This window comes from Lactobacillus melliventris (assembly GCF_042679465.1).
GTDB classification, from domain to species: domain Bacteria; phylum Bacillota; class Bacilli; order Lactobacillales; family Lactobacillaceae; genus Lactobacillus; species Lactobacillus melliventris.
The window spans coordinates 1-57,671 of record NZ_JBHTMT010000006.1; the positions used below are offsets into that span (position 1 = coordinate 1).

Sequence of the window (57,671 nt, forward strand, 5' to 3'; positions counted from 1 at the left end):
CGACCCCGATCAAATATCGAAATCGTGCATTGAGTCTTGCGTAATATTAAAATGTCTAACTTTTTAGTTGCACTTCAATTGGACAAAAATCCAACTGGAGGGTTTTACTATGGTTAAATTTACCGTCAAACAAAAATTACAGGCGCTTAACTTGCTCAAAGAAGGCTACAGCAGCCGTTCTGTGGCGCAAATGATTGGCACCGGATCACATCAACTAATTGATACCTGGGCTGCGCAATACCAGCACTTTGGTGTTAAGGGCCTAGAAATTCGGCACACCTCGCAAAATTATCATGGTCAATTCAAGCTCCAAGTCTTAAACTGGAGAAAAGAACATGACGAGACCTATCAAAATACCGCCATTCACTTCAAAATTGCCACCCCCAGCTTAATTTGTACTTGGCAAAAACGTTTTGACGAAGGCGGGCTTGATGCGCTCTTTACCAAACGAGGCCGACCACCAATGAACAAATTGCCTAAAAAACCAGTTAAGTATACCAGCAGCGAGTTATCTGAATTAGAACGGCTGCGCTTAGAAAACCGTCAGCTCCACATTGAGAACGACTACCTAAAAAAAGTCGAAGCCTTAGCTCGGCGCAAAGACGCTCAACGCAAGAAGAACGGACCATCATCCAAGAGCTAAGGCATGAGCACAGCTATCAACTGCAAGAACTATTGCACTATAGCTTTTTAGCCAAGAGCACCTACGAGTATCACCCGCGCAGCAGGCGGAAAAAATACAGCGATCTGGCTTTACTGTCGCTGATTAAAGTGGTTAAAAGGCATAATCCCAGCTTCGGCTATCTGCCCATGACTGACACGCTAAAAATTAAGTACGGCTTGCAGGTGAACCATAAACGCATTTACCGCCTGATGAAGGAGCACAAGCTGCTGGCCCGCAAATACAACTTGCGTGCAGGCAAGTATGATTCATCAAAAGGTCCGCAAGGCAAGAAGGCGAAGAACCGCTTCCACCAGAAGTTTAAGACCGATCGGCCCTACCAAAAGGTAGTCACCGATATCAGCGAGTTTCGCTATGGCAATAAGAGCATGAGCGAACGGTTATATTTCTCGCCCTTTAAAGATCTTTACAGCGGTGAAATCATCAGCTACACCATCAGTCAGCGGCCGCAGACCAAATATGTTCTAGATGGCCTCAAGCAGGTTTTGGCGATCCGGCCCGAGCTGCCTTACCGCATGACGATTCACAGCGACCAGGGCATTCAATACCAGTCCAAAGCATATTGTCAGACCCTAAAACAGCACCACGTTTTTCAAAGCATGTCGCGACGGGCGACCTGCCACGACAATGCGGCCTGCGAGAGTCTCTTTCACATCATGAAGGTTGAGCTAGACTACTACACCTACACCTATCCTACTAAGAAGGCGCTGCAGGAGGCCATGGAAAAATGGATCAAATACTACAATCAAGCTAGAATCAGGCACACGCTAAAAGGCCGCACCCCGATTGAATATCGGAATACGGCCTTAGCAAACATTAATTAATGTTAACGTCCAATTCTAGGGGTTAACTTCACCTGAGCGTGCTTTTTTATTGTGTTTATTTAATGAAAGATAATGCCCAAAATCAGCCCAAAGACTTGCATTAACTGAAACCAAAACAAGTTTTGCGGTGCTAAATCAAAAGTTGTGGGCACTCTGTGCTTGATATTATCTTCATCAACCCAGAAAGCCATATCCTTGGTCTGCTTCTGTCTGAATGCCTGCACGTTTTTGTATAACTTAGGTAAAGTTACAAAAATTAATAGTTGCCAAATTGGTAAAAGGCGAAATATGACGCTGATAGCGACTATTGCAAATGGAGCCAAGGTTAAAAAGCTAAATAAGTTTAAGGAATTTTTTACGCCAATGTATGAGGGCAGGGTGTGACGACCATTAGCCAAGTCTTGCTTTAAGTCGCAGGTATTATCCGCCAGCATTGTCGCCGCGTTAAAAAATGCTTGCGGTAAAGCTACCCAAAAAATTAATAATAGATTGGCTAAGTTGCCTCCGACACTAAATTGCGGCCAATCAAAATTCAAATAGGCTAATTGGTTTACGGGAGAATTGATGTAAACCGCTAAGAACATAATTCCCAGCCCTTCGAATAAGCCGGCAAGAATTTCGCCTAGCGGTACTCTGGAAAAGGGAACGGGCCCGTAGGTGTAAAATACGGCGACAAAAAGTCCGGGAGCGCCGATCAGTAAAATAAAAAGATTGGTTCGCACAGTTAGCCAAATTCCCAAGACTGCTGCAATTAAAAGTAGGCTAAGCATAACCGCCATTGCGGTTGCTGGTGATAAATTACGCTTACCAATTAAATTATGTTCTTTTTGATAATCTTTGCTTTTAGCCAGACGATAGTCCTGCACGTTATTAAAACCAGTCACAAATAAAGCTATTGCGCCTTGAGCAACTAGGTATATTAAAGAATTTTGCCAATTAAAAGTATGAAAATAAAAGTAAGCAAATAGAATTCCTAATAAATAAGGCATTAAACTATTGAGCTTGGTATTAAGCCGCACCAACTCAAAAAAATCAGTTATAGTAAAATGACTGTACTTCTTTTTAGCCTCCATCTCGTTTTCCTTTCAGAGCATTATTTTAGTATAAAAGTTAATTATTAGTTTTTAAGTTTTGCAAGTCTATAGCCATTACCTGAAAACAATTTGAATTTATTTTTTAAGCCGGAAGTAATATATACTTTTTTCTTTTTGGTGATAAATATTGCTTCTACACCAGGTTTATGTTCTACATAATCATAGCCTTTTTTCAAACCGCGATTAAATACAGCAGTTGAAAGGCCATCGCCAGTGGTTGAACGCTTGGCAATAATTGTGACACTTAACAAGTTGTTTTGACAAGGGTAACCTGTTTGAGGATTCATTAAGTGGCTATAAACTTTATTACCGACTTTGAGGTATCGTTCATAAATACCTGATGTTACTGCAGTTGCATTCTTTTGCGGTAAAGAGCCGATGGCATCACCACGCGCAGCGCTGGGATCCTGAATACCTACCGTCCAGTTACTGTTATTCGTAGGAGAATTGCCCATAACATAAACGTTTCCGCCTAAATCAATAATCGCGCTGGTCACACCATTTTTTTGCAAAACTTTCATGACTTCATCAGAAATAAATCCTTTGGCCATGCCACCTAAATCGAGCATCATTTTCTTTTTCTTAAGAAAAACAGTTTGTTTCTGATCATTAAAAATCACATTATGATAATTAATTAATGGCAGCCGTTTTTTGATGGTACTTGGCTTAGGTTTATGGGCGTCAGGAAAGCCAATCCGCCATAAACTGGTAATTGGTCCGATTGTTAAGTCGAATGTACCAGCGGAAATTTTACTATAATAGTAAGCATCTTTGCACATACGGTAAATAGTGGGAGTAACTTTTACCGGTTTAATTCCGGCATATTTGTTAATTTTGTCTATTTCACTGCCTTTTTGATTAACGGTAGTTTCAGTGGCTAACTGTTTAATGCGCTTAAAACCCGCTTTTAAGGCTTTTTGCTGGTGTTTATTGTAAATTTTAATGGTGCAAACTGTTCCCATTAGAAATTGAGTATCTGAAGTAGGGGTAGTGGTAACAGCGGTTTTGGCCGGTGCTGTGTCTTTACTCTGAGTTGAGCAAGCTGTCAGGTTGAAGCTTGCTAATAGTGATACGAGTATCAGCAAAAACTTGTTTGTTTGCTTCTTCATATAATTTATTTCTCCTAATAAAAAAGAGCGGCTAAATGTCACTCTTTTTGTGATTAACTAATTATCTTTTTATTCCTGGTAAACGATATTGTCAACCTTGATAGTTCCGCTTTTACCTTTTTGAGCGGCATTAATTAGTTGTTCAGCGTAAGCAATAAATGAATGAGAAGATTCTGTTGCTCCTGAAACAGCTTGTACTTTTTCGGTGTTGCCTTTAGCTTTGATGAATTCCTTTTGTAATTTTGGAATGTATTCTTTAGGGCCAATCTTGTTAACCTTCTTCATTTGCTTTTCATAAGCAGCATTTTTGGTCTTGGAAACGCCCTTTTTATTAACTTGGTCGTAAGTAAAGTCACTAATTTTACCTTTTTTAATTACCATAGTTAAAACTTGACGATAGCCGTGACTATAATTCTTTTCAGCTAATTTATATGTACCATCCTTCATCTTCTTATTGTTATTGATGTGAATAGTGGCTGTATCACCTTTTTGAGCGGCTTGAGTTAGCTGGTTGACATAGTTCTTTAAAGTATTACTGGAACTGGTTGCTCCAGAAACAACTTGAATGGCACTGGAATTAGCACCACTTGCGGCAAATGATTTTTGTAATTTTGGAATGTATTCTTTAGGGCCAATCTTTGCTTGAGAATACTTCTTCATTTGTGCTTCATATTTAGTATCCTTTGCCTTTGACTTGCCGTTCTTGTCTACATTGTCGTAACTGGTGTCTGTAACCTTGCCACCTTTAACAGTCATAGAAACCTTTACTTTATAGCCATTGAAATAGTTGTCTTCTACTAATTTGTAAACACCGTCTTGCAGTTTACCACCGGCAATTTGCTTAGGAGCTTTCTTTTTCTCAACTTTGCTTACCTTTGGCTTAGAATCGCTTGAAGAACTTTTCTTAGCTGTTGTTGAACAAGCACTTAATAAAAGTGTAGAGAGTGCCAGAATGGCAGTACTATATATTAAATTATTCTTTTTCATAATATCTCCCTCAGTAATAATAAAAGATTATAACATTGTGTACGTGTTCACTTACTATAATTATAAGATAGAGCTCTACTTTGTGCAACTACAAAATATGAAAGCGGAAACTTATAATGATAGTAATTAAATCGTATAAGTAAAATATTACGAACATAGTTTGTGAAAGTGACCACTTTACCATAGTCCAAAACACTAGTATAATATAATATAACTAGTATATTCGCATTAAGGAGTGTTAAAAGTGGCTGAAACAAATATTGTAGTTATTGGCGGCGGCTATGGTGGTCTGTATACGACTAAGCATCTTGCCAAGAAATTAAAAAAGCGGCATGATATCAAAATCACGCTGATTGATAAAAATCCTTATATGACTATGATGACTTCACTTCATGAAGTTGCGGCTAACAGGGTAGAAGCCAAAAGTTTGAAATATGATCTGCAACGTTTATTTTCGCGGAGAAAAAATGTTGATGTTGTAACTGACAATGTTACCAAAATTGATCAATCTACTAAAAAAGTTATTGGCGATAACGGCAGTTATCCCTATGATTATGTCATATTAGCTATTGGTTCGCAGCCTAATGACTTTAATACTCCTGGTGTTAAAGAAAACGGCTTTGTTTTAGGCAATCTGGACGATGCAGAGCAACTACGTGACCACATTGATCTGATGGTTCATTTAGGTTCTAAAGAACGCGATCCTGAAAAGCGGGCACAGTATCTTAACTTTGTCGTTGTTGGTACCGGGTTTACTGGCACTGAAATGGCCGGTGAATTAAATTCTTGGCGTGGTGATTTAGCTAAAAAATATAACCTGCAAAAAGATGATATCAAGATAACCATGATGGAAATGGCACCAACGGTTATGAATATGCTTGATCGCTCTGATGCTGATAAGGCAGAAAAATATCTCTTAAAACAAGGTGTAGAAATTAAAGTCAATACCGGCGTTGTTGGTGTTCATGAAAATTATATTGATCTTAAAGATGGTTCAACATATCCGACCAGAACTTTAATTTGGACTGCTGGTGTTAAAGCTGTTGATACTGCTAAAAACTTTGGTTTTGAGACTGGCAGAGCTGGCAGAATTATAGTTAATGAATATTCCCAAATTCCAACTGATCCACATGTTTACGTCATAGGAGACGTTGCTCTTTATGATGCTAACGGCAGCGGCCGCGGTGAACCACAAGTGGTTCAAGGGGCTGAATCTGCTGGTAAGTGTGCTCTAAGAAATATTTTGAGTCAGATTAACGGCGGTGAACCCGTTAAGTTTAAAGGTACCTATTCAGGATTTATGGTTTCTTTAGGGCCTGCTTGGGGTGTGGCCTCTCTTGTTAATACTTTTCATCTGAGCGGCTTTTTCGCCATCTTAATGAAAGACATAGTGGACATGATTTACTTCATGGAAATCTATTCTGGTCATTATCTCTTTCATTATATTATGGATGAATGGTTCAGAATTAAGCGCCCAACTTTGTGGCGCGGCAATCTTAACCGGTATGGCAATGTCTTATGGACTGTACCTTTGAGAATTTACTTAGGCTTAATGTGGTTAGTAGACTGCTGGTATAAAGTTCAAGGCAGTGGTTCTTGGTTTACCAACAAATTGCAACTGCATTTTCCATGGCTTGTGCAAGCTGCAACTAGTGGTGCTTCACAAAAAGCTGCCGCTACTACAGCAGCAAGTGGCAAGGCAGCGACTTCTGCTGCTCCTGCACTATTTTCCCTAAACTATGACTATGGTCACTCACCAATGGCTGTTTTTGATAAAATGCCAAACTGGGTACAATCAATGACTAAAGTCATGATTCCTAACAAGGATGCGGCATTAGTTGCTCAAAAGACAATGACGTGTTTGGAAATTGCATTAGGAATTATGCTGGTTTTAGGATTATGCACGTGGTTTGCCGGTGGCATGAGTGCAATTTTTGTAGCTATTTTCTGTTTATCAGGAATGAACTATTGGGTAAATGTTTGGATGATATTTGCGGCAATAGCAGTTATGAACGGCTCTGGTAGAGCATTTGGTCTGGACATGTGGTTTGTTCCGTGGCTAGAAAAGAAGCTTACTAAGCTGAGATATGGTGTCTTGAAGCCAATTTATCATGTCGATAAAAACGGAGTAAAGAACTAACAATGCTAACTCTAAAAAGTCCTATGGTTTTATCTGTAAGACTTTTTTAGTTTTATTGTTAGTGAGGTAATACATGAAAATTTTAAAGAAGCTTAAACTTGGTGATTTTTTAATAATAGTAGTTTTATTAATCATTAGTTTTACTCCTTTTTATATGTTGCACAATCAGGAAAAAGCTGACGATCAAATTATAGGAATCGTCAAAATTAATAATCGTGAAGTGAAAAGACTTTCTTTGGCTAAAGATCAGAAATGGCGTTATCAAAAAAATGGTAGAATTAATATTGTACAAATAAAAAAGCACAAGATTCGGGTAATTGATGCCAATTGTAAGGATCAAGTATGTGTTAAAGAAGGCTGGAAAAGCGAAAGCGGGGATACAATAGTCTGTCTGCCACATAAATTTTTAATTGAGCTAAAAAATAAAAATCAAATTGACGATAATAAATAGATTTAAATATTATGACTGAAACAAATAATTATTTACGCACATATGTGTTTACAGGAATTCTATGCTCACAAGGAATTATTCTTAGTGTTGTTGAGCAAATGTTTCCTTCGCCCTTTTTCTTTGCACCTGGTGCCAGGCTTGGTTTAACTAATATTATAACGATGATCGCATTAATGATTTTACCTTTTAATAATTGTATTTTACTGACATTTTTGCGCCTGGTGCTAACTGCTCTGATGACAGGAGGTACTGGTACCTTTTTATTTGCTGCAGCAGGGTCATTTTTAAGTCTGTTTTTAATGAAATTATTTTTACCGCTGGTTCCCAGATTTATCAGCATAATGGGGGTATCAATTCTTGGCGGCGTATGTCATAATTTTGGTCAATTATTAATTGCAGCGCTGCTAGCACATAGTAAATATGTTTTATTGTATCTGCCTTTATTGACAGTATTCGGAATTCTTTCTGGAACAATAGTTGGTCTTGTCAGCAGCTACTTATTGCATTATGTTGATGCATTGAGTTTTATCAAAGGAATAATTAATAAAGGTAATTAACATGTCAAGGCTAGAAAAAGAGTTACAGCAAGTCCAAAATACAATTCAAAAAAATATCCGGACGCCAAAAGGTAAACTGGGAGAAGCAGTCAGATATGCGTTTTCTAAGCCTGGCAAGCAATTACGTCCTAGTTTCGTTCTATTATTTGGAGAAATGGGCGAAAGCAATAGGGAACAGAAATTAATTAATATTGCCGGTTCGATTGAAATACTGCACAATGCCACTCTAATTCATGACGATATCATTGATAATTCAAATGTTAGAAGAGGCAGGGCATCGGTCCAGGCTAAATATGGTAAAACTATAGCATTATATGCCGGAGACTTCTTATTTGCTTTGTCATTACAGCTGCTAAGTGAAAACACTTCAAAGATAACAAATCTGCGTGCAAACGGCAGCATTATGCAAAAAATACTTGCAGGTGAAACCACTCAGTTTGGTAATGAATATGATATTACAATTACGGAAGAAGAATATCTTGAACAGATTCGGGGCAAAACGGCTAGTTTATTTGGTTATGCCTGCTATATTGGTGCTCTTGAAGGTGGGCTTAGTAAAAGACTGGCCAGAAGTGCTCAGCAAGTAGGTCTGCTATTTGGTCAGGCATTTCAACTGCGGGATGATATATTAGATTACACCGCTTCTACTGCTGAATTAAAAAAGCCGGTATTATCAGATGTAGTTAACGGTGTTTATACTGGGCCGCTAATTTTTGCACTGAAAAAAGATTCTTCTGGTAAATTGAAAGATTTAGTGAAGAAGGGTAAGAAACTCAATTCTGCTCAATTGGAGCAAATTGACCTTCTGGTGAGTGAATTAGGTGGAATTAGGCATGCACAAGATTTAGCAAATGACTTTACAAATAGCGCATTGGCGCTACTTGAGAAAAATTTTGCCGAGTATCCTGGATATGAAAAGGTCGCTGATATTGTCCGTAAAATGCTTACCAGAAATTGTTAATTATAAAAAAAGAGGTTGACTTAATGTTTGCTATGACCTCCAAATTAGGAGTCAAAACAATTCAACCTCTTTTATTTTGATAAAAATATTTAAAAGTTAGCTAAATTAATTGTTAATTTTAGATCTATGCCTTTTTAGGTTTACGAGTGAAACCAAATATGACTTGTAAAATCACCAGAACGCAGTAAGCCAGCAGCATGTAAACCAAAAGACTAATGTCTGCTCTAGTGGAAGCAAACCAGTACCACTGATTCCCTTCAGTACTATAGATTAAATCAGCCAGACCTATTAAAGCTAAAATCAAAACATTAATAATTGCAAAAATCCATAAGTTGCCATTTTCATGTTTAGCAACATATATAATCGACCAGGCTGCTGACCATATTCCCCAAAGACCGGTAGCAGCAATTATAATCCAGTAAAAAACCGTAGCAAACATATTTATGCCTCCTCAATAATTCTATTTTACCATAAAGCTCACAAAATCACATGTTTATTTGGCACTATTTATGATGGTGATTAATCAAGAATTTTTTCTAAGAATAAATTTAATAGAAAAGTCTTAAAGCTTTGCTAAAAATAATTGTAAATTTATCTTGACATGCTAATGTTCTTTTTTTATAATTCTAAGTATTAAATTAAATTTTGGGAGGTGATTTTAATGAAAGCTAAATATTTAAATATGCGAAGTAATGCTAAAAATATTATTGCCCAAAATTTAATTGCCTTGTTGTTGTCGCGTAGGACTTAGCTTGAATAGATTACTTCTAGTAATTTTACATGTTGAGCCCTTGTTTGCGTCTAATGAATGGGGCTTGACTAATAACTAATTTAAGCCTCATTCATTAAGTGAATGAGGTTTTTGGTTACCAAGCTATTTATAAGGAGAAAATGATGAATAAATTTTCAAAGAGAATGTTGCGTGTCCTGACGTTGGGAATGGCTGGCTTAGCGTTAGCAGGCTGTTCAGTAGCAAAAAGCGGGGGAGGCAAGGGTACACACCAAGATAAAGATACAGTCAAGGTCGGGATTAATATTGAGTTGTCTGGTACTGCTGCCGGCTACGGCAGTGCCGAAAAACAAGGTATAGTTCTAGCCGCTTCTGAAATTAATAAGGCTGGTGGAATTAACGTCAATGGGCATAAGAAGAAGCTTAAGTTGCTTATCCGTGATAACAAGTCCTCAATTGCTACTTCGGCTTCAGTCGCTGCACAATTGGTAACCAAGGATAAAGTGGCTGCAGTTGTAGGGCCAGCTACTACTAACTGCGGTACGGCAGAAATTCCTAATGTTACCAAGGCTTCTGTTCCCTGCGTTAGTCCATCCGCAACTGATCCAAACTACACTAAACAGAAGGACGGCAAAGTGCAACCTTATGCCTTCAGAGCCTGCTTCCAAGATACATTCCAAGGAAAGAGCGCAGCTAAGTTCGTCGACAATAAGCTGAAAGCCAAACGGGTAGCTGTCTATGCTGATAACTCCAGTGATTATGGTACAGGTTTAGCTAAAGCCTTCAAGGAAACTTATAAAGGCAAGATTGTAGACAGTCAAACATATTCTGCCGGTGATAAAGACTTCAACGCTGTTTTAACTTCATTTAAATCTAAGAAGATCGATGCTATTTATGTACCCGGCTATTACACAGAGCTTGGTTTGATCATAAAGCAAGCACGTCAGATAGGTCTAAAAGCTCCAATCGTTGGTGGTGACGGCATGTGTGATCCTAAACTAGTTCAAATAGCAGGTGCTAAAAATGCAACTAATATTTATTACACCACGCCATTTTCAACTAATGTAGCTGCTAAAAACCCAGATTCAAAAGCTGCTAAGTTTATCAAAGCATACAGAGCTCGTTACCATTCAGAAGCGCCAACGTTTTCAGCTTTAGCTTATGATGCAGTTTATTTAGTAAAAGCGGCGATTGAGCAACAAAAATCCGATGATTCCGTTAAAGTTGCTGCAGGTCTGGCTAAGATAAAAGACTTTGATGGTGTTACTGGTAGGATTACTATGGATAAGTTCCATAATCCTGAAATGCCAATCGCTATTGAAAAATTGACTAATGGTAAAGTAAGCGACTCATTTCGTGTTGAGTAAATAAAAATAAAAGGAGTGCTTAAATTTGCAAACAGTTTTACAGCAAATCATTAATGCCTTGTCACTGGGATCAATTTATGCCTTGCTGGCATTAGGCTACAGCATGGTTTATGGCATTATTAACTTAATTAACTTTGCTCATGGCGATATTTATATGTTAGGTGCATTCTTTGCTTACTATGTGATTAATGCTTGGCATTTTAACTTTATTACAGCACTGCTTTCTGCAATGATTATTGGTGCAGTTTCTGGTGTAGTGATTGAATATTTTGCTTATCGACCACTACGTAAATCACCTCGAATAGCTGTATTGATTACGGCTATTGGTGTTTCGTTCTTACTGGAAAATGGTATGTCATATTTTGTAGGTTCAAATGCTCGCAGTTTTCCGCAAGTAATTGAACAGGTTAATTACAATATTGGTGGGGTACAGATTTCAAACGTTCAAATTTTGATTTTGGCTACTGCCTTGATTTTAATGGTTTCATTACAATTGATTATTCAAAAAACTAAGATGGGGCGGGCGATGCGTGCAGTTTCTGTCGATCCTGCTGCAGCTGAATTAGTTGGTGTTAATGTTAATCATACAATATCATTTACCTTCGCTTTAGGTTCTGCCTTAGCTGGGGCTGCAGGTATTTTAATTGGACTGTATTATAACCAAATTGATCCTTTAATGGGAATGACGCCTGGTATTAAGGCGTTTGTGGCTGCCGTTTTAGGTGGAATTGGTTCAGTACCTGGAGCATCTCTTGGTGGCTTCTTAATCGGAATTTTAGAGACATTTTTCCAGTCAATTGGCTTGTCGGCATATAAAGATGCAGTCGTTTATCTGGTATTAATAGTTATTTTGCTTTTCTTACCTGCTGGCATTTTTGGCAAAAATACTAAAGAGAAGGTGTAGGTGGCAAAATGAAATCGAATTGGAAATACATTTTGTCGTGGCTGTTATTAATGGTAGGCGGATTTTACCTAATCAATGCTTTGATAATGGTTGGCGTCATAGATGATTTTATTGAAAACATGCTGGTCACGATTGGAATAAATATTATCTTAGCAACTGGCTTGAACCTGATTATCGGCTTCAGTGGTCAATTTTCTCTTGGTCATGCAGGTTTTATGGCAATAGGAGCATACGCTACTGCAATTATTACTCAGCGTATGAGTAGTGAAGCTGGCTTTTTAATCTCAATGCTCGTAGGTGTGCTGATAGCCATTGTAATTGCTGCGGTTATTGGTACGGCAACTTTCATTCGCTTAAAGGGTGACTATTTAGCAATCGCAACTCTAGGAGCAGCTGAAATTATTCGGAATGTCATTAATAATTTGAAAATTACTGGTGGAGCAGCCGGATTGTACAATATTCCGCAATTATGTTCATGGCCTACTGTTTATATTTTAGTTTGTGTAACTACAATTATCTTGACGAATTTTATTCGTTCGAAAAATGGTCGAGCAATTAAGGCTGTGCGGGAAGATGAAATAGCTGCTGAAGCAATGGGTATTAATACTACCAAATGGAAATTAGCTGCTTTTGTCTTAGGAGGCGCGACAGCTGCAATTGCCGGCAGTCTCCATGCTTCATTCTTACAAACAATCTCACCTTCAAACTTTGGCATTATGGAATCAATCTCTATATTAGTTATTGTTGTTTTGGGTGGTGTTGGCAGTATGACTGGCACATTTGTAGCAGCAATCGTTTTAGGAGTTTTAGACACCGTTTTACAAAGCTTTGGTGCATTAAGAATGGTGATCTATGCTATAGTTTTAATATTAATCATGATTTTCAAGCCATCGGGACTTTTAGGTAACTGGGAATTCTCCCTTAAAAATTTAACCCGCCACTTCGGTAAAAAGGAAAGGAGCTAGATATGCCACACTTATTAGATGTTGACCACGTAGTGCGAAAATTTGGTGGGTTGACTGCCGTTAATGATGTTTCACTTCATCTGGACAAGCACGAACTAGTTGCCTTGATTGGACCTAATGGTGCTGGTAAAACCACTTTGTTCAACTTGCTAACTGGAATGGTGCAAGTCACTAGCGGAAAGATTAATTTACAAGTTGATGATCAAAATTATGATTTAACCCATAAAAGTGCAGTTCAAATAGCAGATTTAGGATTGTCCCGTACATTTCAAAATATTCGCTTATTTAAAGACTTAACAGTAATGGATAATGTTTTAACTGCAATGACAAATGAATATAAGGAAAACTTTTTAACAACAGTTTTTCGCTTACCGAATTTCTATAAAACCGAAAAGGAAATGAGAGCAGCCGCCCAAAAATTACTGGCAATTTTTGATTTGACAGAAAATGAACAAACTCTAGCTAAGAACCTGCCCTATGGAACGCAAAGACGTCTAGAGATAGTTCGAGCATTAGCAACACATCCGCAGATTCTTTTCTTGGATGAACCAGCGGCGGGGATGAACCCTGAGGAAACGGCAGATTTGACTAACCTTATTAAGTATATTCAAAAAGAATTCCAAATCACGGTTTTGCTGATTGAACACGATATGTCTTTGGTCATGAACTTGGCGGAAAGGATCTACGTACTTGATCAAGGTGAAATACTGGCTACCGGATCACCTGAAGAAATCAAAGCAAATCCTAAAGTTATAGAAGCATATCTAGGAGAGGGTGATGACTAGATGGCAATGTTAGAAGTTCATGACCTGTCTGTAAATTATGGTGTTATTCAGGCTGTCAAGAATGTCAGCTTTGAAATTAACCAGGGTGAAATTGTAACCCTGATTGGTGCAAATGGTGCTGGCAAATCAACTATTGTTAAAACCATTTCTGGTTTACTTAAACCTAAAAGCGGTCAAATTTTTTACCTTGGAGAAGAAATTGATCATAAAAGTGCACCGCAAATTGTGAATGCGGGTATTTCACAAGTAGCTGAGGGTCGGCATATCTTTGCTGGCATGACTGTAATGGAAAACCTGCAGATGGGTGCATTTTTACAAAAAAATCATGACGAAGTTTCTAAGACGTATAAAGAGATTTTTGAACGTTTCCCAATTTTACAAAAAAGACGAAGTCAGGATGCTGCCACTTTATCTGGTGGTGAACAGCAAATGTTGGCAATGGGGCGTGCCTTAATGGCTAAGCCTAAATTGTTACTACTTGATGAGCCTTCAATGGGTTTATCACCCTTATATATTCAAGAAATTTTTAAAATTATTAAAGAACTAAACGAAAAAGGTACGACTATTTTGTTAATTGAACAAAATGCTAAACAGGCATTATCAATTGCAGATCGGGGCTATGTATTGGCTACCGGTGTAGTGCAATTAAGTGGTACCGGTCAAGAACTATTGGCTAACCCAGAGGTGCAGAAAGTATACTTTGGCGGTTAGTACATAATAAAACTGTTGTAGTGACTGTGAGAGTAATTCATTATTAAGTCACATGTTCAAGCACTTAAAATTTACATAAAGTTCTGAGGAGGTAATTTTGATGACAACGAAATCTTTAAACAAACAAAATAATATTAATATCTTTCAAACTCAGAATTTAGTTGCCTTGTTGTTGGAGCACAGGACTTAACGTGTATGAATTACATTATGTAATTTAAAAGCAGTTAAGCCCTAGTTTGCGTGTCAATGATTGGGGTTTAACTAATTAATAATTTGAGCCTCATTCATTGAATTGAATGAGGCTTTTTGGTTGGCATTTTAATTAATTTTAGAGAGTAAAGGAACTAAAAGATGGATAATATTAGTGGTATTAAAAAAGTAATGAGTGTTGTTGTTACTGGTGTGGCGGCTTTCATGCTGGCAGGCTGTACTGTAGCAAAAAGTAGTGGTAATACTGGTACTAAACAAGATAATAAAACTGTCAAGATTGGTGTTAACATGGAATTGTCTGGAGCTGCAGCTGGCTATGGCAATGCTCAAAAGCAGGGAATTGAACTAGCCGTTAGTGAAATTAATAAAAAGGGCGGCATTGACGTTAACGGTCAAAAGAAGAAAATTAAGCTCATTGTGCGTGATAATAAAACAGCAATTGCCACGTCTGCTTCCGTTGCGGCTCAATTAACTAATAAAGATAAAGTTGCAGCAATAGTGGGACCGGCCACTACTAATGCGGGTACAGCCGAAATACCTAATATTACTAAAGCAAAAGTGCCAAGTGTCAGTCCTTCAGCGACGGATCCGAATTACACTTTACAAAAGAATGGCAAAGTACAGCCATTTGTTTTTAGAGCATGCTACCAAAATAACTTTCAAGGTAGCAGTGCTGCCAAGTTTGTAATGAATAACGTTAAAGCAAAAAGAGTAGCCGTTTACAGTGATAACTCAAGTGATTATGGCAATGGTCTGGCTAAAGCATTTAAGAAAGCATATAAAGGTAAAATTGTTGATAGTCAAACTTTTTCAGAAGGTGACAAGGACTTTAACGCTGTTTTAACTTCGTTTAAAGCAAAGAAGGTTGATGCCATTTACGTTCCTGGTTATTACACTGAAGTGGGTTTAATAATTAAGCAAGCACGTCAAATTGGTATTAAAGTGCCAATTATTGGCAGTGATGGTATGGCTGATCCGAAACTGGCCCAGATAGCTGGAGCTAAAAATGCAAGCAGAATCTACTACACAACACCATTTTCAACTCAAGTAGCTGCAAAAGATCCCACAGCTTCTAAATTTATGCAGAGTTTTAAGAAGCGTTACCATGAAGAAGCACCAACCTTTTCAGCGTTAGCTTATGATGCTGTATATATGATTAAAGAAGCAATCGAAAATGAAAAATCTGATGATTCTGCCAAAATTGCTAAAGGGTTAAGCAATATCCAAAACTTTACTGGTGTAACCGGCAAAATTAATGTTGATAAAAATCATAATCCTGAAAAGCCACTGGCAGTAGAGGAATTAGTCAATGGTAAAGTAGGAAAAACTTTTAAAACTGAATAATTTTGTTAAAAAATAATAAAAGGCTCACTGATGATGTGAACCTTTTTGTTTTCAAAATATTAACCCTATGGAAATTAGTAATTCAGACTTAAAACCTGGTATTTTCAATAATCGTATAATCTCGTTGATCGTATCGGTTGCGACTAATCGAATATTCAATAGGTTTGCCATTAGTTAACCAGACTATTTGTTCCAGTTCAAGCATAGGGTCATCTTTCTTAGCTGCCAGATATTTCTGATCATATTCATCAGACTTAGTAGCTTTGATTTTGCGATACGCATGACCAAATTTTAGCTTTAAGTTTTGGTGAATGTAATTATATATGGATGAATGCAAAATATCAGTATTTAAGTTGGGAACTAAATTGACTGGCATATAAGTATGCTCAATGACAAGAGGATTATCATCTACAAGTCTTAGTCGAATGATATTATAAACCGGGTCAGAGCTAGTCAAATTAAGGTTTTTTTGAATTTGCTTATTAGGGAAACCAACAGAGAACTTAATAATTTTACTTTTAATATCATCTGTTTTCATCAATTCCATTAAGCCGGTAAACACATTGGCCGGAGAATCAATTTTACTGCGAATAGGGATATCACTCGATACAAAAGTGCCTAAACCAGACTGCTTATAAATTATCCCTTTTCTCTCCAAGCCGTCTAAAGCTTTTTTGACGGTTAATCGACTAACTCCTAGTTCATTAGCCAAAGCTTGTTGATTAGGTAATAAATCCCCAGCTTGATAGGTACCAGCTTTAATTCTACTAACAATAGTTTGGACAACTCCTAAATATTTTGCCTTTGCCATCCTTTAGTCACCACTATTCTTAAAATTTTTTGATTTTTATCATAAAAAAGATGTCACATTTAATTTTAGCATTATTTGTGACATCTTTTTACTTATTTATTTGTTACTTGTTCTTGTTCTTGCATTAATAACATTTTATCGTACTTCTTTGCAAACGGCCAATAGACGGCTGTCGAAATTAGTAATGTGCAGGCCTGCCAAATTGCCATCTTCCAACCGCCTATTAAGAATCCGGAAATAACTGCCGGTGTTGTCCACGGTGCCGCTACTCCGTTAAGAGGAGGTACAATTCCCAATTTGATTACGAAATATGTTGAAGCTGCCACTATTACTGGCGTTAAGAAAAATGGCACAGCCAGCATAGGATTCATCACGATTGGTATACCAAACAAAAATGGTTCATTAATATTAAAAATACCAGGAACTAGTTCCAGTTTACCAATTGATTTTAGTTGTTCAGATCTTGCTGCTACTAAACAAAATACGATCAAGCCAATTGTTATTCCTGAACCGGTCAGGTTAATGAAGTTGTTATAAAACTCATTAGTAACAATGTGGGCACCATTGGCAAATGTCAATTTTCCTGCCGCAAATAGTCGAGCATTGTCAGCAGTATTGGCTTGTAGCATTGGTGCAACTAAAGAACCCATGATTAAGCCACCATGAACTCCAAAGAACCAGAAGAACGGAACTAAAAATCCGATTGCCAGCGCTCCACCAAATGAGTCTGATATTCCTTGCAGTGGGATTTGTAATGTGTTGTAAATCCAGTTCAAAAAGTCGGTGTGTGCAAACGAACTGAAGCCTGCAAAAATTAACATTGCTCCAATGAGAATAATCCCAGCTGGAATCATTGCAGTAAACTGATTGGATACTGCGGGTGGGACAGATTCGGGCATCTTGATAGTCCAGCCGGCTTTCATAATTTTACTGTAAATCCAGCCAACAAGTAATCCGATAATGATAGCGGCAATCATCCCGTCGCCACCAAGCCATTTGGTATTAATAACGCCAGTAACCGGTGACTGCAAAAATGCTTGTAAAGCATGTGGTAATTTGTCAATGTTTTCAGTAACGGCCTTACCAGTCATGATTGTAGTATTACCATTAGTAATTCCGCCAGCCAAAGCAGCTTTGAGGGGATTATCTATACTTAAATTCTGTAACATGATAAATACAGCTGCAGAAGTTAAGGCCGGTGCTAAAGGTTCAAACTTTTCGTTTTTAACATAGACATAAGCTATACCAATAGCTGCCCATAAACCCATCAACTGGAAAGTAGTGTTATTTGCCTGGGCAAAGAAAGCACCCCAGCCTGACGCATTAATTGCATTAGCAACTGCAGGAATTGGAATATTGCCGAGAATTAAAAATATCGACCCGATAATGATAAACGGTAGTGAATAGACCATACCATTTTGTAAGGCAACTATTGCTTTAGTGTTAACGAATTTCATTATTGGAGGCAATATCTTTTTGTTAATAAAGGCACTGAAACCTGATTTTTCTTGATTAGCCATTATAATTCATCTCCATTATTTTTAAATGTTTTTTGAAACCAATAAAATGATTTTTTGGGTATTCTTTTTAAATCTTTTATATCATGATTTGATCTATTGACGTAAACCGCCCCGTAGCGCTTTTCCATATCGCCCTGAGAGCTGGGAATATCTATTAACCCCCAGCCTAAATACCCTAAAACTTGAGCACCATCTAAAAAAATTGCATCTTTCATAGCTTTGATGTGCTCTTGGTGATAGTCAATACGCTGATCATCCTGAATCATGTGTTGCCCATCCCACTTTTCTCTCAGGCCAATGCCATTTTCAATAGGAAAAATCGGGATATGGTAGTGATTGTACATAGTAGTGATCGCATTTCTAAAACCAAGGGGGTCGATTGTCCAGCCCCATTGATTCGTCTTAACGTATTTTGCCGGTACACCACCTTGTAATAAGTAGCGGTTAGGTGCTTCGCCTTTTGGAAGATGATCACTTGACAACACCCATGAAGAATAATAAGAAAAAGCGAGAAAATCAGCTTGTGCCTTTTTCATATCAGCTATGTCTTCTTCAGTTATGTCCATATTAATGTCATTATTTTTAGCATATTGTAGGACTTCTGGGGAGTACCCCCGACCCGTATCAGCATCATAAATATTAAAATTTAAAAATTCTTGCACTTGTTTAGCTGCCCAAACATCTTCGGGCTTGCTGGTCTGCGGGTAAATTTGTTGGTAGGCTAACATACCGCCAATCTTGACATCAGTAAAGTTTTCATGAATGTAGTTGGATAATTTTATGTGACACATCATTGTATGATGAAAAATGGTATACATGTCAGATAAGCTTTTATCGCCATTTTGGTATCCAGAAATATTGAAGGCTTGGTCTTGGAAATATAAGTTATGTTCATTGAATACAATCCAATATTTAACGCGATCAGAGAAATGATCAATCATTTTTTTGCCAAATCTGATAAAAGCATTAACAACGTGTTTTGAAATAAAACCATTGTATGCTTGAGCTAATTTAAGCGGCATATCAAAATGATAGAGACAGACCATTGGCTCAATTCCGCGCTCAAGCATAGCGTCAATTAAATGATCATAAAATTCTATGCCTTTCTCATTAAATGGACCATCTCCGTTTGGACAAACTCGTGACCATGAAATTTGAATACGATACATATTCATATTCATTTCTTTCATGATATCGAGGTCTTCTTTATATCTATGGTATTCATCGATTGCTACATGCCAGTCTGACGTGTTGGCAGAAGGCTGGCGAATATCATAGACTGATAAACCTTTTCCATCTTCGTTCCAAGCGCCCTCAGTTTGCATACTTGAAACAGAATTTCCCCAAAAAAAGCTTTTTGGCAACTTTCTTTGTTCTTTCATTCAGTCGCACTCCTTTTATGCAAGTGTTTACAAATTACACATAAAGTATATATTTTTAAAAAAGTAAAATCAATACTTTATTTATAAAAATATATACTTAAAGGCAAAATAAAAAATACTTCGAAAAAATTTCGAAGTATTAAATAGCAGTTATTAAAGCTTTTGTGCTACTACTGAAAAAATTAATGGCACTTGTGGTAAATTTGTTGGCTGTATCCAGCCTTCTTGGTCTTTATCATAGATTAATGAAGGTAAAGACTGCCAATCACTAACCTGATGTTCTCCGACATTTTTAATAGTCAAACCGGCATTAATTAATGTATTAATAATTTCTGCAAAATCATGCGCCCAATTATGATTAGTTTGATGTTTAATTTTTCCAGTAGAATTTGGGGTATATGAAGCATCTGATTCATAGGTATTTTCAGTGCCACTAAAGTAATTAAACTTAATTTCCAGTCCAGCATTATCCAGTGCAAACAGTAGTGGATGATTATCGCGAATCATAAAAATACCACCGGGCGCTAACAATTGCGCAATTGATTGTGCCCAAGACTTTAGTTCCGGTAGCCAGGTAATCGTACCGGCACTGGTTACGATTATATCAAATTTACCTGTTTTTTCTGGTAAAGCTTTTGCGGCATAACGGGCGTCACCTTCTACATAGGTGATTGGAGTATTAGCCTCATTAGCTAGCTTGCGAGCATATTTTAAAGCTACAGGTGAAAAGTCAAGGCCATAGACATCTTTAGCACCTAGACGTGCCCAGCTAAGAGTATCATCACCAATGTGGCATTGCAGATGAAGTAGTCGTTTGTTTTTAACCGTATTATGAGATAAGTATGGCTTGAGTACGGCGAAGTCACGCTTAACAGTTGTAGTAACAGCACTTTTATCTTTAACAAACTGAGTGAGATCGCCATAGCCACCATTTGCATGTACAACAGCACGGTCATTCCAGTTGTTTAAATTGTCAGTGATTTCCGAGTGCTCATTTTCTAATTGCATAAATTTTCTCCTATAATTAAAGAAAATACTACAGTTTCAGTTTGTCATATGAAACAATTTTCATTTCTTTATCCGTCATATTCATTATGGTAATTGAAGCGTTACGAGGCCGCTTTTTAATTTCAAAATCTCCGTAGCGATCAGCAATGCTGTGGATGGTAAAGCCATGAGTAACAAGTAAGATGTTTTCTGCGCCATCTAACTGGCTGATTAATTTAAACCCCTTATCTAGTCTTTGCCAATACTCATGGGCATTCTCAGCGTCATGAAACGGATCGGCTTCTTTAATCCAATCTTTAACAGTGTCTAGTGATTCGTTTTTAAGCATTTCTGCGTGGCTGGTGTAACCATGAGGGCCGCTAATCATTTGCCAAGCAGCATCCGAATCCATACCTTCAAAATAGCCGTAAAAATGTTCACGGAAAAATGGGGTGGCAATGTGCTGAATTTCATCATGATTAATGTTGTGCTTAATAATAATATCGCAAGTATCACTTGCTCTCTTAAGATCACTTGACAAGGCAATATCAAAAGGAATGTCTTTCAAAACTTTTCCCACTTGTTCTGCGCCTGCTATTCCTTTTTCTGTTAGTGGTGTGTCACACCAGCCCTGCATTTTGTTATAGCGATTAATATAGGTTTCACCGTGACGCACAATATATATTCTTTTCATTTTACTCCTCGCAAATTTTTAACTTATTTCCCGTATAATTTTTCAACTTTGGCAACATCAACTGGCTCAATTGAGTAGAGCGAACCAGTTGGATACATTACCGAAACGCCATTATTATGTTTAAGACCTATTGCATGTCCCAATTCATGTTCAACAGTATTAAGAATGCGTTGATACGTATAATTATATGGTGAGAAATTTTGTAAATAATAAATGTTTAGCCTGGTTAAAGCAGAGTACATAATCCCGGTTTTAACGTAATAATGAAAGGTAGTATAACCGGCATAGTTCGTGTTGGGACTGTAAATCTGCTCTATCACAATCTTAGCATTTTTCTTGCTTTTAGCTTGGGTAAAAGTAAAGGCTTTAGTATCATTCCATGCTTTAATCGCGTCATTAGTAGCGGAAACCAGTTCTTGATTATCATTAAGATCAATGTAGACCGAAGCTGTGGGCTTTTTCCAGCGCCAAGAAGTTGCAACAGCGACATGCTTCTTTTTACTTTTTTTACTTTTTTTCTTTTTGGCCTTTTTGGCATAAACAGTCTGCGAAGACCAGTTAGTTAAAGGGTTATCAGCAACGGGAGTTATTGCACTTCCAATTGTCAGAATTGCAACTAGTGCACACGCTAATTTAGAGAAAAAATGACGAAAATTTTTCATACTTTAATCACTCCATTATCTTACATTATATAAGAAAAATGGTGAAAGTATCATATTTTACTAACTTTAGCATATTAAATTATAGTCATAAACTGCCTAAATTATCTTAATTGCCCCTATTTTACTGGTTGAAAAAATAAGTGCAGGATTTTAATATAAACCGATTTCATGGTAAAATAGAATGCAAGTTTTGAAAAAATAGGTGAGTTTATGACAAAAGCGATGGATGATAAAGAATTTGAGCAAAAACATCTCGACCGGATTTTGAAAATGATTAGAGCTAAAAAGTCCGAGTTGTCTTCGTCAATTAAGTCCGCTGAAGGTGAGGCCCAAGATCTTAATTCACACTTTTTTGATGATGTAAAACTAGATTATGACGGTTATTCAACGTCAATGGAAACTGCATTGTCTATTCACCAACAGCAGCAACTGCTTGATGAACGTCAAAATGCCTGGCAACATGCCGCAAAGCAACTGAGTACAGTGCAAAAGTTAGAACAAAGGCCATATTTTGCCAGAGTAGATTTTAAAGAGAACAAGGAGAAGCCAGAGACTATTTATATTGGTTTGGGCTCCTTTGCTGATAAAAATAACCATTTTCTGATTTATGATTGGCGGGCACCAATTTCTTCAATTTATTATGATGGGAAAATTGGGAAAGTTTCTTATATGTCACCTGAAGGTGAAATTACCGTTGATATGACTAAAAAGCGGCAGTTCATGATTAAGGATGGCAAGATCGTTAATATGTTTGATACCAATGAATCCATTGGCGATCAAATGCTGCTGGAAGTTTTGGGTGAAAAATCCGGCACCCAGATGAAATCAATTGTGACTACTATTCAGCGTGAGCAGAATAAGATCATTAGAAATACCAGTGCCGACTTGCTTTTTGTTCAAGGTGCAGCTGGTTCTGGTAAAACTTCTGCCATCTTGCAAAGAATAGCTTACCTGCTTTATCGCTATCGGGGCAACCTCACTAGTAGTGATGTCATTATGTTCAGTCCAAACCAATTGTTTAACGATTACATCAAGAATGTTTTACCTGAAATGGGTGAACAAAACATGGTGCAAATGACCTATTGGCAGTTTGTGGCGAGAAGACTGCCGGGAATGACAGTCGAAAACTTGTTTGACCAATTTGAAGATAGTGCAGCTGATTCCGCCATTAGTCAGTTTAAGGACTCTACCAACTTCTTTAATTTATTACATCATTATGCTAAGCACCTTAATAATCGGGGGGTAATTTTTAAAAATATTTACTTCCGCAATAAAAAGAAGCCATTTTTTACGAAAGAAAAAATCAGTGAACTCTACTATTCATTTAATTCCAACTATAATTTAAGCAACAGAATTGACGCTACACGTGAAGAATTAATTAAGTCACTTAATCGTAAAATTAATGGTGAAACTAAAAAGGCGTGGGTATCGGATGCAATTCAAAACCTCAGCCAGGAACAATTGAATGCTTTGTATGATCGACCGGATCAAGAATTTGAATCTGAAGAAAAAGAAGAAAAATTCCTCAGCCGTAAAATCGTGGTCAAAGCACTGGAAAAAGTTTTCCAGCAAATAAGACGCAATAATTTTATTAACATGCGTGCCCAATATCTGAGCTTTTTACGTGCAGTTCCTAAAATGACTGATTTAGCTAAATGGCAAATTAGCGAAAAAGACTGGGAAAAACATGTTGAAGATGTTAAGCAAAGCTTTATGAAACATTATATTCATATGAATGATGTTTCAGCGTATTTGTATCTTTATGATCTAATTACGGGTCGTCACGTGGATTATGAAATGCGCTATGCTTTTATTGATGAAATTCAAGATTATACCCCGTTTCAACTTTGTTATCTCAAGTATAATTTTCCCCGCGCCAAATTTACAATGCTGGGTGACTTAAATCAGGCTATTTTTACTAAAGACGAAAGCAGGAGCCTGCTTAAGCAGATTAGTGGTCTGTTTGATCCTGAAAAAACTGATGTGGTGCAATTAACCAAATCATATCGCTCAACCAAGCAACTGACAGAATTTACCAAACAAATTTTGCGGCAAGGCGAAAAAATTGAATCATTTAACCGTCAAGGGCCTAAACCGGTTCTGTGGGGGCGGTCTAATAATACTGCTGCTATGCAGGTACTAGAACAAATTTTAAGTGAAAATGATCAAGCCAAATTGACAACGGCGATCATCACCAAAGATTTAGCCAGCGCGAAAATTGTAGCGCAGCAACTAAAAGAGGATAGGGTGAAGGCGACGCTAATTGCTACTGCCAATCAACGTTTGGTAGATGGTACTCTTGTCATCCCGTCATATTTGGCTAAGGGTCTGGAATTTGACGCAGTCATTATGTGGGCTGCTTCGAAAGAAAATTATCATCGCATTGATGAAACACAACTTGTCTACACAATTACTTCTCGTGCAATGTACAAGCTTGATATTATTTATGCAAACGAAAAGAGTCCACTTCTTGAAGTAGACCCGGAAACGTATATAGAAAAATAGGTGATTCTATGACTGAAAGTGAAAAATTTACGTTTAAAACAGTTGCGCAAATGACTGGGCGGGAAATGTTTTGCGTTGCTCGTTTGCGGATAGATACATTTGTAACGGAACAGGGAATTACTGTACCCGAGCTGGATGACGAAGATTTGGATGCTATTCAAGTCTATTTACTGAATGATCAAAAAACAAACGCTCTGGCTGTTTGCCGCATTTTTCAAGAAAAAGACAAGTGGCTGGTAGGTAGAGTAGCAGTTGCTACAGCGGCCCGCGGGCAAAAACTGGGTACCAAAATGATGACTCAGGTTCACGAATACTTGCGTAAACAAGGGGTTAATCGCCTTTATTGTCATGCACAATGGCAGGCTAAACCCTTCTACGATTTTTTAGGCTACCATACTAAAGGTGAGCCTTTTACAGAAGCTGACATTAAGCATGTAATGATGTATAAGGATTTATAAGATGAAAACTTGCACTATAATTGTGCAAGTTTTTGTTTAATTGCCGCTACTACCAGGTTAATTAAGATTTGATTTCCTGCAGCTGTAAGATGCTGTCCATCTTCTTGGTAATATGAAGATAAATTTTTTAACTGACAAAAATTAGCGATCAAGTTAATGAAAGGAATGTTATATTTGCGGGCACAATCTATAGCGATTTGATTATAAATTGTCATATTTTGGTGATTGTAGTATTGCATAATATACTTATTATTAGGATCCTCATAAGCAGGACCTACAATAATCATTTTCGAAGCACCAATACTTTTAACCATGTCGTTAAGATTGGCGGCATACTCAGCACTACTGATTCCCCAACCAGTAGACATGTCGTTTGTACCATATTCAAGGACCACTATGTCAGAATCTGTTGGAATTAAGTTTAAACGCTGCTTGCCTTGAGCTGTTGTGGCACCACTTAAAGATAAATTGCTAATTAGAGCTTGATCAGCAAACTCTTTTTGCACGCCAGTAGTTACTATTTTAGTATCATGACCAGCACGATAACCATTAAACAGGGAGTCACCAAATAAGATTATTTTTTTCATAGTTTTGCCTTTCTGTATGATTAAGGAAATTAATTAAAGAACTTTATGTTTTTATTTTACTATATTATAAGAATTAAAATTCAAGGATATCTAGGATGAAAAATTATTTACAGTTTAATAGAGAAGAATGGCAGTCACTGTCTGCCACTGAACCGGTTAAAATAACTCAAGATGAATTGGCTAAGATTAAATCTTTAGGAGATATTATCAATTTAACTGATGTGCAAGAGGTATACGACAGTTTAATCAAATATCTTTATTTAGTCTATCAAGAAAAGCGGACTTTGCAGCAAAAGCAAGGCAATTTTTTACACCAAAAAGTTGCAAGCGCCCCCTTTATTATTGGCATTTCAGGTTCTGTAGCAGTGGGGAAATCAACTACTGCACGGCTTTTGCAAATATTACTTAGTCGTTCATATCCAGGTTTAAAAGTTCACTTAATGACTACAGATGGTTTTATTTATTCCAATCAAGAATTAACCAGGCGCAATTTAACCGACCGCAAAGGTTTTCCCGAAAGTTATAATATGAACTTGCTGATCAATTTTTTACAAGATGTCTTAAGTGGCAAGAAGGACATTGTTTACCCCCTATATTCTCAGGAGTTAAGTGATATTGTTCCCGGAAAATATGGACACGTATGTGAGCCTGATATTTTAATTATTGAGGGAATTAACACGTTGCAACTGCCTACCAATGGTCAAATTGTAACCAGCGACTTTTTCGATTTTTCGATTTATATTGATGCACCAGAAGACCTGATTGAAAAATGGTTCATGCAGCGTTTTGTCAGACTGATGGAGCTCAATAAAAATAATCCACATAACTTTTATTATGAAATGGCTAATGGGCCAAGGGATGAGGCTCTCACATTTGCACAAGAAACTTGGCAAATGGTAAATTTGGTTAATTTGCGGGAATATATTGCCCCTACCAAGCCGCGTGCCAGTTTGATTTTGCATAAAACTGCTGGTCATGTTATTGACAAAATTTATCTCAAACAAATCTAACATGTAGCGGGGATAACTTTAATTTATAATAGGCTTTAGAATTATGATATTGAGAGATAACAGGAGGAATAGATGTTACTGTTAAACCGAAATGATATTGAAAAATGTTATTCATTAAAAGATTGTATTGCTGCGGTCAGTGACGCTTTTCGTTACTTCTCTGCCGGTAAAGTGGATGTACCATTAAGAACTCAAATTCTTAAGCAAAATGGTAAGGATACTTTCTTATGTATGCCCGCTTTTTGTGAAGATTACGAAGCTGCTTGCGTGAAGGTATTGAATATGTTTCCTGAAAATATTAGTCATGGATTACCATCTATTAATGCCCAAGTCTTAAATATTGATGCCCAAACCGGTGTAGTTAATGCTATATTAGACGGTAATTACGTAACCCAATTACGCACCGGCTCTGCTTCAGGAGTTGCACTCAAGTACTTGGCGAAAAAGAATTGCAGGAAGGGTGCCTTAATTGGAACAGGCGGACAGGCTGCAACTCAGCTTGAGGCTATGCTGATTGTGCGTCACTTAGATGAGGTGGCCGTGAGTGACCTTGATTTTGAACGTGCTCAAAAGTTTGCTGTGAAAATGCAAAAGGACTTGGCGCAATACCACACTAAAATCACGGCGGTTGAGACTGGTAATGAAGCGGTACAGGATGCAGATGTGGTCATATCTGTCACGCCGTCAACTAAACCAGTTTATGATGCTCACTTTATTAAGCAAGGTGCTACTATTTGCGGTGTAGGTGCCTATCAACCACAGATGGAAGAAACACCAGCAGAACTGGTTGCTAAAGCGGATAAAATTTACTTTGATTCTAAAGACGCTGTTTTGGCAGAGTCAGGTGACATAATTATTCCGTTAAATGAAGGCTTAGTTTCTGACTCTGACTTTACTGGCGAGATTGGCCAAGTCGTTAGCGGTGAAGTAACTGGACGCGAAAATGACAATGAGATAATTTTCTTTGAAACGGTTGGTATTGCGGCTCAAGACTTGATGGCCGCAAAATCCATTTATGATAACGCTGTAAAGCAAAACGTTGGAACTCAAGTTAACATGTAAGTCTCAACTTTTTAGTTTATTTAAAATGATTGATTTTATGGTGTTGATAAAGTCCAAATTTTGCTATACTAATCATTATGAATGAGATTTATTTATTATTAATAAAAAAGTTTGCTTTACCTCCGGCGTGGTTTTCTGAAATCAATAATTAATTTAATAAATGGATTTAAAGGAGTAAAAAATGGTACAAGCAATAAACTTAAAAAAAGGTATGGTTTTTAGTCAGGACGGCAAACTAATTCGGGTATTGAAAGCTAACCACCATAAGCCCGGAAAGGGCAACACCGTTATGCAAATGGATTTGCGCAACGTTGAAAGTGGTGCTGTGGTTCATAAGACTATGCGTCCAACTGAGAAAGTAGATTTAGTTGATATCACTAAGAAAAACGCACAATATCTTTATAATGAGGGTGATATTTATACTTTCATGGATACTGAAACTTACGAACAATATGAAGTTTCAAGTGAACAATTAGGTGATGACAAACTTTATCTGATGCCTAATATTGAAGTTCAGTTGGAATTTGCTAATGACAGTAAATTGCTGGGTGTGGAATTACCATCAACTGTAACGATGAAAGTAACCCATACTGAGCCAGGCATTAAAGGTGCTACTGTTACTGGCTCTGGTAAACCTGCCACAATGGAAACCGGATTAGTAGTTCAAGTTCCCGACTTTATTAAAGAAGGAGAGGAGCTGGTTATCAATACAGCTGAAGGTTCCTATAAGTCGAGAGCTGAAGGAAGTAAATAATTATAGTAAAAGGGTGCAGCCGCAATGACTGCATTTTATTTTTCTTGTTTAACGGTTGTAATTCTGCATACTCTCAAGTATTTTCCAAACATAAAAAGCGCTTGCAGAAAAATATCTAATTGTGTATAATATTTTACATAAATAAAAATGGATTGTTACTCTTTGAGGCATTACCATTAGTCGAAGTATTTTTGAATACTTACTAATTGTTGTGCTTCAAAGAGTTTTTTTGTTAAGGGGGAAATTGTGTTTAATTTTTTCAAGAAGAAAACTACCAAATTTACTGTTACTGCACCTATTCCAGGAATATTGAAAAATTTAAGCGAAGTAAAAGATCCAGTCTTTTCACAGAAAATGATGGGAGATGGCTTTGCAATAAGCTTATCTTCCACAGCGACCAGTGTTTTTGCACCAGTAGCCGGAAAAATTGTTTCATTACCTGAAAGTCACCATGCAGTTGGGATAGTTACACAGGATGGGGATGAGGTACTTGTTCATATTGGTATAGACACAGTTAATTTAAATGGACAAGGCTTTTCAGCCGTAGTTGAGCAGAATGAAGAAATAACGCAAGGTCAAGAATTAGTTAGACTGAGTCGTGAGTTCCTTGAGAGCAAAGAAGTTGATCTGACTACTATGGTCATCTTTACCAAATTAATTCCAGAGCATCAAGGCTGGAAAATGACTAAAAATTATGGCGATAATGTAACTAATCTGGATATAATAGTCGAAAAATAAGTTTAATGGGAGTATCTAAATGCAGGTTGTTAAACGGATAAATAATAACGTAGCAGTTTGTTTAGATCAAAATCACGACGAATTAGTAGCGTTTGGTAAAGGCATTGGCTATCCAAAAACTCCGTATGAACTAACTGATTTAAGTAAAATCAAAATGACTTTTTACCGAATTGATAGTCGTAATTTCAAACTGATTCAAGAAATTCCGGAAAGTGTTTTAGAGGTTAGTGCCGATATTGTTCAGCAAGCGCAAACTATTTTAAACCAAGACTTAAATCAAAATATTCTTTTTAGCCTGGCAGACCATATTAACTTTGCAATTGAACGCTCAAGAAAAGGGGTACGAATTGACTATCCATTTTCATATGATATTCAGTCCTTTTACCCGCAAGAATGCCAAGTTGGTGAGATTGCCTTAAAAATGATTGAACAAAAGCTAAACATAAAATTACCCTCAGAAGAAATAATTGCGATAGCGATGCATTTTATTAATTCTCAAGTAGTTACAAAATTGCAAATAAGTAAAGAGAGTTTTGACTCAATTGCCGACTTAATCGTAAAAGAGATTGAAAAGCAATTTAAGCTAAAAGTTAATCGTAAATCTTTTATCTACAACAGATTTATTACGCATTTAAGATACTACTTGAAGCGGTTAGAAAATGACGAACAAATTAATGATGGTTCCAGTAAATTACTCAGGAAAAGTTTTAAAGAGAACTATTCAAAAGTGTATCGATGTACAGTCGATATCATTAATCAGATTGATGAAAAACTAAGAACAAATACTACGGATGATGAAGAATTTTACTTAATGATTTATGTTCAAAGAATGATCGCACAATTAAATGATAAGGAAAGCAATGATGAATAAAAAATATCAGGAAATGGCTCGGCAAATTGTTACTGCAGTTGGTGGCAATGAAAATGTTGTTAGTGTAACCCATTGTATGACAAGGTTAAGATTTAATCTTAAGGATATGAGCATACCAAAAGATGATGAGATAAAAAATATTACGGGCGTACTTGGAACTGCAAGATCTGGGGGACAATATCAAATTATTATCGGCCAAACGGTTAATGAAGTTTATGATGCGGTTACTGCCGTGGGTAATTTAACTGAAGCTGCACCTGTAGATGAAAATATTGACAAAGTAAAAAGTGGACCCCAAAAATTAACATGGAAATCTGTTGGTAATACAATTTTAAATAAAATTGCTGGCAGTCTAACACCACTTATACCCATGCTGATTGCAGCTTCAATGTTTAAGATGTTGGTGGCAGTACTTGGTCCAACTATGCTAAATGTTATATCTGTACATAGTGACTTATACCAATTATTTAGTTTTGTTGGTGACGCTGGCTTTTACTTTTTCCCAATTGCTATTGGTTACACTGCAGCTAAACAATTTAATACTTCCCCAATTTTAGGGATTTTTCTTGGAGCAATTATGCTTGATCCGGGATTGGTAAAAATTGTTGCAGCAGGAAAACCCTTTACCGTATATGGTATTCCAATGCATTTGACTAATTATGCCAGTTCGGTTTTGCCAATCTTACTGTCAGTTTGGATAATGTCATATATCGAGCGCTTCTTTAATAAGCATATTACTGCATCATTGAGGACTATACTTGCACCTTCATTAACAATTGCTATTATGCTACCAATAGCTTTATGTGTTCTTGGACCACTTGGAGGATTTGTAGGCGAATATGTTTCTAAGGGAATTATTTCCTTTGGTCAACTGGGTGGTATTGCCGCTATTATTGGTGTAGGACTAATAGGCGCTTTGTGGGAGCTTTTAGTGATCACAGGGATGCACTTAGTGATGATAAGTGCAATGATTACAATTGTGGCCCAGACAGGTCACGAAAACTTCATTATTCTAGGTTCTCTAGCTGCCAGCTTTGCAGTAGCTGGTATGAGTTTAGGTGCAGCACTACGTTTAAAAGACAAAAAAGAAAAATCACTTGCATTTAGTTACTTTATTGCCAATTTTATTGGTGGTGTTACAGAGCCAGGCTTATACGGATTAGCAATTAAATATCGTAGACCATTCGTTGGTATGATGATAGGTGGATTTGCTGGTGGCATATACGCTGCTGTAATGCATGTCTCTGGCTATGTAATTGTGCCAGTGGCTAATTTCATGTCATTAACTGCTTATGTAGGCGGATCTACTGCAAACTTAATCAATGGTATTGTAAGTGCAGCAATTGCCTTAATAGTAGCAGCTATTGCTACCTATGTTATTGGCGTTGAACCCAAAAATAAATAGGAGGAAAATATGAAAAATATAATTATTCGCGCAGATGATCTTGGTTATTCTAAGGGAGTTAATTACGGAATTTATGAAAGTGTCAAACATGGTCTGATCAATAATGTTGGTGTAATGGTCAATATGAAAGATACACTTCATGGGTTGGACCTATTGCAAGGATTTGATCTTGATATTGGGATGCATACAGTGATTTGTGCAGGTAAGCCATTGACTGATCCAGAAAAAATACCAAGTTTAGTAACATCTGATGGCTCGTTTAAGCCATCTAAGATCTATCGAATTACAGACCACGATGTGGTTGATCTGGATGAAGTGGTCGTTGAAATTGAAGCACAATACCAATATTTTTTAAAAATTGTTGGCAAAAAGCCTGATTATTTTGAAGCACACGCTGTTTACAGTGCAAACTTGTTAAAGGGTCTTGAAGTAGTTGCTGAAAGACATAATTTACCATTGTTACCATTCGATTTAGACTTAAATCCTGTTAAGTTTAAAAAGAATACGACAATTACAACTTTTATGGACAGTATGAAACCAAATTATGATCCATATCGTACTTTCGCTCATACTATTGAATTTGCTTTAGCTAATTCGTCTGATAATGTACCAATGATGGTTTGTCATCCAGGATATTTAGACCAGAGTATCATTCAGCAATCCAGTCTAACTATTCCGCGTACTCAAGAAGTGGACTTTTTATGTGATCCAAAGGTAGTACAGAAAATTGCAGACAAGGGATTGCATTTAGCCAGATATACAGAGTTAAGCTGAAATAATAGTGAGTCTTAAGGAATAGAAAATAAAAGTTTTGGTGGTTAAATTTTTCCTGATCAACAAAAAGGCATTGAGTGTTGTTGCTCAATGCTTTTTAATATGGTCAATAGCCAACTTCTTATTAATTCTTGTATTGCTTTTAATTGTAGTCATACCTTTCTAATTTTAATAATTAACTTTAAATTGCTCAGAAATAGTTCTAAATATTTATTTGCTTTTTCTAGAACTGTCATGAATAAATAATTTACGAGTATCAAAGGTAGTCTTATGATAAATTGAGTTATATATCTTTCTTTTTGGATGGGCCCAACCCATACCACGCTTACCATAGTTGGGAATGATAGCTCTTTTTATAGCCCTTGTCGCTCTCCCCTTTGTTCTGGCAGAGATAGACCTTCTTAAACTAGGCTTTCTAAAACCAATTTTAATCATTATTTATTCTTCTCCTTAATCTTCCCATTTGCATAAGGTATAACCTTGATTAATAGCCTTTTTTAGTGATATTTTGGTTATGTTGCCATGCGCTCTTCGAAGACCACGGCAACTCGGATTAAAATGGTATCTTCTCCCCGAATTAGGAGCTATATATACTTTGCGTATATTACGTTTGACGACACCTTTCCGCTTTTTTTGCTTTCTTTTTGCAGTTAGCTTTCTTTTACGAGTAGCTTTTCTGCTTTTTACAGTTACTTTTTCAGTAACTACTTTTTTCGCATTACTTTTTACTACTTTGGTCGATTTTGCAATAACAGTTTGTTGAGAATCTTGCATACCTGTATTGCCAGAAATAAAACTAGTAAAAAAAGATATAAAAATAATTGCAAAGCAAAAGCACATTTTTTTATAAAAAGGTCTTTTATACTGCATATCTTACCTCCTCAATAACACAATCAGCTGTTTAATATAATCATACCTCATATAGAAATAAAATGTGTAATTTTTTATATAAATGAATACAATACGCATTATATTTGTTGTTATGAGTATTTATTCAGTAAAAAATCTCGTTTTGCTTTTAACCAATACTTGTATAATAATTGTGGAGGCGAGACTATTAGTATAGGACCTTTGTCAGAATGAGTGACAGCATTTGCCGAAATTGCAGCTGTTTGTATTGCACTATTTTTGCCTGTTTATGACAAAAAACAGGAAAAACGTAAAAAGACTCGTAATATGAAGGCTATTTTTAGGTTTTTAATTAAAAAGGCTTTAGAAGAGAAAGATACTTCAAACTTGGAATCATACTTTAAAATAAGTTATCTTAATTATTGACAGTAATGATGATAAACAAATTTATTCATTGCTGCAGCATGCAATTGAAATTCTAAATAATCAGAATATGCCGGAGGATAAAAAAGAAGAAAATATTGGCCAAGTATTAGAATATCTTAAATGAAAAAGCAGGGTTGAAGATTTTGTTACTCTTCAACCCAGCTTTTAACTTTTAAAACTTTGTTGCTTTAATATCGTCTTCTGGCCGATGCTCTTGAATCCTGATCACTTGCCAGGTAAAATCACTTTTAGGTGCATTTTTTAAGTTGATAGTCAATTGGTTATCAGCAAAAGTGAAATCAAGTTCAGTTCTTTGGGCAACCATTTCAATGCGGTTAGGTTTATTGGTCAAGCCGTGAATTTTTATTATTTCAGGCAAGGGGGCCTTGATAAAGATATACTTCTGAAAGTGCATGTGTCTATTTTGCAACACAAAGCCATTATCTTCATTAACATTGCTGATAGTAAGATGACACGGCTCGCCTTCATTAAAGGCATGACCAAACAGATGCATCCAGTTATTGATTTGCGTAAGCAGTGCTTTAGTTTCTGCCAGTAAATTGCCGTCATCTGTGATAGGAATATCAATTACTGCTTGTTGTCCTGCTTTGCGCTGCAAAACTAGTTGCTCTACCACATTCGCGGCAGATAATTCATAGTTAGCTTGAATGGGTTCAGTAGTGACTAAAGCAATAGTATACTTTTTGCAGGCTTTTGCAAAGTCAGTTTTAAATGCATCAGCAGCAACAGCGCGAGCACCAATATTGCGTGCAGTTTTTACTAAAAAATCAGCGTCTACACCTTTAGCATTTTTTAGTTTAAAATTTAATACGATGGCAAAATCAGGATTCATTAATTTTTCTCCTCTAGTAAATATCAGTAATAAGTTTAACCCAAAAGGTGGTAAAGATGAAAATTATTATTTCACCAGCGATGAAGATGATAGTCGACCGCGAATCTTTTCCTGCTAAGTCGCAGCCGCAGTTTTTAGCCCAAGCTCAAGAACTAGCTGCTTTTTTAAAAAATTGTAGTTTTAACGAATTGCAAAAAATTTGGCAGTCAAGTGAACGCACGACCAAGGAAGGCCAAAAACAAATTAAGGAACTTAATTTAAACCAAAAGGATAATCTAACTCCAGCCGTTATTTCGTATTCTGGTATTCAATATCAATACATGGCTGCTGACCTGTTTACTGCTCCTGCTCTATCTTATTTACAAGATAATGTACGGATATTATCGGGACTGTATGGTGTTTTACGACCTTTTGACGGTGTATGGCCCTACCGCTTAGAAATGAAAAATAAAGTTTGGGGGTTTAGTCAGCCCAACTTGTACCAATTTTGGGGTTCAACAATCGCTGATAATCTTTTTAATGAAGATCAAGTGTTAATTAATTTAGCTTCAAAAGAATATTCGCGCAATATTACGCCCTTTGTAGCAAATAACAGACAAATGATTAGCATTGATTTTCAAGAAAAGAAAAATGGTCAGTGGAAGACAGTTGGTGTACATGCCAAAATGGCGCGTGGAGAAATGGTGCGTTATATTGCGGAAAAGCAATTGAGTAAGCCGCAGCAATTGCAGGACTTTCATGATTTTGGCTTTAATTTTGTACCAAATATTAGTACCGACAATACTTACATATTTCGGACAGAGTATGATTTTAGGCGGCGCTGAAGAATTTAGAGTAAAAGAATATATTTACGACATAGAAATGTGAGGTTATTATGGAAATTGTTTTTGTTCGTCATGGTCAAACTGATTTAAATAAAACTGGCCGAATTCAAGGCTCAGTCTATGATCATGATTTGGATGAGGTTGGCCGTGCAAGTGCTGAAAGAGCTGCTGCTAATTTTGATCCTTCTGGTTTTGACGTGGTCTTTTCAAGTCCCTTAAAGAGATCTTTGACTACCGCTAAAATTTTCACTAAGGGACAAAAAGAAATTAAAATTGATCAGAGGTTAACAGAAATTAATTTTGGCGAGTGGGATGGTAAATTTCTTTCCGAATTAGGACAAAAATATCCTGACGCAATTGATCCTTGGGGTAAGGCCGCTGCTGCTTACATCAAATATGCACCTAGTGGTGAATCATTTGCGTCATTAGATGAAAGATGCGGCAGCTTTTTAGCTGATATGAAAAAGAACTATTTAACTAAAAAAGTTTTGGTATTTTGTCATGGCACCCTTATCAGAATGATGTTTGCTCATTATTTTACGCAAGGTGATATGAACTTCTTTGAAACTATGGACAATTGTGCGTTAGCAAAAGTTTCTTACCGCAGTGGCATTCCGCGGGTAAACTATTATAATCGTATTTTGACACTAGAATAAAAAGCAAGAGGCCTCAAAAAGAGGTCTTTTTTGCTGGCTGCAATTAATTGAGCATTATAATTGACGATTAATCATAAGTGAATTATTCTTTTTAAGTGACACGGTGTCACTAAGAGGAAACAGGAGGTGAACTGGAATATGACTAAGTCAACTTTTATTAACTTGCCACTAGATAAAAAGCAAAAAATTGAAAGTGCATTACTGAAAGAATTCAGTCAATATCCTTTGGCAAAAGCGCAGGTAGCGCGAATAGTTAAGGAGACTGGGATTGCGCGTGGCGCTTTTTATAAGTATTTTACGGATTTGAATGATGCTTATCACTATATGTATGATTTAGCTCTGAAAACTGTTCATTCACCAGTGAAAATATTGCCGCAATTTCAAGCCCAGCAGTATTACGATAATGTAACTCATTTCTTAGATGAAACAAAAGAAAGTACATATGCAGGATTAATTAAAATGCATATTTTGTATAACGAGCATACATTTGATCATCATTTTCCGTCAAAAATACTGCTCGCATTAGATCCCCAAAATTGGAGTGCCATGGTACTTAGTCATGCAGCTATTAGGATGGTTCTTGAGAATCCAGAACAAAAAGCAGCTATTATGACGCGCTTGAAGGCAAGTTTGGAACTGTTAAACAAAGGAAAAAATTAATGTTTTTAGCAATTAAAGAAATAAAAAGAGAAAAACTTCGTTATGGCTTAATTATTTTAATGATTTTTTTGATTAGTTATTTGATATTTATTTTGTCAGCACTGGCAACAGGGTTGGCCAGCGAAAATACACAGGCACTAGAATCTTGGAATGCACAGAAAGTAGTTTTAAACAAAAATGCCAATGTCAGTATGAGTCAATCGATTTTAACAAAAAATGACTTAAAAAAAGACGCATTGACTAAAGATGAAGCTCTAGTAGGACAAATTCCGGTAGTAGTCAAAAACTCAAAGCGACCACAAATTTCAGCACAGTTCATCGGAATTAAAAGGGAGCAGTTTATTTATCATGATCAGGAACTGATTGCAGGTAGAAGAGCAAAAAAGAATTATGAAGTAACTGTTGATCAGGCGTTTAAAACCAAGGGTTACCGGTTAGGTGATAAATTAGCGCTAAACGGTTCTACTAAAAAGTACCGCATTGTCGGCTTTGTTAAAAATGCTAAAATCAATATTGCTCCAATTATTTATGGCACGCTGCAGTCTTGGAAAAAATTACGTCAGGGAATGCCAACCTTGCGTGCTTCGGCAATAGTGTCTCGTAATCCGGATTATAAATATAATTATCAAAACTGTAAGACCTATCCCATTGACCAGTTTATTAAAAAACTTCCGGGGTACACTGCCCAAAATATGACTTTTGAATTAATGATTGGTTTTTTATATGTTATTTCGTTAATTATAATTGCAGTTTTCCTCTATATTTTAACGATGCAGAAATTGCATAACTATGCGGTTATGCGTGCACAGGGGATTCCCAGCAGTACATTAGTTAAAGCAACTATTAGTCAGGCATTGATATTAGTACTTGCAGGTTTAATTATCGGATTGATAGCCACAATGATAACAGTCAAGGTTTTACCGCCCGCTGTTCCGATTAGTTTTACACCCCAAATTATTTTGACCGGAACAATCGGCTTATTGGTAACTGCAATTATCGGCAGCTTAATTCCAGTCAGATCAATATTAAAAGTAGATCCAGCACAGGCGATAGGTGAATAGCATGGCAATTATTGAATTAAAGAATGTTCAAAAAGTTTATGGTACAGGGGCTGCACAAGTCGTTGCGTTAAAAAACATTAATTTTAAGGCAAACCTAGGTGAAGTGGTATTAATTATGGGCCCGTCAGGAGCTGGTAAAAGCACTTTTTTAACAATTGCCGGCTCTTTGCAAAAACCGACTGCGGGCAAAGTTATTGTTGGTGGTCAGGACATTGCGCATATTTCTACCAGAGAAAGTGACCGTTTACGACTAACGCAACTTGGTTTTGTACTGCAGGCTTATAACTTAGTACCGTTTCTAAAAATTAAAGAGCAATTTGAATTAGTTAATAAGGTAAAAAAAGAGGGCAATATCAGTGCTGCCAAATTGCAAGAATTACTCAAGCAGCTGAAAATTAGTTCTTTAATTAATAAATATCCTAATGAACTATCAGGTGGACAACAGCAGCGTGCAGCTATTGCTCGTGCTCTTTATGCTGACCCGCAAATTTTGCTGGCCGATGAACCTACCGCTTCTCTTGACAGTGAGAATGTGGCTGAAGTAGGGCGATTGTTTAAAAAATTAGCTAAAGATTATCACAAAGCCGTCTTGCTAGTCACACATGACCCGCGGCTAGAACAATACGCAGATCACATTTATGAAATGATGGATGGAAAAATCAAACGAAAGAATTAATTGTTAATTTTTAAGAATAAAATAACCACAAGCATTGTTTTTTAAAAAAATGTTAAAGCAACTAAACTGTTCTATCAGTAGTAATTTTTTTATTTGTAATTTTTTAACTAATTCTAATTATTGTTATTAATTGAAACCGCTTATTAAAAATTAGAGAAATCCTTTATTCTTTTGTGTTAGAAAAAAGGACTTTGTTCTTGACAAAGTACTTTTAAATTTACTATTCTTAATGATAGTAAAAAGATGTTATTTTAATAAAAATAACATAAGTAATTAAAAATAAAATTATTAATTTTTAAGCTGTTTGAAGAATTGATTGAGAGATGGATTCTACGTTAAACTGACTAAAATATTTTATTTGATGTTTTTATTTGGCAGGCTTTTTGTTTTATAGCTTAATAGTGTAATACTAAATTTTTGCTAAATAAAGCTTTTTATCTAGAGGTATAATGATGAACGATATTCCTGAAGACAAATCTATTGAATTAACAACCGACTACCAGAACCATAGCATTAATATGGCTTTTTCGGATAATCTAACAGATGATTCTGAGCGTGGCTATATTCTATCAGCTGCTTTCTTTTCATTTTGTGCAGCTCAAGGCTTAAGTAAAGAAGAATTAAGTGATATGGTTTCAACTTATTATGATGAATTTTTGAATAATGAGGATTAACTGCTCATTACATTTGTGTGCTTAAATATATTTCACCGGCGGCAATACCAGTTCTAGAAGCTGGTCTAAAAAATACGTTTAAACTTAATCAAGGAAAAAATCAAAATGGCTAGAAAAAAAGAAATAGGAAAAAGTAAGATCTTAAATATTGCTTATAAAATGGTTGTTAAGGATGGAGTTGAAAGCTTAACGGCCCGCAGCATTGCTAAGGCTGGCCATTTCTCTACTCAGCCTTTATATCTTGAATTTGATAGTATGGAAGATTTGCGCCAAGAGGTTTTGCGTAAAATTGCGGACAACTTAAAGAATAAAATTTTACAGAAAAGCTATATTGCTGAACCATTGATTGATATGGATTTATCGTATATTGATTTTGCCCAAGAACAAGAGAATCTCTTCAAAGCAATGTTTGTTGAAGGTAAGTGTGGCAATGAAATAATCGCTGATACTTTAATAGATTTTGGAACTGAGAAATTTAAAGATCAATTTCCGGATAGTAAGTATTCTGCAGAAAAAATCAGAAGTATTATTATTGCTAACTGGATAACTACTTGTGGAATTGCTTCATTAATAGTTAATAAAATTGCGACTTTTTCCCAAACACAAATTATCAACGTTTTAAAGGCACAAATTAATGATGCAATTTTAAACGACTGGCTCAGCAAGAAAAGTAATGTTTCTCTGTTTAAGACAGAAGAAAAATACAATTAAAGCCCCGAAATAGTTTTTACTACTTACATAGTGTAAGCAGGATAAGCTATACGAAAGTATTAAATTATTAAAGCTATCTGAAATCAGGAACATGTTAAAAAGATACGGATATGCTATAATTAACAGTGAAATTAGTTTCCTGAAAGGTGGTTTTTATGAAAATCCTTGCATTATCTGGCTCAAATGCCAAAAATTCATTTAATGAGGCATTGCTTAAATTTATTTCTAAGCGTTTTGCCGATAGGTATGATTTTAAGCTGACAACAGTTAAAGGGTTGCCAATGTTTAAAGAAGGTGAAGATGCCCCAGAAGCAGTCCAAGCCTTGAGTAAAGAAATTGAAGATGCCGACTTGGTATTAATTGGTTCTCCTGAACAACAACACTCTGTTACCAGTGCTTTGAGTAGCGCGCTTGAGTGGTTATCTTGTGTAACTCACCCATTTAAGGGTAAGCCAGTTGCTATTGTTTCAACTTCACCAATGCCACAAGGTGCGTCTCGTTCACAAAGTCGTTTGAAGAGTCTGTTTTTAGCACCTGGTTTTGGCGCTAAGGTCTTCAATGGTGATGAATTCATGATGGGTGTTGCACCAACTCAATTTGACGATAATGGTGACTTGAAAGATGAAGAAACCGTTAAATTCTTAGATCACTTTTTCGATGAAGTTGATAGTTGGTACGCACAAGTAACTAAATAGGAGGGCTGAGAATGAAAATATTAGCAATTGTTGGTACAAATGCACCTTTTTCATATAATCGCTTTTTAGCACAATTTATTGCCAAGCATTATAGTGATAAAGCAGATATTGAAGTTAAAGAAGTCGACAAATTGACACCTTTCTGCAGAACAGAAATGGCTGATGATACTATCAAGGCTTGGATCGAAGACGTTAAGAGTGCTGATGGTATTGTAATTACTACTCCAGAATATGATCATACAATTCCGGCTGCTTTAAAGAGCAGTCTTGAATGGTTAGGCTCACACGCTGGCCCTAACGTTATGAAAATGAAGCCCGTTGCTATTGCTGGTGCATCATATGGTTCACAAGGTACTGGTCGTGCCCAAGAAGATATGCGTGAAATTTTACTTTCACCTGATATGAGTGCAAATGTTTTACCAGGTAATGAAGTTTTAATTGGTCAAGCTCCAGATAAATTCAACAAAGAAACTGGTGAATTGACTGATGAAGCAACTATCAAGCAATTAGATGGTATGATGGACAACTTCTTTAAGTTTGTTGAGCAAGCACATAAATAAACTTTTGCTAGATTAACTGGCAGAGAGTAAAATAACCGGATAGGGGGTATCCTATCCGGTTATTTTTTTGAAAGGAAGTTGGCATGACTGAACCTGTCATTTTACCTGTAAAATCTGTTCGTAATCCGCGTGATTTGGGTGGCTATATTGGCTTTAACGGACATCAGATTAAGTTTCATCGCTTACTACGCACTGGTAACATAAGTAAAATAACGCCAGAAGATGAACAGTTTTTACTTAATTATGGTCTGACTAAAATTATTGATTTGCGCTCTCCGGCAGAATGCAAAGCTAATTCTGATAAAAGCATTCAGGGCGTTGCTCATTATGAATTCCCCTTATCGGCTGATGATAATACCGGTGGTAAGGGTTTGGATATGAGCAGGGAATTTGAGCAATACCGCAAGGATCAATATGCCGGCTTTTATATGATGTGTCAAAGATATCATGATCATATCAGTAATCAATTTTCTCAGAATAATATTCATCAAATTGTTAGTTTAGTTGCTGCTACGACTGATGGTGCAGTTTTATATCATTGTTCAGAAGGTAAGGATAGAACGGGATTAGTCACAGTAATACTGCTTTATATTTTAGGCGTGGATTTAGAAACAATTCGCCAGGATTACCTTTATTCCAATATAATGCTCAACGATTACCGTAAAGTTCGCGATGCCCGATTTAAAAAGGCCGGTGAAAATGATAAATTTCGGGCCAACATGCGTATTTTAGGTTCAGTTGCCAACGCGTATTTTGATACCAGCTTGATTACCATCAATGAGGATTTTGGTGGAATTGATTCCTATATTGCTAACCAGCTAGGAATTGACCAGCAAATGCAAGAGAAAATAAGAAAGAACTATTTGGAAAATTAGGGATAAAATAATGATTAAAAATTTGGCTATAGAACAAGAAGTAGGACAGCATCATGCCTTGGGTACAGCAATCACTTTACAGGTTTTTGGTGCTCGTGATAAAAGCGTGATTAATGATTCCTTTGCTTTGATCGACCATTATGAAGACTTATTGACAGTTAATCGTGATGAATCAGAAGTAATGGATGTTAATCATGCTGCAGGTAAGCACCCTGTTCAAGTTTCAAGCGGTACCTATGATTTGGTTAAATTGGCGGTAGAAAAAAGTCGGGAAAATTTTGGCTTCAATGCTCTGATAGGCCCGGTTGTCAAGTTATGGGCAATTGGTTTTAAAAACGCTCACGTTCCTACTGCTGAGCAAATTAAGGAAAGAATGGCACTGATTGATCCGTTTAAAGTTGACCTAAACGATGCTGATCAAACCATTTTTTTGCAAAAAGAGGGCATGGAATTAGATTTAGGCGGTATTGCTAAAGGCTGGATTGCTGACCGTATTAAAGATTACTGGCGGGCTTACGGAGTTCATGCCGGAATTATTAATCTGGGTGGTAACATTTTACTTGTTGGCGACTCACCTAAAAGGACTAGTGGTCAGTGGTCAGTAGGAGTACAGGATCCAAAAGAGTCTCGTGGCAATAATATTGCTTCGGTGATGGTACCGGAATGTTCTGCAGTTACCAGCGGAACTTACGAACGTTATCTAGAAGTTGACGGTCATAAGTATCACCATTTAATTGATCCGCGAACTGGTTATCCGGTTGAAACTGATTTGGCTGGCGTGACTACTTTTACTAAGTATTCAGTTGAAGCCGAAATCGAATGTAAGAGATTGTTTTTTGCTGGTAAGCCGGTTGCTGGTTGGCATGATGATCCTGACCGCATTGGCGCAGTTTTTGTTTATAACGATGAACACGTTGAGTATGATAACTTTCAAAAGTAATAAAAAAAGTGCCTCTAAGGCACTTTTTTACTTTTAAATTTATAAGTAAGTTTATTATTTGAACGAGAGGGCTTTGTGGCAAAATTCTGCTTGAATAGCACTCTCTGGTACCCAGGCAATTGCACCATGATCATAATTCATGTTCTTGCCACCAGTACCCGCTTTATCAAACTTGGAGTAATAGAGTGGATCATAAACCAAGAACTTGCCTTTTTTGTAGCCGGTGATAACTTTGCAGTGATTGCGCTTGTAGTCGCCAGCTTTTTGATATGAAGAAAAGCCATAGTATAAAACTGGCTTGCCAGCCTGAATATACATCTTAAGATCATCAACTGTTAGTTTTTTACTGGAGATATTAATGATCTTTTTGCCCTTTTTAAAAGTCCGGGCGTATTTAGCTAGGGCACCGGGGCTAATTACATAGCCAAAACCGACGCCAGTGTAAACATTTCCCTTTTGTCCGCCTTTAACTGGCTGCATTGGTAAATTATTTTGAATTTTTGTAAGCAAACTAGTGGTAATTTTCTGTCCCTGGGAACCTAACAGCATCGCCATTGAGGCTCCTGCACAGCCCCACGGGGTTTTAACAGGAACATATTGACTGACATATGGCGTCTTCTCAATTGTTTTAGCTTGATTAGGAGTAGCTACGGCTTTTTTATTAATATAGCCAATTGATTTCTTGCCCTTTTTGTTAAGCCAATAATATGTTTTACCGTTGTGGGTGAATTTTTTATTGACATTAAATGTTTGGTGAAAATAATTCTTGGCTGCTTTCTTCTTGGTAAAATTATCAAGATAAATACCATAATTCTTTTTAACAATTGCTACTTTGAAAGTTTTGACTTTTTTTGCAGTGGTATTAGCAGGCTTGTTATTCTGAGTCGCGGCAGCCGGGACATTGGTTTCGGTCGTATCTGTTTCTTTGTCTGTCTTTTGGCCTTCTTGCGGCTTTTGCGTCTCAGACTCTTTATTTACTTGATTATGGTCCTGCTTTAATTGTTTATTTTGAGCTTCCGTTTCTGCGTTAACTGTTTTAGTCAGATTGTTACTGAAAACAGGTGTTGCAAGAATAATTGCTGCAGAAAGAGTTACAATTTTCTTTAAGGTTAATTTACTCTTCAATTTATCCTCCTAATTTTTCTTATTCAAAATACCTTCATAACAAGTTTACTACAACAAATGGCAAATATATGCCAAAAAATTATGTGGATTTCTATTATTAGTAGAAGTGTATATAACATAATTACTCAAATTATTTTAGTTAAAGATCGAAGTAAACTTTTGCTAATTGCTTAAACAAAAACAGCGTCTAAACTAACAAGTTTAAACGCTGATGACTATTTTATTCAATTTAAGCAGCAGTTCTGCTGATACTAAAGATACTGTTAAATAACCCGTTGGATAAGCCAGGTGTGTTATAAATGATGAAACGAATAAATGATGAGTCTAAAGTTTGCTGGATAAACCACGGATTTTGCAAAGCATTAAGCATTGACAGGATAATGTAAACGAAGAAATAACTGGCAAAAAAAGAGACGACAGCACCTAAAACACTATCTAGTAAATTGCCAAAGTTAGTCGCATGGGGATTTTTATTAGGTACCCAGCCTTTAAAAATCTTAACAACCATTTTGCCCAAAAAGACAATGATGAAGAATGCCAAAAAACGAAAGAGCATTAAGTTAGTTCCGGGAGTTAAAGTGGTTTGAATATTTTGCCCGGTGATCTGACTGTAAAGCCAATTGCCAACAGGATTTTGAAACAGAATAGCTGTAATGAAGACAATGGCAGCAAAAATCAAATTAATAATTAATCTGGTGAAGCCCGTTTGGAATCCTTTGTAGGTTTTTAGTGTCAAATAAGCCAGTACAATTAAAGTAACAATCATATTTATCTCCTTTGACGATATTATAGCTTAATTTATGCGTTTAGACTTTGACGACAGTCGAAAAATATTTCATAATTAAAGGGATGCATTGACTTTACATTAAGCCAATTTTAGCGTTAAATTTAAAGGGTGTGAAACAAGGTTTCACGGGTGAAAAATGAATCCTGAACAGTTCGTCCAAGAATTATCAAAACGTAATTTTAAATTAAATGAAAAACAAATCAACCAATTTAACCAATACTTTACCAGTCTGATTGAGACTAATAAAAAAGTTAATCTTACGCGGATAACAGAAAAAGATGAGGTTTATCTAAAGCATTTTTGGGATAGTATCACACCTCTTTTCACATTTGGTTCAGTATTAAAAGCGGCTGATACTTTATGTGATGTTGGTGCCGGCGCCGGTTTTCCTTCTATTCCTTTAAAGATTATGCTGCCTGAATTAAAGGTTACAATCGTTGATTCTCTGGGCAAACGGTTGAATTTTTTACAGGGTTTGATCACCCAGTTAAATTTAAAAAATGTTACCTTGGTTCATGGCCGTGCCGAAGATGTAGGGCAAAATAAACAATATCGGGAACAATTTGATGTTGTGACTGCCCGTGCTGTTGCTAACATGGCCGTTTTAAGTGAGTATTGTTTGCCGTTAATTAAAGAAAATGGCAATTTCATTGCTCTCAAGGGACCAAAAGCTGAAGACGAATTGAAATCAGCTCAGAAAGCCTTAAAAGTTTTAGGTGGTAAGGTCATTGCAGTTAAAGAATTAAAATTACCTCGAAGTATCGAAGAGCGCACTTTGATTCTGATAGAAAAAGTGCAGGCTACGCCTAAGAAGTATCCGCGGCAGGCGGGAACTCCGCACCGCAAACCAATTCATTAAACAGGGGGACTCAAAATGTCATTATTTTCTTCTTTACGTCATCATGAAGAAATACCTAAAAATAAGCAGATTCAGGATATTGAGCTAAGTAAAATAAAACCCAATTCTTTTCAGCCGCGGCACCAGTTTTCTGAAGAATCAATTCATGAATTGGCATCAACCCTTGATAAAGATGGGTTACTGCAACCAATTGTTGTACGTGAAAAAGAGGGCAATTATGAAATTATTGCTGGTGAACGCAGATTACGAGCCGCAAAGCAGCTCGCTTGGACAAAAATACCGGCAATAGTTAATAACATGGATGATAGCCAGGCTGCATCATTAGCTTTAATTGAAAACCTGCAAAGGGAAGATTTAAATCCGATTGATGAAGCACAGGCTTATAGTAATCTTATGAAACTAAATAACCTGACTCAAACTACCTTGGCCCAAAATATTGGCAAGTCACAATCTTATGTTGCTAACAAGCTGCGCCTGTTAAAGTTAACACCGAAAGTACAAAGTTATTTGGCCAGTGGTGAAATTTCACCACGTCACGGTCGCTGCTTGGTAGGACTGAGTGAGAAAGATCAAGGCCGTGTCTTAGATGAAATACTTGCAAATAACTTGAATGTGAGCGACACCGAAAAAATCGTTAAAAATGTTGACCAGTATTTTGCAGGCAAAAAAGTTAAGGATAAGGAAAAAGAACAGGCAGAACAAACAAGACGAGCAGCCAATCGCATTCCTAAAGATTTGAAAGTACAAATTAATACAATTAAAAGGGCAATTAAACTCGCACAACAGTCTGGCATCAAGGTTAAGTTCAAAGAAAATAATGATCCTGATGATTATATGATTACGATTGAATTGAAAAGAAAGTAGGAAGGCATGGAAAATATGGTGAGTGTAATTTCAGTTGCTAACCAAAAAGGTGGCGTCGGTAAAACGACAACAACTATAAATTTAGCGGCTTCGATTGCGGAACGCGGTTATCAAGTCTTAATTGTCGATATTGATCCGCAGGGTAACGCAACCTCTGGCCTGGGAATTGAAAAATCTGCTATTGATCAAGATATTTACAGCGTTTTAATTAATGACGTTCCCCTTAAAGATACGATTTTCCATACTTCAACTAAGCGATTGGATTTAGCTCCGGCGACTATCAATCTGTCTGGAGCTGAAACAGAACTAATCAGTATGATGGCCAGAGAAACACGCTTGAAGTCAGCTTTAGATTCAATTAGTGGTAATTATGATTTTATTTTTATTGATTGTCCGCCTTCATTAGGCCAATTATCTATCAATGCTTTTACGGCATCTGATTCAATTTTAATTCCCGTTCAAAGTGAGTATTACGCTATGGAGGGGCTTAGCCAGCTGCTTAATACCATCCGTTTGGTGCAAAAACACTTTAATAAAGATTTAGGTGTTGAGGGTGTTTTGCTGACCATGCTGGATGCGCGAACTAATTTAGGTGCGGAAGTTGTAAAAGAAGTACGTTCCTATTTTTCTGATAAGGTTTATAAAACTATTATTCCAAGAATTACTAAGCTGGCTGAAGCACCTAGTTATGGAGAAGCAATTACTGAATATGCTCCTAATTCACGTGGTGCTGAAGTTTATGATGATTTAGCTAAGGAGGTGTTAAAGAATCATGGTAAGAAACTCAAGAAATAAAGATACTAAAAAACATGGTGGTTTAGGTCGGGGGATTGAAGCCTTGTTTGAAGACGAACCGCAAATTGAAGATAATGAAGAAGAAATTCAGGATTTAAATTTAAGCGATATCAGACCTAATCCTTATCAACCACGTAAAAACTTTGATGACAAGTCTCTTAAAGAATTGGCTGATTCGATTAAAGAAAATGGTGTTTTTCAGCCAATTATTGTGCGTAAGTCGGTGAAAGGCTATGAAATTATTGCGGGTGAACGCAGGTTTCGTGCTTCAAAAATGGCTAAAAAGACTACAATACCGGCAATTGTCCGTGACTTTAGCGAAAGCCAAATGATGGAAGTTGCCGTTTTAGAGAATCTGCAACGTGAGGACTTAACACCTCTTGAAGAAGCTCAGGCCTACGAAATGCTGCAAAAAAACTTAGGTTTGACCCAAGAAGAAGTTTCAAAAAGAATGGGTAAGTCCCGTCCATATATTGCTAATTACTTGCGTCTTTTGACACTTCCTAATAAAACTAAGCACTTGTTACAGCACGGTGAACTTTCAATGGGACAAGCCAGAACGCTTTTAGGTTTAAAGAATAAGGACAAGATTGATGAAGTAGCTAAGCAAGTGGTTAAGGAAGGAATGCCAGTACGCAAAGTTGAGGCACTGGTAGCCAATCTTAATTCTAAAAAGCCGCGCAAAAAGACAGTGCACAAATCGCCATTTATTCGTGCTACTGAACATCAATTAGCTGATAAGCTGGGTTCAACTGTCAATATTTCCGCAAGTAAAAAAGGTAGCGGCCATTTGTCGATTGGCTTCTCTTCAACAGAAGAGCTGAATAGAATACTCGATGTGCTGGGAGTCGACCTTGATGAATAAAGAAATTGCTTATGGTTTGGCAGATACGGTATTAATGAAAAAGCCACATGCTTGTAAAACTAATGACTGGGAAGTTCTGCGTTTAGGAGCTGATATCAGGTTAAAGTGCATGGGATGTGGCCATATCGTAATGATGCCGCGTTCAAAATTCGCGCATAATTTAAAAAAAGTTTTAACTAAGGCGAATGATCCGGTTAATATTAAAAATACGCTTTATGTGCCTAAAAAAGAAATAGCACGGCCGGATATTAATCAAGAAAATAACTGATTTTGTTAAAGAAAGAGGATAAAAATGTCATTAACTGCTGGGATTGTTGGATTGCCAAACGTGGGCAAGTCAACTTTGTTTAACGCAATTACTAAAGCGGGTGCGGAAATGGCCAACTACCCGTTTGCAACGATTGAGCCTAATGTCGGAATGGTTGAAGTTCCGGACAAGAGACTGGCTCGAATTCAGGAACTGATTCCGGCTAAGAAAATTGTTCACACTACTTTTGAGTTTACCGATATTGCTGGATTAGTTAAAGGCGCTTCAAAAGGTGAAGGTCTGGGTAATAAATTCTTGGAAAATATTAGGCAAACGGATGCTATTATCCATGTTGTTAGGGCCTTTGAAGATGATAATATTACTTCCGTCACTGGTAAAGTAGATCCGGAAGAAGATATCAACACTATCAACTTGGAATTGGCAATTGCGGATCTTGACGCCGTCAATCGCCGCATTAATAAGGTAAAAAAGATTGCCCAGCAAAATGACAAAGAGGCTAAAGCAGAGTTCAATGTTTTGCAAAAAATCAAGCCGGTGTTAGAAGAAGGTAAAGCTGTCCGTTCAATCAGTTTTAATGACGATGAGCAAAAAATTGTTAAGGGCTTGTTCTTGCTGACTGATAAACCCGTTATCTATGTAGCTAACATCGCTGAAAGTTCAATGGCCGACCCAGAAAAAGACGAGTACTATCAAGTGGTTAAAAAACATGCAGAAAGTGAAAATGCGGAATGTTTAGGTATATCTGCTGCAACCGAAGAAGAAATTGCCGGCTTGGATGACGATGAAAAAGCTGAGTTCCTGGAAGCAGAGGGCGTAACTGAGTCAGGCCTTGACCGTTTAATCCGTGCAGCCTACCACATTTTAGGCTTGAGGACTTTCTTTACGGCTGGTGGTCCTGAAACACGGGCATGGACTTTTCATAAGGGAATGAAGGCTCCGCAAGTTGCAGGCGTTATTCACTCTGATTTTGAGCGGGGATTTATTCGCGCTGAAGTAGTTTCATTTACTGATCTTGATCAGTATGAAACCATGCAAAAGGTTAAAGAAGCGGGAAAGCTACGTCTTGAAGGTAAAGATTATGAAGTTCAAGATGGGGACATTATTGAATTTAGATTTAACGTTTAGGAAAAAATAATGGCAGAAAAGAAAACTGAAGAACAAGCTAAGATAGATACTAATAAGCAGGAAAAGTTAAAAGAAAAAGTAATTAATCAGAATAAGGATGATGAAGTCAAGCAAATGCAGCCTGCTGAATTGCGTAAGCAACTCAGTAACAAGAACTCTGACTATGTTTTTCGTTTGCAAAAAGAACTAGAAACACAGGGTAAAATGAGTCATGAAGATGCCCAAAAAAGAGTGGATGAGCTTTTAAATGACTTGGTAATTGCACAACGTCATGGTCAACCAGCCAGCACGTATTATAATATGTCGCCTAAACTTAAGGCTGCTGACATGTTAAAGCCCAAAAAGAAAAAGGCTTCAGATATTCTATTTTGGCAATACGCTACGGATAATGCCTTGTTTTATGTTGCTATTTTCTTTGGTCTTTTTGGCTTAATTGGCTTGTTCCAAAAGAATGACAAATATAATTCACAGATGGGTGTATTAACATTATTGATTGTTGGTGCTTCACTAGGTGTTTTCATGACCAAATATAATGACTGGGTTTTACCTAATGGCAGTAAAAATCGTAAAATTCCGTGGTCAAAATTAATCTGGGGTTTTGTTTTACTGATGGGAATGCTCTTTATCTGCTTTGGCGTATTAGGCCTTCCTGCATTACAAGTGATCAACCCGGCTTTGCCAGGAGTATATAACTTAATTATTGCAGCGGTAGCGTATGGCATTCGCTGGTTGTTCCGCCGGCATTATGAAATTATTGGTTCGGCCTTTTCACCAGCTGATAAGAGCAAATAGGTGCTTTTTGTCAAGAAAAGCGCTATACTTAGATAACTATATGTTTTAAAGGATAAATAGATTTATTATGAATCTATTTATCCTTTTTAAACTGAAAACACGTAAAAAAGAAAGCATTAATAAATTAGAAAGAGGTATTTAATGATTAACACGCTGCGTAAGTCAATCAGGCAGTATAAAAAACTGTCGTTGCTGTCGCCATTATTTGTTACTGGTGAAGTTATCATTGAGATGTTAATACCGTATTTAGTTGGTATATTAATAGACAATGGCATTATGAAGGGAAATATGTCATATATCACTAAGACTGGTGTTATTTTACTGGTGTTAACAGTTGTTTCACTTGTTTTAGGTTCCGGTGCCAGTTATGCCTCTGCTCACGCTGCTTCTGGTTTTGCGGCTAACCTGCGTAAAGATATGTTCTATCATGTGCAAGATTATTCTTTTGAAAATATTGACAGGTTTTCCAGCGCGAGCCTAGTTACGAGAATGACTACTGATGTTAATAACATTCAGATGTCTTATCAAATGCTGATTAGAATAGCAGTTCGGGCACCAATGATGTTGTTAGTTTCAATTATTATGTCAATAATAGTTAGTCCACAGTTGTCACTTGTTTTTGTCGTGATTGCACCGGTTTTCGTAATCCTTTTAGGCTTAGTGATTAAAAGTGCCAGCAAGTATTTTCCTAAAATTTTCCGCGGTTATGACCGCATGAACCAGGTTGTCCGGGAAAATGTTCGTGGTATTCGCGAAGTCAAAACCTATGTGCAAGAAGAAGCGCAAACTGTTAAGTTTAAAAAATCGGCTGGTTTTATTTATAGACTTTTTGCTACAGCTCAGAAGATCATGTCACTTAACTCCATGATTGTCATGGCTGTTTTGAATATTTCTAATTTAGCTATTTGCTGGTTTGGTGCTAAGGAAATTGTGGGTGGCAGTTTACAGACTGGTCAATTAATTTCAATGTTCTCATATTCCAACTCTGTCTTGGGTAGCTTGAACATGCTAGCTATGATCATTACTCAGCTGGTAGTTTCAGGAGCTAGTGGTCACAGGGTTGCTGCGGTTATTAATGAAAAGCCTTCAATTGAAAATCCACGTAAACCGTTAAAGCATGTGAATAATGGAGAAGTGATTTTTGATCATGTCAACTTTAAGTATGACCCAGATGATAAGGAACTGGCTTTAAGTGATATTAACTTAAATATCAGGCCGGGTGAAACAATAGGAATAATTGGTCGTACGGGGTCATCAAAATCTACATTAGTTTCTATGATTCCGCGGCTTTACGATACCGATTCTGGAGCGGTGCGTGTATCGGGACATAACGTTAAGTCCTATGACTTAAAGACGTTGCGTGATAATGTTGCCATGGTTTTACAAAATAATGTCCTATTTTCAGGCACTATCAAGGAAAACCTCAAATGGGGCAATGAAAATGCAACAGATGAAGAAATTATCGCTGCCTCAAAAATTGCTCACGCTGATGACTTTATTCGTGAAATGCCAGATCAATATGACACTATGGTTGAGCAGGGCGGTAATAATGTTTCTGGTGGCCAAAAGCAAAGGATCACTATTGCAAGGGCATTGCTCAAAAAGCCGAAAATCTTGATACTCGATGATTCTACTTCAGCAGTAGATACACAGACTGAGCGTCAAATTCGGGAAGCCTTGGCAAAGGATATGCCCGATACTACCAAAATTATTATTTCTCAAAGAATTGTGTCAATTAAAGATGCAGACAGGATAATTGTAATGGATGAAGGCAAGATTCAGGATATCGGGACACATGAAGAGCTATTGCAGCGTAATGATTTATACAGCTCAATTGCTAAGTTTCAAGAAGAACAGAAGAAGTAGGTGATTAATTTGGATAAAGCAGTAGAAAATAAAAATAGCCAAAATACTGGTAAACGTTCCACAATTTTATGGCGTCTGCTTAAATTAGTTGCCAGTACAAGTCCTTGGATGCTGATTGCTTCAACAATTGCAATAATTTTAACAGCTGCAGCAAACGTTTTAGGTTCACTATTTATTGAACGTTTGATTAATGTTTACATTATTCCCTTAACTAAAGAAGCGCAGCCAAATTTTGGTCCGCTTTTACATGCAATTGCAGTTATGTTTGGTTGCTATGCTATCGGATTTATTTCTAATTATCTTTTTGCTGTGTTGATGGCAGTTTTGGCCCAGAAAGTACAATATAGAGTACGACTTGAAATGTTTGAGCACATGGAAATGTTGCCAATTTCCTATTTTGACGAAAATGATTATGGCGACATTATGAGTTGCTATACTAATGATATTGATACCTTGCAACAAATGATTTCACAATCAATTCCGCAGTTTATGAACTCTGCGTTGAACCTCATTTTTGTTTTGGGTGCCATGCTGGCTTTAAGTTGGCAATTAACTATCTTTACCTTGATTGTTTTTGCACTCTCTATTATAATCGTCCGTTTTTTAACCGTTCGCTCCGCTCATTATTTTCAATTGCAACAAAAAGAATTGGGTCAAGTTAATGGTTACAATGAAGAAATGCTTAATGGTCTTAAGGTAATAAAGGTCTTTAGCCATGAACCTGAAGTTGAAGAAGACTTTGATGCTTATAATGAATCTTTAAAAGTAGCATCTGGTAAAGCTCATACGTATGCCACAATTTTGTTCCCTATTATGGGCAACATGGGCAATTTGCTCTACGTCTTAATTGCTATTTTAGGTGGAGCAGTTGCTATTAACCGTATTGCCCCACTTTCATTAGGAGTCATTGGTGCTTTCTTGCAATTATCTAAGCAATTTGCAATGCCAATAGCCCAGATTTCACAACAATTAAATTCTATTGTAATGGCTTTAGCGGGCGCAGAAAGAATCTTTAAGTTAGAGGATCAACCCGTTGAAATTGATGATGGTGATGTCACTATTACCAAGGATGAAAATGTTAAGGGTGCCTGGCATTGGAACGTACCACAAAAAGATGGCTCTGTTAAGAAAGTCACAGTTAAAGGACATATCGTCTTTGATCATGTTAATTTTGGCTATACGCCGAATAAACAAATTTTGTACGACATTTCTATTGACGCTAAGCCAGGTATGAAAGTAGCCTTAGTTGGTGAAACCGGTGCTGGTAAAACGACGATTTCTAATATGATTAATCGTTTTTACGAAATTAATTCTGGTACGATTACTTATGATGGTATTCCCATTAGTAGAATTAAGAAGGATGATTTGCGTCAGTCTCTGTCAATTGTTTTACAAGACACGCATATGTTTACCGGTACGGTGATGGACAATATTCGTTTTGGCAATACCGATGCAAGTGATGATGATGTATATCAGGCAGCACACTTATCTCATGCTGATGAATTTATTCATCATTTGGATGAAGGTTATAAAACAATCATTGATGGCAATGGCGGAGACTTGTCTCAAGGACAAATGCAGCTGCTCAGTATTGCACGAGCAATGATAGCAGATGAACCTGTGATGATTTTGGATGAAGCCACTTCAAGCATTGATACCCAAACGGAAAAACTGGTACAAGCTGGTATGGATAACTTGCTTGCAGGTCGCACTAGCTTTGTCATAGCTCACCGCCTGTCTACGATTGTTAACTCGGATTTAATTCTGGTGCTTGATCATGGCCATATTATTGAAGCCGGCAATCACGAACAACTCCTAAAGAAGAAGGGTTATTACTACGAGTTATATACTGGTAAAAAAGAAATAGAATAGATGTACTTAAAATATTCCTGGTCCTATAGACTGGGAATTTTTTTGCTTTAAATAATGGTGTAAGCAATAATTACTTTTCAACCATTAGTTTGTGTTATGGTAAAATAAATGAATTTAGTTGGTTCGACACTATTAATATAATTTGGTGATAATTCAAATTTTAAAAAAGTAATAAAGGAATTAAGCGATGAATCAAATTATCCAGATTTTAAGCCAGCGCAAAGGCGATTTAGGAGTTGCTTTATTGCAGCATCTGCAAATATCGTTAGTTTCGTTGCTGATTGCAATGGTGATTGCCATGCCTTTGGCCTTTTGGACAGTAAAACACACTAAAATAGCAGAGGTATTATTGCAAGTTGCCAGCATTTTACAGACCATTCCGTCACTAGCACTTCTAGGTTTATTAATTCCACTCGTTGGGATTGGAACAGTGCCTGCTGTGATTGCTTTAGTGGTATATGCACTATTACCGATTTTTCAGAACACATACCTGGGATTAACTGAAATTGATCCGGCACTAGAAGAAGCTGCTGACGCATTCGGTATGTCACGCATGCAAAAATTACTTAAGGTGGAGTTGCCTTTAGCTATGCCGACAATCATTTCGGGTATTAGAACGGCCTTAGTTTTAATTATCGGTACTGCCACCATGGCAGCTTTAATTGGTGCTGGAGGCTTGGGCAGTTTTATTTTATTGGGAATTGACCGCAACAATACCGGACTAATTGTAATTGGCGCTGTTTGTTCTGGCGTTTTGGCGATTACTCTAAGCGCGCTCATTAAGTGGCTGGAACATACCTCAGTTAAAACAGTTTTGGGAATATTAGGAGTTAGTGTCATCTTCTTAGCGGGAAGTGGAATTTATCAAGCTGTTGCCAGTCAGAAAGAAACAGTTACAATTGCCGGTAAGTTAGGTTCTGAACCAGAAATTTTGATTAACATGTATAAAGAGTTAATTGAACAAGACGATCCACACGTTCAAGTGACCTTGAAACCTAATTTTGGTAAAACTACCTTTTTATATACTGCTTTGAAAAACAATAAAATAGATATTTATCCAGAATTTACGGGAACTGTTTTGGAAACCTTTGCGAAGTCTCCGGTTAAAACGGTTGGTTTGTCTGAAAAAGAAACCTATGAAAAAGCAAAAGAATTAATGAATAAACAGGATAAGCTTACTTTGCTTAAGCCTATGGCGTACGATAATACATATGCCTTAGCAGTTAAAACTTCATTTAAAAAGAAAAATCGTTTAAGAAAAATCAGTGATTTGGCTAATATCACCAATCAGCTAAAAGGAGGAATGACATTAGAATTTATTGATCGTGGTGATGGGTTCAAGGGTATTAAGAAATTATACAAGATTGATTTCCCTGTTAAGTCAATGGAACCGGCTTTGCGTTACCAGGCAATTAATCAGAATAAAGTTAACATCGTTGATGCCTATTCAACTGATAGTGAATTGCGCCAATATCATTTGACTATTTTAAAAGATGATAAGCATAATTTTCCTATTTATCAGGGCGCTCCCTTGATGACCAATGATTTTGCCCGCAAGCATCCGCAAATTGTCCGCAGCTTGAATAAGCTGGCTGGCAGGATTTCCGAAAAGCAGATGCAGGAAATGAACTATGAAGTTAATGTTAAAAATATGGATCCTGGACAAGTCGCACGTCACTTTTTATTAAAACAGCATTTGCTTAAGGAGAAGTAAGATGACTTCAGCAATTAAGTTTGAGCATGTAAATAAAACCTTTGCTAAAAAAGTAGTAGTTAACGATCTTAATTTGGATATTCAGCAAGGCGAACTTTTCGTTTTGGTAGGAAACTCAGGCAGTGGAAAAACTACCTCGATTAAAATGATTAACCGTTTGGCAGATCCTAGTGCTGGACAGATTTTAGTCAATGAGCGGCCTACGACTGATTATAACGTTCAAAAATTGCGCTGGAAAATTGGTTATGTTTTGCAACAAATTGCTCTTTTTCCTAACATGACTGTTGCTAAAAATATTACTTTGATTCCGGAAATTCAAGGTGCTAAAGCTGATCTTACGGAAATGGCCGCAAATTTATTAGAAAAAGTGGGACTAAATCCCCAAGAGTATGCTCACCGTTATCCTCATGAACTGTCTGGCGGTGAACAACAAAGAATTGGCATTTTACGCGCGATTGCGTCAAAGCCACCGATTGTTTTAATGGATGAACCCTTTAGCGCCCTGGATCCACTTTCCCGCGCAAATTTACAAGAACTAGTTATTAATTTGCACAAGCAACTGCATAATACAATTTTATTTGTGACGCATGATATGAATGAAGCCCTGCACTTAGCTGACAGGATTGGCGTTATGAAGGATGGCAAATTATTACAGGTCGATCAGCCACAAGAAATCTTACGCCATCCGGCAAACAATTTTGTCAGGGACTTTTTTAAAGGCAGCTTAGGGAACAATTTATATGAAACACCATTAAAGCAAGCAGCCTTATTTAATGAATTTAAGCAAACTAGTTCTAATTCGCTGGCAGCAATGCCTGTAATTAATATTAATGAAAAAATTGCTGCATTACTGCTACTTTTGAGCCGTCAAAATGAAGTTGCCGTACAAAATAATAATGGAAAATATTTAGGCTTCATTGATCGCCAGTGGCTGATTAAATATTTGAACAATATTAATAGTTTAAAATAGGAAATGAGCTGGTAACTGTCCAGCTTTTTTAATAAAACGATAAAATTATGCTTGAATATTAGTAGTTTATTACAAAATTGACTAAAATATTAGACATAGATTCTGCTAAACTATATTTAGTGGAATAATGAAATAAAGCGAAAAATAATCAATAGATAAAAGAAGGGAAATTAGCCCTATGAAAATTTTAGTTGTTGACGATGATAAAGAAATCGTCGAGCTGTTAAGTATTTATCTTAAAAATGAAGGTTACACTCCAGTTGTTGCCTATAGCGGCAAAGAAGCAATTACGAAATTAACTACGACGCCAGATATTGCATTAATGATCTTGGACATCATGATGCCTAATATGAGCGGAATTGATGTTATCAAGGAAGTACGCAAAGATTCTGATATCCCAATTATTATCGTATCAGCCAAGACTGGTGATATGGATAAAATTCAAGGCTTGATTACTGGAGCAGATGACTATGTTTCTAAGCCATTTAATCCTTTAGAAGTAATGGCACGAGTTCGTTCACTTTTGCGTCGTAGTCAAAAGCAGGTTAAGGATGATGAACCAGATATTTTAGAAGTGGGACCACTGATTATTAACCGTGATTCACATGAAGTTAAGACAATTGATGGTAAAGACATTCAGTTGACTGCCCTGGAATTTGGCATTTTATATTTGCTCGCCAGTCACCCTAACCGTGTATTTTCAGCGGATGAAATTTTTGAACGGGTTTGGCAGCAGGAATCGATAGTTTCTGCTAAAACCGTTATGGTGCATGTTTCACACCTGCGTGACAAAATTCAATCGGCAACGGGTGGTGAAGATGTTATTCAGACCGTCTGGGGAGTAGGCTATAAAGTTGAGGCTTAACTAGATGAAAAAGGAAAGGGTCAAGCTGACAGCTGCGGAAAAGAGTGAGCTGTTTGCTGAAGGCGTTATAACGGTAGTTCTAGAGCTACTATTGAACCTGTCAGTGATTATTTTAATCAACTTGACAATTTTACAAGATAAAAACCTGGTTAACGGGATATATTTTTTAAAAAAGACCATTACCTTTGCTGGTGGGCGCCACTTATGGTCCTGGCAGAATACCTTTATTATTTTCATGGGTATTGGTGATTTAATCGTTCTGTACTGGCGCTTAATTCGGCGCTATCATCAAATGCAGTTAAGACATGTTATTTCTGAACTGCATTATATTGCTAAGGGACATTTTGACCATACAATTTCTTTTAAAGTCAAAACTGATTTGCAAAAAGTAATTGATTCAATT

61 protein-coding genes (1 of these 61 running past the window's edge) are annotated in these 57,671 nt (G+C 36.8%); 45 read left to right on the top strand and 16 right to left on the bottom strand.

The genetic code is table 11. The annotated features are described in order from the left end of the window. Nucleotides 1–67 precede the first annotated feature (67 nt). Nucleotides 68–643: a helix-turn-helix domain-containing protein gene (locus ACFQ32_RS07235; protein ID WP_379907119.1), complete on the top strand. Its 576-nt coding sequence runs from the start codon at nt 68–70 to the stop codon at nt 641–643. After that, nucleotides 631–1,506, top strand: a complete 876-nt coding sequence (locus tag ACFQ32_RS07240) for an IS3 family transposase (RefSeq protein WP_244885254.1) — start codon at nt 631–633, stop codon at nt 1,504–1,506. The genes ACFQ32_RS07235 and ACFQ32_RS07240 overlap by 13 nt, the downstream gene beginning before the upstream one ends. Nucleotides 1,507–1,565: 59 nt before the next feature. Here the strand turns inward: ACFQ32_RS07240 and ACFQ32_RS07245 are convergent, their stop codons facing one another. The 3 genes from ACFQ32_RS07245 to pplA form a co-directional block, all read right to left on the bottom strand. After that, nucleotides 1,566–2,579, bottom strand: a complete 1,014-nt coding sequence (locus ACFQ32_RS07245) for a UbiA family prenyltransferase (protein WP_046324192.1) — start codon at nt 2,577–2,579, stop codon at nt 1,566–1,568. A gap of 44 nt (nt 2,580–2,623) precedes the next feature. Continuing rightward, nucleotides 2,624–3,709 carry an FAD:protein FMN transferase gene (locus ACFQ32_RS07250; protein WP_046324193.1) on the bottom strand — a complete coding sequence of 362 codons (1,086 nt, stop codon included), beginning with the start codon at nt 3,707–3,709 and terminating at the stop codon, nt 2,624–2,626. A gap of 69 nt (nt 3,710–3,778) precedes the next feature. Beyond that, nucleotides 3,779–4,696: an extracellular electron transfer flavoprotein PplA gene (gene pplA, locus ACFQ32_RS07255; RefSeq protein ID WP_046324194.1), complete on the bottom strand. Its 918-nt coding sequence runs from the start codon at nt 4,694–4,696 to the stop codon at nt 3,779–3,781. A gap of 244 nt (nt 4,697–4,940) precedes the next feature. On the opposite strand from pplA, the gene ACFQ32_RS07260 reads away from it, so the two are divergent. The 4 genes from ACFQ32_RS07260 to ACFQ32_RS07275 all read left to right on the top strand — a co-directional run bounded on the left by ACFQ32_RS07260 (nt 4,941) and on the right by ACFQ32_RS07275 (nt 8,805). After that, complete coding sequence (locus ACFQ32_RS07260) at nt 4,941–6,836, top strand: FAD-dependent oxidoreductase (protein WP_046324195.1); 1,896 nt, start codon at nt 4,941–4,943, stop codon at nt 6,834–6,836. Nucleotides 6,837–6,909: 73 nt separating this feature from the next. Continuing rightward, nucleotides 6,910–7,287: a NusG domain II-containing protein gene (locus ACFQ32_RS07265; RefSeq protein WP_046324196.1), complete on the top strand. Its 378-nt coding sequence runs from the start codon at nt 6,910–6,912 to the stop codon at nt 7,285–7,287. Between the two features lie 11 nt (nt 7,288–7,298). After that, a complete protein-coding gene (locus ACFQ32_RS07270; protein ID WP_046324197.1) occupies nt 7,299–7,844 on the top strand; it encodes a Gx transporter family protein in 546 nt (181 codons plus the stop codon). Nucleotide 7,845: 1 nt separating this feature from the next. Next, a complete protein-coding gene (locus ACFQ32_RS07275) occupies nt 7,846–8,805 on the top strand; it encodes a polyprenyl synthetase family protein (RefSeq protein ID WP_046324198.1) in 960 nt (319 codons plus the stop codon). 124 nt (nt 8,806–8,929) lie between these two features. Here ACFQ32_RS07275 and ACFQ32_RS07280 read toward each other — a convergent pair whose 3' ends face one another. Beyond that, nucleotides 8,930–9,244: a hypothetical protein gene (locus ACFQ32_RS07280; RefSeq protein WP_046324199.1), complete on the bottom strand. Its 315-nt coding sequence runs from the start codon at nt 9,242–9,244 to the stop codon at nt 8,930–8,932. A gap of 452 nt (nt 9,245–9,696) precedes the next feature. Between ACFQ32_RS07280 and ACFQ32_RS07285 the strand changes: the two genes are divergently transcribed. From ACFQ32_RS07285 to ACFQ32_RS07310, 6 genes are all read left to right on the top strand, one after another. Further along, nucleotides 9,697–10,902 (top strand): ABC transporter substrate-binding protein, encoded by a 1,206-nt coding sequence (locus tag ACFQ32_RS07285; protein WP_046324200.1) that lies wholly within the window; start codon nt 9,697–9,699, stop codon nt 10,900–10,902. A gap of 25 nt (nt 10,903–10,927) precedes the next feature. Beyond that, nucleotides 10,928–11,806: a branched-chain amino acid ABC transporter permease gene (locus tag ACFQ32_RS07290; protein ID WP_046324201.1), complete on the top strand. Its 879-nt coding sequence runs from the start codon at nt 10,928–10,930 to the stop codon at nt 11,804–11,806. 8 nt (nt 11,807–11,814) lie between these two features. Next, a complete protein-coding gene (locus tag ACFQ32_RS07295; RefSeq protein ID WP_045927446.1) occupies nt 11,815–12,771 on the top strand; it encodes a branched-chain amino acid ABC transporter permease in 957 nt (318 codons plus the stop codon). A 2-nt stretch (nt 12,772–12,773) separates the two neighbouring features. Further along, nucleotides 12,774–13,556: an ABC transporter ATP-binding protein gene (locus ACFQ32_RS07300; RefSeq protein ID WP_046324202.1), complete on the top strand. Its 783-nt coding sequence runs from the start codon at nt 12,774–12,776 to the stop codon at nt 13,554–13,556. Then, nucleotides 13,557–14,267: an ABC transporter ATP-binding protein gene (locus tag ACFQ32_RS07305; protein WP_046324203.1), complete on the top strand. Its 711-nt coding sequence runs from the start codon at nt 13,557–13,559 to the stop codon at nt 14,265–14,267. It begins immediately after the preceding gene. A gap of 351 nt (nt 14,268–14,618) precedes the next feature. Then, the gene (locus tag ACFQ32_RS07310; protein WP_084619509.1) at nt 14,619–15,821 is read left to right on the top strand and encodes an ABC transporter substrate-binding protein; all 1,203 of its coding nucleotides are present in this window, start codon (nt 14,619–14,621) and stop codon (nt 15,819–15,821) included. 88 nt (nt 15,822–15,909) lie between these two features. Here the strand turns inward: ACFQ32_RS07310 and ACFQ32_RS07315 are convergent, their stop codons facing one another. The 6 genes from ACFQ32_RS07315 to ACFQ32_RS07340 form a co-directional block, all read right to left on the bottom strand. After that, the gene (locus ACFQ32_RS07315; protein ID WP_046324204.1) at nt 15,910–16,632 is read right to left on the bottom strand and encodes a GntR family transcriptional regulator; all 723 of its coding nucleotides are present in this window, start codon (nt 16,630–16,632) and stop codon (nt 15,910–15,912) included. 92 nt (nt 16,633–16,724) lie between these two features. Beyond that, nucleotides 16,725–18,152, bottom strand: a complete 1,428-nt coding sequence (locus tag ACFQ32_RS07320; protein ID WP_046324205.1) for a PTS sugar transporter subunit IIC — start codon at nt 18,150–18,152, stop codon at nt 16,725–16,727. After that, nucleotides 18,152–19,534 carry a glycoside hydrolase family 1 protein gene (locus ACFQ32_RS07325; protein WP_046324206.1) on the bottom strand — a complete coding sequence of 461 codons (1,383 nt, stop codon included), beginning with the start codon at nt 19,532–19,534 and terminating at the stop codon, nt 18,152–18,154. The genes ACFQ32_RS07320 and ACFQ32_RS07325 overlap by 1 nt, the downstream gene beginning before the upstream one ends. 153 nt (nt 19,535–19,687) lie before the next feature. Further along, nucleotides 19,688–20,542: a class I SAM-dependent methyltransferase gene (locus ACFQ32_RS07330; protein WP_046324207.1), complete on the bottom strand. Its 855-nt coding sequence runs from the start codon at nt 20,540–20,542 to the stop codon at nt 19,688–19,690. Nucleotides 20,543–20,570: 28 nt separating this feature from the next. Next, nucleotides 20,571–21,215: a histidine phosphatase family protein gene (locus ACFQ32_RS07335; protein WP_046324208.1), complete on the bottom strand. Its 645-nt coding sequence runs from the start codon at nt 21,213–21,215 to the stop codon at nt 20,571–20,573. A 23-nt stretch (nt 21,216–21,238) separates the two neighbouring features. After that, nucleotides 21,239–21,877, bottom strand: coding sequence for a M57 family metalloprotease (locus ACFQ32_RS07340; protein WP_052724613.1), 639 nt, complete (start codon nt 21,875–21,877; stop codon nt 21,239–21,241). Between the two features lie 210 nt (nt 21,878–22,087). Between ACFQ32_RS07340 and helD the strand changes: the two genes are divergently transcribed. Further along, complete coding sequence (gene helD, locus ACFQ32_RS07345; RefSeq protein ID WP_046324209.1) at nt 22,088–24,382, top strand: RNA polymerase recycling motor HelD; 2,295 nt, start codon at nt 22,088–22,090, stop codon at nt 24,380–24,382. 8 nt (nt 24,383–24,390) lie between these two features. Beyond that, nucleotides 24,391–24,840: a GNAT family N-acetyltransferase gene (locus ACFQ32_RS07350; protein WP_046324210.1), complete on the top strand. Its 450-nt coding sequence runs from the start codon at nt 24,391–24,393 to the stop codon at nt 24,838–24,840. A 14-nt stretch (nt 24,841–24,854) separates the two neighbouring features. Here the strand turns inward: ACFQ32_RS07350 and ACFQ32_RS07355 are convergent, their stop codons facing one another. Further along, nucleotides 24,855–25,427 carry an SGNH/GDSL hydrolase family protein gene (locus ACFQ32_RS07355; protein ID WP_046324211.1) on the bottom strand — a complete coding sequence of 191 codons (573 nt, stop codon included), beginning with the start codon at nt 25,425–25,427 and terminating at the stop codon, nt 24,855–24,857. A gap of 95 nt (nt 25,428–25,522) precedes the next feature. Between ACFQ32_RS07355 and coaA the strand changes: the two genes are divergently transcribed. From coaA to ACFQ32_RS07390, 7 genes are all read left to right on the top strand, one after another. Further along, the gene (coaA, locus tag ACFQ32_RS07360) at nt 25,523–26,437 is read left to right on the top strand and encodes a type I pantothenate kinase (RefSeq protein ID WP_046324212.1); all 915 of its coding nucleotides are present in this window, start codon (nt 25,523–25,525) and stop codon (nt 26,435–26,437) included. A 72-nt stretch (nt 26,438–26,509) separates the two neighbouring features. Next, nucleotides 26,510–27,499: an ornithine cyclodeaminase gene (locus ACFQ32_RS07365; RefSeq protein WP_046324213.1), complete on the top strand. Its 990-nt coding sequence runs from the start codon at nt 26,510–26,512 to the stop codon at nt 27,497–27,499. A 181-nt stretch (nt 27,500–27,680) separates the two neighbouring features. Further along, a complete protein-coding gene (gene efp / locus ACFQ32_RS07370; RefSeq protein ID WP_046324214.1) occupies nt 27,681–28,253 on the top strand; it encodes an elongation factor P in 573 nt (190 codons plus the stop codon). Between the two features lie 246 nt (nt 28,254–28,499). Further along, entirely contained in the window at nt 28,500–28,991 is a 492-nt protein-coding gene (locus ACFQ32_RS07375) for a PTS sugar transporter subunit IIA (RefSeq protein ID WP_046324215.1), read from the top strand. Between the two features lie 19 nt (nt 28,992–29,010). Then, entirely contained in the window at nt 29,011–29,862 is an 852-nt protein-coding gene (locus tag ACFQ32_RS07380) for a PRD domain-containing protein (RefSeq protein ID WP_046324216.1), read from the top strand. Further along, nucleotides 29,852–31,267 (top strand): PTS transporter subunit EIIC, encoded by a 1,416-nt coding sequence (locus ACFQ32_RS07385; protein ID WP_046324217.1) that lies wholly within the window; start codon nt 29,852–29,854, stop codon nt 31,265–31,267. The genes ACFQ32_RS07380 and ACFQ32_RS07385 overlap by 11 nt, the downstream gene beginning before the upstream one ends. Nucleotides 31,268–31,276: 9 nt before the next feature. Then, nucleotides 31,277–32,041, top strand: a complete 765-nt coding sequence (locus ACFQ32_RS07390; RefSeq protein ID WP_046324218.1) for a ChbG/HpnK family deacetylase — start codon at nt 31,277–31,279, stop codon at nt 32,039–32,041. A gap of 210 nt (nt 32,042–32,251) precedes the next feature. On the opposite strand, the gene ACFQ32_RS07395 is transcribed toward ACFQ32_RS07390, so the two are convergent. The 3 genes from ACFQ32_RS07395 to ACFQ32_RS07405 all read right to left on the bottom strand — a co-directional run bounded on the left by ACFQ32_RS07395 (nt 32,252) and on the right by ACFQ32_RS07405 (nt 34,169). After that, complete coding sequence (locus ACFQ32_RS07395; protein ID WP_046324347.1) at nt 32,252–32,473, bottom strand: hypothetical protein; 222 nt, start codon at nt 32,471–32,473, stop codon at nt 32,252–32,254. An 18-nt stretch (nt 32,474–32,491) separates the two neighbouring features. Beyond that, nucleotides 32,492–32,911, bottom strand: coding sequence for a hypothetical protein (locus ACFQ32_RS07400; protein WP_046324219.1), 420 nt, complete (start codon nt 32,909–32,911; stop codon nt 32,492–32,494). 577 nt (nt 32,912–33,488) lie between these two features. Beyond that, nucleotides 33,489–34,169: a hypothetical protein gene (locus ACFQ32_RS07405; protein WP_046324221.1), complete on the bottom strand. Its 681-nt coding sequence runs from the start codon at nt 34,167–34,169 to the stop codon at nt 33,489–33,491. 56 nt (nt 34,170–34,225) lie between these two features. Between ACFQ32_RS07405 and yaaA the strand changes: the two genes are divergently transcribed. The 11 genes from yaaA (at nt 34,226) to ACFQ32_RS07460 (ending at nt 42,501) form a co-directional block, all read left to right on the top strand. After that, nucleotides 34,226–34,993 carry a peroxide stress protein YaaA gene (gene yaaA / locus ACFQ32_RS07410; protein ID WP_046324222.1) on the top strand — a complete coding sequence of 256 codons (768 nt, stop codon included), beginning with the start codon at nt 34,226–34,228 and terminating at the stop codon, nt 34,991–34,993. 50 nt (nt 34,994–35,043) lie between these two features. Then, nucleotides 35,044–35,649, top strand: a complete 606-nt coding sequence (locus tag ACFQ32_RS07415; protein ID WP_046324223.1) for a histidine phosphatase family protein — start codon at nt 35,044–35,046, stop codon at nt 35,647–35,649. A 138-nt stretch (nt 35,650–35,787) separates the two neighbouring features. Next, nucleotides 35,788–36,309, top strand: a complete 522-nt coding sequence (locus ACFQ32_RS07420) for a TetR/AcrR family transcriptional regulator (protein ID WP_046324224.1) — start codon at nt 35,788–35,790, stop codon at nt 36,307–36,309. Continuing rightward, on the top strand, nt 36,309–37,370 hold the full coding sequence (locus tag ACFQ32_RS07425) for an ABC transporter permease (RefSeq protein ID WP_046324225.1): 1,062 nt from the start codon (nt 36,309–36,311) through the stop codon (nt 37,368–37,370). Before ACFQ32_RS07420 ends, ACFQ32_RS07425 begins: the two co-directional genes overlap by 1 nt. A 1-nt stretch (nt 37,371) precedes the next feature. Then, a complete protein-coding gene (locus ACFQ32_RS07430) occupies nt 37,372–38,046 on the top strand; it encodes an ABC transporter ATP-binding protein (protein ID WP_046324226.1) in 675 nt (224 codons plus the stop codon). Nucleotides 38,047–38,498: 452 nt separating this feature from the next. Further along, nucleotides 38,499–38,720: a hypothetical protein gene (locus ACFQ32_RS07435; RefSeq protein ID WP_046324227.1), complete on the top strand. Its 222-nt coding sequence runs from the start codon at nt 38,499–38,501 to the stop codon at nt 38,718–38,720. A 105-nt stretch (nt 38,721–38,825) separates the two neighbouring features. Further along, complete coding sequence (locus ACFQ32_RS07440) at nt 38,826–39,431, top strand: TetR/AcrR family transcriptional regulator (RefSeq protein WP_046324228.1); 606 nt, start codon at nt 38,826–38,828, stop codon at nt 39,429–39,431. 155 nt (nt 39,432–39,586) lie between these two features. Next, on the top strand, nt 39,587–40,126 hold the full coding sequence (locus tag ACFQ32_RS07445; protein ID WP_046324229.1) for an NADPH-dependent FMN reductase: 540 nt from the start codon (nt 39,587–39,589) through the stop codon (nt 40,124–40,126). Between the two features lie 11 nt (nt 40,127–40,137). Then, entirely contained in the window at nt 40,138–40,686 is a 549-nt protein-coding gene (locus ACFQ32_RS07450; protein WP_046324230.1) for an NADPH-dependent FMN reductase, read from the top strand. Between the two features lie 83 nt (nt 40,687–40,769). Further along, nucleotides 40,770–41,561 (top strand): tyrosine-protein phosphatase, encoded by a 792-nt coding sequence (locus ACFQ32_RS07455; protein ID WP_046324231.1) that lies wholly within the window; start codon nt 40,770–40,772, stop codon nt 41,559–41,561. Between the two features lie 10 nt (nt 41,562–41,571). Continuing rightward, nucleotides 41,572–42,501: an FAD:protein FMN transferase gene (locus ACFQ32_RS07460; protein ID WP_046324232.1), complete on the top strand. Its 930-nt coding sequence runs from the start codon at nt 41,572–41,574 to the stop codon at nt 42,499–42,501. Between the two features lie 54 nt (nt 42,502–42,555). Here the strand turns inward: ACFQ32_RS07460 and ACFQ32_RS07465 are convergent, their stop codons facing one another. Together ACFQ32_RS07465 and ACFQ32_RS07470 are read right to left on the bottom strand one after the other, a co-directional pair. Continuing rightward, nucleotides 42,556–43,626 (bottom strand): C39 family peptidase, encoded by a 1,071-nt coding sequence (locus tag ACFQ32_RS07465; RefSeq protein WP_052724614.1) that lies wholly within the window; start codon nt 43,624–43,626, stop codon nt 42,556–42,558. 229 nt (nt 43,627–43,855) lie between these two features. Beyond that, nucleotides 43,856–44,392, bottom strand: coding sequence for a CvpA family protein (locus ACFQ32_RS07470; protein WP_046324233.1), 537 nt, complete (start codon nt 44,390–44,392; stop codon nt 43,856–43,858). A 157-nt stretch (nt 44,393–44,549) separates the two neighbouring features. Here ACFQ32_RS07470 and rsmG point away from each other — a divergent pair, with 157 nt between their 5' ends. The 13 genes from rsmG to ACFQ32_RS07535 form a co-directional block, all read left to right on the top strand. Next, nucleotides 44,550–45,272, top strand: coding sequence for a 16S rRNA (guanine(527)-N(7))-methyltransferase RsmG (gene rsmG, locus ACFQ32_RS07475; RefSeq protein WP_046324234.1), 723 nt, complete (start codon nt 44,550–44,552; stop codon nt 45,270–45,272). Nucleotides 45,273–45,287: 15 nt separating this feature from the next. Then, nucleotides 45,288–46,136: a nucleoid occlusion protein gene (gene noc, locus ACFQ32_RS07480; protein WP_046324235.1), complete on the top strand. Its 849-nt coding sequence runs from the start codon at nt 45,288–45,290 to the stop codon at nt 46,134–46,136. A gap of 15 nt (nt 46,137–46,151) precedes the next feature. Beyond that, nucleotides 46,152–46,931: a ParA family protein gene (locus tag ACFQ32_RS07485; protein WP_046324236.1), complete on the top strand. Its 780-nt coding sequence runs from the start codon at nt 46,152–46,154 to the stop codon at nt 46,929–46,931. Continuing rightward, complete coding sequence (locus ACFQ32_RS07490) at nt 46,909–47,796, top strand: ParB/RepB/Spo0J family partition protein (RefSeq protein WP_046324237.1); 888 nt, start codon at nt 46,909–46,911, stop codon at nt 47,794–47,796. Before ACFQ32_RS07485 ends, ACFQ32_RS07490 begins: the two co-directional genes overlap by 23 nt. Beyond that, nucleotides 47,789–48,064 (top strand): DUF951 domain-containing protein, encoded by a 276-nt coding sequence (locus ACFQ32_RS07495; RefSeq protein ID WP_046324238.1) that lies wholly within the window; start codon nt 47,789–47,791, stop codon nt 48,062–48,064. Before ACFQ32_RS07490 ends, ACFQ32_RS07495 begins: the two co-directional genes overlap by 8 nt. A 24-nt stretch (nt 48,065–48,088) precedes the next feature. Beyond that, on the top strand, nt 48,089–49,189 hold the full coding sequence (gene ychF, locus ACFQ32_RS07500) for a redox-regulated ATPase YchF (protein WP_046324239.1): 1,101 nt from the start codon (nt 48,089–48,091) through the stop codon (nt 49,187–49,189). Between the two features lie 9 nt (nt 49,190–49,198). Next, a complete protein-coding gene (locus ACFQ32_RS07505; RefSeq protein WP_046324240.1) occupies nt 49,199–49,981 on the top strand; it encodes a DUF1129 family protein in 783 nt (260 codons plus the stop codon). Nucleotides 49,982–50,122: 141 nt separating this feature from the next. Continuing rightward, nucleotides 50,123–51,847 (top strand): ABC transporter ATP-binding protein, encoded by a 1,725-nt coding sequence (locus ACFQ32_RS07510; RefSeq protein WP_046324241.1) that lies wholly within the window; start codon nt 50,123–50,125, stop codon nt 51,845–51,847. Between the two features lie 9 nt (nt 51,848–51,856). Next, complete coding sequence (locus ACFQ32_RS07515) at nt 51,857–53,719, top strand: ABC transporter ATP-binding protein (RefSeq protein ID WP_046324349.1); 1,863 nt, start codon at nt 51,857–51,859, stop codon at nt 53,717–53,719. A gap of 187 nt (nt 53,720–53,906) precedes the next feature. Then, nucleotides 53,907–55,433 (top strand): ABC transporter permease/substrate-binding protein, encoded by a 1,527-nt coding sequence (locus ACFQ32_RS07520; protein WP_046324242.1) that lies wholly within the window; start codon nt 53,907–53,909, stop codon nt 55,431–55,433. A 1-nt stretch (nt 55,434) separates the two neighbouring features. Continuing rightward, nucleotides 55,435–56,403 (top strand): ABC transporter ATP-binding protein, encoded by a 969-nt coding sequence (locus tag ACFQ32_RS07525; protein ID WP_046324243.1) that lies wholly within the window; start codon nt 55,435–55,437, stop codon nt 56,401–56,403. A 178-nt stretch (nt 56,404–56,581) separates the two neighbouring features. Next, entirely contained in the window at nt 56,582–57,268 is a 687-nt protein-coding gene (locus tag ACFQ32_RS07530) for a response regulator transcription factor (RefSeq protein WP_046324244.1), read from the top strand. 4 nt (nt 57,269–57,272) lie between these two features. Then, a protein-coding gene (locus ACFQ32_RS07535; RefSeq protein ID WP_046324245.1) for a sensor histidine kinase crosses the window boundary here: on the top strand, nt 57,273–57,671 show its 5' end (the start). 756 nt of this gene lie beyond the right edge of the window; 399 of the gene's 1,155 nt are visible here — the first part of the coding sequence; its start codon is at nt 57,273–57,275; its stop codon lies off the right edge, out of view.

Excerpts from the sequence above, each read along its gene's own strand:
- noc (WP_046324235.1), top strand. The coding sequence starts at position 45,288 with ATGTCATTATTTTCTTCTTTACGTCATCATGAAGAAATACCTAAAAAT.
- ACFQ32_RS07300 (WP_046324202.1), top strand. The coding sequence starts at position 12,774 with ATGCCACACTTATTAGATGTTGACCACGTAGTGCGAAAATTTGGTGGG.
- ACFQ32_RS07530 (WP_046324244.1), top strand. The coding sequence starts at position 56,582 with ATGAAAATTTTAGTTGTTGACGATGATAAAGAAATCGTCGAGCTGTTA.
- ACFQ32_RS07495 (WP_046324238.1), top strand. The coding sequence starts at position 47,789 with ATGAATAAAGAAATTGCTTATGGTTTGGCAGATACGGTATTAATGAAA.
- ACFQ32_RS07350 (WP_046324210.1), top strand. The coding sequence starts at position 24,391 with ATGACTGAAAGTGAAAAATTTACGTTTAAAACAGTTGCGCAAATGACT.
- ACFQ32_RS07315 (WP_046324204.1), bottom strand. The coding sequence starts at position 16,632 with ATGGCAAAGGCAAAATATTTAGGAGTTGTCCAAACTATTGTTAGTAGA.
- ACFQ32_RS07520 (WP_046324242.1), top strand. The coding sequence starts at position 53,907 with ATGAATCAAATTATCCAGATTTTAAGCCAGCGCAAAGGCGATTTAGGA.
- ychF (WP_046324239.1), top strand. The coding sequence starts at position 48,089 with ATGTCATTAACTGCTGGGATTGTTGGATTGCCAAACGTGGGCAAGTCA.
- ACFQ32_RS07380 (WP_046324216.1), top strand. The coding sequence starts at position 29,011 with ATGCAGGTTGTTAAACGGATAAATAATAACGTAGCAGTTTGTTTAGAT.
- ACFQ32_RS07510 (WP_046324241.1), top strand. The coding sequence starts at position 50,123 with ATGATTAACACGCTGCGTAAGTCAATCAGGCAGTATAAAAAACTGTCG.
- ACFQ32_RS07525 (WP_046324243.1), top strand. The coding sequence starts at position 55,435 with ATGACTTCAGCAATTAAGTTTGAGCATGTAAATAAAACCTTTGCTAAA.
- ACFQ32_RS07305 (WP_046324203.1), top strand. The coding sequence starts at position 13,557 with ATGGCAATGTTAGAAGTTCATGACCTGTCTGTAAATTATGGTGTTATT.
- pplA (WP_046324194.1), bottom strand. The coding sequence starts at position 4,696 with ATGAAAAAGAATAATTTAATATATAGTACTGCCATTCTGGCACTCTCT.
- ACFQ32_RS07330 (WP_046324207.1), bottom strand. The coding sequence starts at position 20,542 with ATGCAATTAGAAAATGAGCACTCGGAAATCACTGACAATTTAAACAAC.
- ACFQ32_RS07505 (WP_046324240.1), top strand. The coding sequence starts at position 49,199 with ATGGCAGAAAAGAAAACTGAAGAACAAGCTAAGATAGATACTAATAAG.
- ACFQ32_RS07355 (WP_046324211.1), bottom strand. The coding sequence starts at position 25,427 with ATGAAAAAAATAATCTTATTTGGTGACTCCCTGTTTAATGGTTATCGT.
- ACFQ32_RS07490 (WP_046324237.1), top strand. The coding sequence starts at position 46,909 with ATGGTAAGAAACTCAAGAAATAAAGATACTAAAAAACATGGTGGTTTA.
- ACFQ32_RS07430 (WP_046324226.1), top strand. The coding sequence starts at position 37,372 with ATGGCAATTATTGAATTAAAGAATGTTCAAAAAGTTTATGGTACAGGG.
- ACFQ32_RS07275 (WP_046324198.1), top strand. The coding sequence starts at position 7,846 with ATGTCAAGGCTAGAAAAAGAGTTACAGCAAGTCCAAAATACAATTCAA.
- yaaA (WP_046324222.1), top strand. The coding sequence starts at position 34,226 with ATGAAAATTATTATTTCACCAGCGATGAAGATGATAGTCGACCGCGAA.
- ACFQ32_RS07245 (WP_046324192.1), bottom strand. The coding sequence starts at position 2,579 with ATGGAGGCTAAAAAGAAGTACAGTCATTTTACTATAACTGATTTTTTT.
- ACFQ32_RS07385 (WP_046324217.1), top strand. The coding sequence starts at position 29,852 with ATGATGAATAAAAAATATCAGGAAATGGCTCGGCAAATTGTTACTGCA.
- rsmG (WP_046324234.1), top strand. The coding sequence starts at position 44,550 with ATGAATCCTGAACAGTTCGTCCAAGAATTATCAAAACGTAATTTTAAA.
- ACFQ32_RS07365 (WP_046324213.1), top strand. The coding sequence starts at position 26,510 with ATGTTACTGTTAAACCGAAATGATATTGAAAAATGTTATTCATTAAAA.
- ACFQ32_RS07310 (WP_084619509.1), top strand. The coding sequence starts at position 14,619 with ATGGATAATATTAGTGGTATTAAAAAAGTAATGAGTGTTGTTGTTACT.
- ACFQ32_RS07250 (WP_046324193.1), bottom strand. The coding sequence starts at position 3,709 with ATGAAGAAGCAAACAAACAAGTTTTTGCTGATACTCGTATCACTATTA.
- ACFQ32_RS07445 (WP_046324229.1), top strand. The coding sequence starts at position 39,587 with ATGAAAATCCTTGCATTATCTGGCTCAAATGCCAAAAATTCATTTAAT.
- ACFQ32_RS07450 (WP_046324230.1), top strand. The coding sequence starts at position 40,138 with ATGAAAATATTAGCAATTGTTGGTACAAATGCACCTTTTTCATATAAT.
- ACFQ32_RS07400 (WP_046324219.1), bottom strand. The coding sequence starts at position 32,911 with ATGCAGTATAAAAGACCTTTTTATAAAAAAATGTGCTTTTGCTTTGCA.
- efp (WP_046324214.1), top strand. The coding sequence starts at position 27,681 with ATGGTACAAGCAATAAACTTAAAAAAAGGTATGGTTTTTAGTCAGGAC.
- ACFQ32_RS07485 (WP_046324236.1), top strand. The coding sequence starts at position 46,152 with ATGGTGAGTGTAATTTCAGTTGCTAACCAAAAAGGTGGCGTCGGTAAA.
- ACFQ32_RS07435 (WP_046324227.1), top strand. The coding sequence starts at position 38,499 with ATGAACGATATTCCTGAAGACAAATCTATTGAATTAACAACCGACTAC.
- ACFQ32_RS07325 (WP_046324206.1), bottom strand. The coding sequence starts at position 19,534 with ATGAAAGAACAAAGAAAGTTGCCAAAAAGCTTTTTTTGGGGAAATTCT.
- ACFQ32_RS07420 (WP_046324224.1), top strand. The coding sequence starts at position 35,788 with ATGACTAAGTCAACTTTTATTAACTTGCCACTAGATAAAAAGCAAAAA.
- ACFQ32_RS07460 (WP_046324232.1), top strand. The coding sequence starts at position 41,572 with ATGATTAAAAATTTGGCTATAGAACAAGAAGTAGGACAGCATCATGCC.
- coaA (WP_046324212.1), top strand. The coding sequence starts at position 25,523 with ATGAAAAATTATTTACAGTTTAATAGAGAAGAATGGCAGTCACTGTCT.
- ACFQ32_RS07340 (WP_052724613.1), bottom strand. The coding sequence starts at position 21,877 with ATGAAAAATTTTCGTCATTTTTTCTCTAAATTAGCGTGTGCACTAGTT.
- ACFQ32_RS07455 (WP_046324231.1), top strand. The coding sequence starts at position 40,770 with ATGACTGAACCTGTCATTTTACCTGTAAAATCTGTTCGTAATCCGCGT.
- ACFQ32_RS07295 (WP_045927446.1), top strand. The coding sequence starts at position 11,815 with ATGAAATCGAATTGGAAATACATTTTGTCGTGGCTGTTATTAATGGTA.
- ACFQ32_RS07470 (WP_046324233.1), bottom strand. The coding sequence starts at position 44,392 with ATGATTGTTACTTTAATTGTACTGGCTTATTTGACACTAAAAACCTAC.
- ACFQ32_RS07265 (WP_046324196.1), top strand. The coding sequence starts at position 6,910 with ATGAAAATTTTAAAGAAGCTTAAACTTGGTGATTTTTTAATAATAGTA.
- ACFQ32_RS07440 (WP_046324228.1), top strand. The coding sequence starts at position 38,826 with ATGGCTAGAAAAAAAGAAATAGGAAAAAGTAAGATCTTAAATATTGCT.
- ACFQ32_RS07405 (WP_046324221.1), bottom strand. The coding sequence starts at position 34,169 with ATGAATCCTGATTTTGCCATCGTATTAAATTTTAAACTAAAAAATGCT.
- ACFQ32_RS07270 (WP_046324197.1), top strand. The coding sequence starts at position 7,299 with ATGACTGAAACAAATAATTATTTACGCACATATGTGTTTACAGGAATT.
- ACFQ32_RS07285 (WP_046324200.1), top strand. The coding sequence starts at position 9,697 with ATGATGAATAAATTTTCAAAGAGAATGTTGCGTGTCCTGACGTTGGGA.
- ACFQ32_RS07320 (WP_046324205.1), bottom strand. The coding sequence starts at position 18,152 with ATGGCTAATCAAGAAAAATCAGGTTTCAGTGCCTTTATTAACAAAAAG.
- ACFQ32_RS07280 (WP_046324199.1), bottom strand. The coding sequence starts at position 9,244 with ATGTTTGCTACGGTTTTTTACTGGATTATAATTGCTGCTACCGGTCTT.
- ACFQ32_RS07425 (WP_046324225.1), top strand. The coding sequence starts at position 36,309 with ATGTTTTTAGCAATTAAAGAAATAAAAAGAGAAAAACTTCGTTATGGC.
- helD (WP_046324209.1), top strand. The coding sequence starts at position 22,088 with ATGACAAAAGCGATGGATGATAAAGAATTTGAGCAAAAACATCTCGAC.
- ACFQ32_RS07415 (WP_046324223.1), top strand. The coding sequence starts at position 35,044 with ATGGAAATTGTTTTTGTTCGTCATGGTCAAACTGATTTAAATAAAACT.
- ACFQ32_RS07390 (WP_046324218.1), top strand. The coding sequence starts at position 31,277 with ATGAAAAATATAATTATTCGCGCAGATGATCTTGGTTATTCTAAGGGA.
- ACFQ32_RS07335 (WP_046324208.1), bottom strand. The coding sequence starts at position 21,215 with ATGAAAAGAATATATATTGTGCGTCACGGTGAAACCTATATTAATCGC.